This window comes from Candidatus Skiveiella danica (genome assembly GCF_022705245.1).
Lineage (GTDB): Bacteria > Pseudomonadota > Gammaproteobacteria > Burkholderiales > Burkholderiaceae_C > Skiveiella > Skiveiella danica.
In genome coordinates, this window is the sequence record NZ_JAKJEW010000006.1 from 57,413 (window position 1) to 114,271 (window position 56,859).

Annotated in this window: 51 protein-coding genes (2 of these 51 only partly in view); 21 read left to right on the forward strand and 30 right to left on the reverse strand. The window is 64.8% G+C overall.

Annotated features, from left to right (window positions below; translation table 11 throughout):
* Together ppk2 and ACMUOY_RS05080 are read right to left on the reverse strand one after the other, a co-directional pair.
* Positions 1-704, reverse strand: partial view of a polyphosphate kinase 2 gene (gene ppk2, locus ACMUOY_RS05075; protein WP_413891610.1) — the 5' portion only. Its footprint begins 472 nt before the window's first position; 704 of the gene's 1,176 nt are visible here — the first part of the coding sequence; the start codon lies at positions 702-704; the stop codon falls past the left edge of the window.
* A 138-nt stretch (positions 705-842) separates the two neighbouring features.
* Positions 843-1,427 (reverse strand): 5-formyltetrahydrofolate cyclo-ligase, encoded by a 585-nt coding sequence (locus tag ACMUOY_RS05080; protein ID WP_413891611.1) that lies wholly within the window; start codon positions 1,425-1,427, stop codon positions 843-845.
* A 9-nt stretch (positions 1,428-1,436) separates the two neighbouring features.
* Here ACMUOY_RS05080 and ACMUOY_RS05085 point away from each other — a divergent pair, with 9 nt between their 5' ends.
* The gene (locus tag ACMUOY_RS05085; protein WP_413891612.1) at positions 1,437-3,509 is read left to right on the forward strand and encodes a transglycosylase SLT domain-containing protein; all 2,073 of its coding nucleotides are present in this window, start codon (positions 1,437-1,439) and stop codon (positions 3,507-3,509) included.
* Between the two features lie 75 nt (positions 3,510-3,584).
* Here ACMUOY_RS05085 and ACMUOY_RS05090 read toward each other — a convergent pair whose 3' ends face one another.
* Entirely contained in the window at positions 3,585-5,195 is a 1,611-nt protein-coding gene (locus tag ACMUOY_RS05090; RefSeq protein WP_413891613.1) for a wax ester/triacylglycerol synthase family O-acyltransferase, read from the reverse strand.
* A gap of 124 nt (positions 5,196-5,319) precedes the next feature.
* On the opposite strand from ACMUOY_RS05090, the gene ACMUOY_RS05095 reads away from it, so the two are divergent.
* Positions 5,320-5,574 (forward strand): acyl-CoA-binding protein, encoded by a 255-nt coding sequence (locus ACMUOY_RS05095; protein ID WP_413891614.1) that lies wholly within the window; start codon positions 5,320-5,322, stop codon positions 5,572-5,574.
* A gap of 36 nt (positions 5,575-5,610) precedes the next feature.
* Here the strand turns inward: ACMUOY_RS05095 and ACMUOY_RS05100 are convergent, their stop codons facing one another.
* Genes ACMUOY_RS05100 through ACMUOY_RS05130 form a run of 7 tightly spaced genes read right to left on the reverse strand, consistent with a single transcriptional unit; the run spans position 5,611 to position 11,625 of the window.
* The gene (locus ACMUOY_RS05100; RefSeq protein ID WP_413891615.1) at positions 5,611-6,594 is read right to left on the reverse strand and encodes a Bug family tripartite tricarboxylate transporter substrate binding protein; all 984 of its coding nucleotides are present in this window, start codon (positions 6,592-6,594) and stop codon (positions 5,611-5,613) included.
* Between the two features lie 43 nt (positions 6,595-6,637).
* Complete coding sequence (locus tag ACMUOY_RS05105; RefSeq protein ID WP_413891616.1) at positions 6,638-7,030, reverse strand: VOC family protein; 393 nt, start codon at positions 7,028-7,030, stop codon at positions 6,638-6,640.
* On the reverse strand, positions 7,027-7,965 hold the full coding sequence (locus tag ACMUOY_RS05110; RefSeq protein ID WP_413891617.1) for a hydroxymethylglutaryl-CoA lyase: 939 nt from the start codon (positions 7,963-7,965) through the stop codon (positions 7,027-7,029). The genes ACMUOY_RS05105 and ACMUOY_RS05110 overlap by 4 nt, the downstream gene beginning before the upstream one ends.
* Before the next feature lie 33 nt (positions 7,966-7,998).
* A complete protein-coding gene (locus ACMUOY_RS05115; protein WP_413891618.1) occupies positions 7,999-9,228 on the reverse strand; it encodes a CaiB/BaiF CoA transferase family protein in 1,230 nt (409 codons plus the stop codon).
* Positions 9,229-9,265: 37 nt separating this feature from the next.
* Positions 9,266-10,195 carry a LysR substrate-binding domain-containing protein gene (locus ACMUOY_RS05120; protein WP_413891619.1) on the reverse strand — a complete coding sequence of 310 codons (930 nt, stop codon included), beginning with the start codon at positions 10,193-10,195 and terminating at the stop codon, positions 9,266-9,268.
* 40 nt (positions 10,196-10,235) lie between these two features.
* Positions 10,236-10,553 carry a polyhydroxyalkanoic acid system family protein gene (locus tag ACMUOY_RS05125; RefSeq protein WP_413891620.1) on the reverse strand — a complete coding sequence of 106 codons (318 nt, stop codon included), beginning with the start codon at positions 10,551-10,553 and terminating at the stop codon, positions 10,236-10,238.
* 4 nt (positions 10,554-10,557) lie between these two features.
* Entirely contained in the window at positions 10,558-11,625 is a 1,068-nt protein-coding gene (locus ACMUOY_RS05130) for an aminopeptidase (protein ID WP_413891621.1), read from the reverse strand.
* Between the two features lie 112 nt (positions 11,626-11,737).
* Between ACMUOY_RS05130 and ACMUOY_RS05135 the strand changes: the two genes are divergently transcribed.
* Positions 11,738-12,331: a hypothetical protein gene (locus ACMUOY_RS05135; RefSeq protein ID WP_413891622.1), complete on the forward strand. Its 594-nt coding sequence runs from the start codon at positions 11,738-11,740 to the stop codon at positions 12,329-12,331.
* Here ACMUOY_RS05135 and ACMUOY_RS05140 read toward each other — a convergent pair whose 3' ends face one another.
* Complete coding sequence (locus tag ACMUOY_RS05140; RefSeq protein ID WP_413891623.1) at positions 12,332-14,389, reverse strand: molybdopterin-containing oxidoreductase family protein; 2,058 nt, start codon at positions 14,387-14,389, stop codon at positions 12,332-12,334.
* A gap of 80 nt (positions 14,390-14,469) precedes the next feature.
* Between ACMUOY_RS05140 and ACMUOY_RS05145 the strand changes: the two genes are divergently transcribed.
* Positions 14,470-15,603 (forward strand): ABC transporter substrate-binding protein, encoded by a 1,134-nt coding sequence (locus tag ACMUOY_RS05145; protein WP_413891624.1) that lies wholly within the window; start codon positions 14,470-14,472, stop codon positions 15,601-15,603.
* Positions 15,604-15,649: 46 nt separating this feature from the next.
* Here the strand turns inward: ACMUOY_RS05145 and argE are convergent, their stop codons facing one another.
* Positions 15,650-16,807 (reverse strand): acetylornithine deacetylase, encoded by a 1,158-nt coding sequence (argE, locus tag ACMUOY_RS05150; protein ID WP_413891625.1) that lies wholly within the window; start codon positions 16,805-16,807, stop codon positions 15,650-15,652.
* A 75-nt stretch (positions 16,808-16,882) separates the two neighbouring features.
* On the opposite strand from argE, the gene ACMUOY_RS05155 reads away from it, so the two are divergent.
* Positions 16,883-18,109 (forward strand): M20 aminoacylase family protein, encoded by a 1,227-nt coding sequence (locus ACMUOY_RS05155; protein ID WP_413891626.1) that lies wholly within the window; start codon positions 16,883-16,885, stop codon positions 18,107-18,109.
* Positions 18,106-19,191, forward strand: a complete 1,086-nt coding sequence (locus ACMUOY_RS05160; protein ID WP_413891627.1) for a M14 family metallopeptidase — start codon at positions 18,106-18,108, stop codon at positions 19,189-19,191. Before ACMUOY_RS05155 ends, ACMUOY_RS05160 begins: the two co-directional genes overlap by 4 nt.
* Positions 19,192-19,230: 39 nt before the next feature.
* Here the strand turns inward: ACMUOY_RS05160 and ACMUOY_RS05165 are convergent, their stop codons facing one another.
* The gene (locus ACMUOY_RS05165; protein WP_413891628.1) at positions 19,231-21,078 is read right to left on the reverse strand and encodes an ABCB family ABC transporter ATP-binding protein/permease; all 1,848 of its coding nucleotides are present in this window, start codon (positions 21,076-21,078) and stop codon (positions 19,231-19,233) included.
* Positions 21,079-21,170: 92 nt separating this feature from the next.
* On the opposite strand from ACMUOY_RS05165, the gene ACMUOY_RS05170 reads away from it, so the two are divergent.
* Positions 21,171-21,632 (forward strand): acyl-CoA thioesterase, encoded by a 462-nt coding sequence (locus ACMUOY_RS05170; RefSeq protein WP_413891629.1) that lies wholly within the window; start codon positions 21,171-21,173, stop codon positions 21,630-21,632.
* 123 nt (positions 21,633-21,755) lie between these two features.
* Here the strand turns inward: ACMUOY_RS05170 and ACMUOY_RS05175 are convergent, their stop codons facing one another.
* Positions 21,756-22,556 carry a crotonase/enoyl-CoA hydratase family protein gene (locus ACMUOY_RS05175; RefSeq protein ID WP_413891630.1) on the reverse strand — a complete coding sequence of 267 codons (801 nt, stop codon included), beginning with the start codon at positions 22,554-22,556 and terminating at the stop codon, positions 21,756-21,758.
* Positions 22,557-22,658: 102 nt separating this feature from the next.
* Between ACMUOY_RS05175 and ACMUOY_RS05180 the strand changes: the two genes are divergently transcribed.
* The 7 genes from ACMUOY_RS05180 (at position 22,659) to ACMUOY_RS05210 (ending at position 30,573) form a co-directional block, all read left to right on the forward strand.
* On the forward strand, positions 22,659-23,534 hold the full coding sequence (locus ACMUOY_RS05180) for a branched-chain amino acid ABC transporter permease (RefSeq protein ID WP_413891631.1): 876 nt from the start codon (positions 22,659-22,661) through the stop codon (positions 23,532-23,534).
* Positions 23,534-24,610 carry a branched-chain amino acid ABC transporter permease gene (locus tag ACMUOY_RS05185; RefSeq protein WP_413891632.1) on the forward strand — a complete coding sequence of 359 codons (1,077 nt, stop codon included), beginning with the start codon at positions 23,534-23,536 and terminating at the stop codon, positions 24,608-24,610. The genes ACMUOY_RS05180 and ACMUOY_RS05185 overlap by 1 nt, the downstream gene beginning before the upstream one ends.
* Positions 24,611-24,621: 11 nt before the next feature.
* A complete protein-coding gene (locus ACMUOY_RS05190; protein WP_413891633.1) occupies positions 24,622-25,431 on the forward strand; it encodes an ABC transporter ATP-binding protein in 810 nt (269 codons plus the stop codon).
* Positions 25,428-26,231, forward strand: a complete 804-nt coding sequence (locus ACMUOY_RS05195; protein ID WP_413891634.1) for an ABC transporter ATP-binding protein — start codon at positions 25,428-25,430, stop codon at positions 26,229-26,231. Before ACMUOY_RS05190 ends, ACMUOY_RS05195 begins: the two co-directional genes overlap by 4 nt.
* 6 nt (positions 26,232-26,237) lie before the next feature.
* The gene (locus ACMUOY_RS05200) at positions 26,238-28,094 is read left to right on the forward strand and encodes an AMP-dependent synthetase/ligase (protein ID WP_413891635.1); all 1,857 of its coding nucleotides are present in this window, start codon (positions 26,238-26,240) and stop codon (positions 28,092-28,094) included.
* A gap of 19 nt (positions 28,095-28,113) precedes the next feature.
* Complete coding sequence (locus ACMUOY_RS05205; protein WP_413891636.1) at positions 28,114-29,298, forward strand: ABC transporter substrate-binding protein; 1,185 nt, start codon at positions 28,114-28,116, stop codon at positions 29,296-29,298.
* 102 nt (positions 29,299-29,400) lie between these two features.
* A complete protein-coding gene (locus ACMUOY_RS05210; protein WP_413891637.1) occupies positions 29,401-30,573 on the forward strand; it encodes an ABC transporter substrate-binding protein in 1,173 nt (390 codons plus the stop codon).
* A gap of 116 nt (positions 30,574-30,689) precedes the next feature.
* On the opposite strand, the gene ACMUOY_RS05215 is transcribed toward ACMUOY_RS05210, so the two are convergent.
* The 13 genes from ACMUOY_RS05215 to ACMUOY_RS05275 all read right to left on the reverse strand — a co-directional run bounded on the left by ACMUOY_RS05215 (position 30,690) and on the right by ACMUOY_RS05275 (position 43,403).
* Entirely contained in the window at positions 30,690-31,172 is a 483-nt protein-coding gene (locus tag ACMUOY_RS05215; protein ID WP_413891638.1) for a thioesterase family protein, read from the reverse strand.
* A 24-nt stretch (positions 31,173-31,196) separates the two neighbouring features.
* The gene (locus ACMUOY_RS05220) at positions 31,197-32,378 is read right to left on the reverse strand and encodes an acyl-CoA dehydrogenase family protein (RefSeq protein WP_413891639.1); all 1,182 of its coding nucleotides are present in this window, start codon (positions 32,376-32,378) and stop codon (positions 31,197-31,199) included.
* A gap of 40 nt (positions 32,379-32,418) precedes the next feature.
* Positions 32,419-33,099: a TetR/AcrR family transcriptional regulator gene (locus ACMUOY_RS05225; protein WP_413891640.1), complete on the reverse strand. Its 681-nt coding sequence runs from the start codon at positions 33,097-33,099 to the stop codon at positions 32,419-32,421.
* Between the two features lie 100 nt (positions 33,100-33,199).
* The gene (locus ACMUOY_RS05230) at positions 33,200-33,976 is read right to left on the reverse strand and encodes an enoyl-CoA hydratase (protein ID WP_413891641.1); all 777 of its coding nucleotides are present in this window, start codon (positions 33,974-33,976) and stop codon (positions 33,200-33,202) included.
* Positions 33,973-34,560, reverse strand: coding sequence for a 2-hydroxychromene-2-carboxylate isomerase (locus ACMUOY_RS05235; protein WP_413891642.1), 588 nt, complete (start codon positions 34,558-34,560; stop codon positions 33,973-33,975). Before ACMUOY_RS05235 ends, ACMUOY_RS05230 begins: the two co-directional genes overlap by 4 nt.
* Positions 34,561-34,603: 43 nt before the next feature.
* A complete protein-coding gene (locus tag ACMUOY_RS05240; RefSeq protein WP_413891643.1) occupies positions 34,604-35,338 on the reverse strand; it encodes an SDR family oxidoreductase in 735 nt (244 codons plus the stop codon).
* Positions 35,339-35,340: 2 nt separating this feature from the next.
* Positions 35,341-36,150: an acyl-CoA thioesterase gene (locus tag ACMUOY_RS05245; protein ID WP_413891684.1), complete on the reverse strand. Its 810-nt coding sequence runs from the start codon at positions 36,148-36,150 to the stop codon at positions 35,341-35,343.
* 103 nt (positions 36,151-36,253) lie between these two features.
* Complete coding sequence (locus tag ACMUOY_RS05250; RefSeq protein ID WP_413891644.1) at positions 36,254-37,462, reverse strand: acetyl-CoA C-acyltransferase; 1,209 nt, start codon at positions 37,460-37,462, stop codon at positions 36,254-36,256.
* Between the two features lie 25 nt (positions 37,463-37,487).
* A complete protein-coding gene (locus ACMUOY_RS05255) occupies positions 37,488-37,991 on the reverse strand; it encodes a DUF4442 domain-containing protein (protein WP_413891645.1) in 504 nt (167 codons plus the stop codon).
* A 7-nt stretch (positions 37,992-37,998) separates the two neighbouring features.
* Positions 37,999-40,398: a 3-hydroxyacyl-CoA dehydrogenase NAD-binding domain-containing protein gene (locus ACMUOY_RS05260; RefSeq protein ID WP_413891646.1), complete on the reverse strand. Its 2,400-nt coding sequence runs from the start codon at positions 40,396-40,398 to the stop codon at positions 37,999-38,001.
* Between the two features lie 47 nt (positions 40,399-40,445).
* A complete protein-coding gene (locus tag ACMUOY_RS05265; protein WP_413891647.1) occupies positions 40,446-40,883 on the reverse strand; it encodes a DUF2147 domain-containing protein in 438 nt (145 codons plus the stop codon).
* 42 nt (positions 40,884-40,925) lie between these two features.
* Positions 40,926-42,722, reverse strand: a complete 1,797-nt coding sequence (locus ACMUOY_RS05270; protein ID WP_413891648.1) for an acyl-CoA dehydrogenase C-terminal domain-containing protein — start codon at positions 42,720-42,722, stop codon at positions 40,926-40,928.
* A 27-nt stretch (positions 42,723-42,749) separates the two neighbouring features.
* Positions 42,750-43,403, reverse strand: coding sequence for a TetR/AcrR family transcriptional regulator (locus ACMUOY_RS05275; RefSeq protein ID WP_413891649.1), 654 nt, complete (start codon positions 43,401-43,403; stop codon positions 42,750-42,752).
* A 178-nt stretch (positions 43,404-43,581) separates the two neighbouring features.
* Between ACMUOY_RS05275 and ACMUOY_RS05280 the strand changes: the two genes are divergently transcribed.
* Positions 43,582-45,264 carry a glycosyltransferase family 4 protein gene (locus tag ACMUOY_RS05280; protein WP_413891650.1) on the forward strand — a complete coding sequence of 561 codons (1,683 nt, stop codon included), beginning with the start codon at positions 43,582-43,584 and terminating at the stop codon, positions 45,262-45,264.
* A gap of 147 nt (positions 45,265-45,411) precedes the next feature.
* A complete protein-coding gene (locus ACMUOY_RS05285) occupies positions 45,412-47,619 on the forward strand; it encodes a DUF4347 domain-containing protein (protein WP_413891651.1) in 2,208 nt (735 codons plus the stop codon).
* A gap of 55 nt (positions 47,620-47,674) precedes the next feature.
* On the opposite strand, the gene slmA is transcribed toward ACMUOY_RS05285, so the two are convergent.
* The 3 genes from slmA to ACMUOY_RS05300 all read right to left on the reverse strand — a co-directional run bounded on the left by slmA (position 47,675) and on the right by ACMUOY_RS05300 (position 50,652).
* Positions 47,675-48,319: a nucleoid occlusion protein SlmA gene (gene slmA, locus ACMUOY_RS05290; protein WP_413891652.1), complete on the reverse strand. Its 645-nt coding sequence runs from the start codon at positions 48,317-48,319 to the stop codon at positions 47,675-47,677.
* Between the two features lie 129 nt (positions 48,320-48,448).
* Positions 48,449-49,342 carry an acetylglutamate kinase gene (argB, locus tag ACMUOY_RS05295; protein ID WP_413891653.1) on the reverse strand — a complete coding sequence of 298 codons (894 nt, stop codon included), beginning with the start codon at positions 49,340-49,342 and terminating at the stop codon, positions 48,449-48,451.
* Complete coding sequence (locus tag ACMUOY_RS05300) at positions 49,339-50,652, reverse strand: glycosyltransferase family 4 protein (protein WP_413891654.1); 1,314 nt, start codon at positions 50,650-50,652, stop codon at positions 49,339-49,341. Before ACMUOY_RS05300 ends, argB begins: the two co-directional genes overlap by 4 nt.
* Positions 50,653-50,807: 155 nt before the next feature.
* Here ACMUOY_RS05300 and ACMUOY_RS05305 point away from each other — a divergent pair, with 155 nt between their 5' ends.
* The 5 genes from ACMUOY_RS05305 to ACMUOY_RS05325 form a co-directional block, all read left to right on the forward strand.
* Entirely contained in the window at positions 50,808-51,413 is a 606-nt protein-coding gene (locus tag ACMUOY_RS05305; protein WP_413891655.1) for a hypothetical protein, read from the forward strand.
* A complete protein-coding gene (locus ACMUOY_RS05310; protein ID WP_413891656.1) occupies positions 51,410-53,122 on the forward strand; it encodes a type I secretion system permease/ATPase in 1,713 nt (570 codons plus the stop codon). The genes ACMUOY_RS05305 and ACMUOY_RS05310 overlap by 4 nt, the downstream gene beginning before the upstream one ends.
* 27 nt (positions 53,123-53,149) lie before the next feature.
* Positions 53,150-54,886, forward strand: a complete 1,737-nt coding sequence (locus ACMUOY_RS05315; RefSeq protein ID WP_413891657.1) for a type I secretion system permease/ATPase — start codon at positions 53,150-53,152, stop codon at positions 54,884-54,886.
* A gap of 63 nt (positions 54,887-54,949) precedes the next feature.
* Complete coding sequence (locus ACMUOY_RS05320) at positions 54,950-56,338, forward strand: HlyD family type I secretion periplasmic adaptor subunit (protein ID WP_413891658.1); 1,389 nt, start codon at positions 54,950-54,952, stop codon at positions 56,336-56,338.
* Between the two features lie 5 nt (positions 56,339-56,343).
* Positions 56,344-56,859 carry the 5' end (the start) of a TolC family outer membrane protein gene (locus ACMUOY_RS05325; protein ID WP_413891659.1) on the forward strand. It continues 864 nt past the right edge of the window, so 516 of the gene's 1,380 nt are visible here — the first part of the coding sequence; the start codon lies at positions 56,344-56,346; its stop codon lies off the right edge, out of view.

Below are 56,859 nucleotides of genomic sequence, written 5' to 3' on the forward strand. Positions count from 1 at the left end.
TTGTACCAGCTGCGGTCGAACATCACGATCTCGCCATGGCTGGGCAGATGCTGCACATAGCGCTGGAAATACCACTGACCCTGCTCGGACGGGGACGGCTTTTCCAGGGCGACCACGCGCGCACCGCGCGGGTTCAGGTGCTCCATGAAGCGCTTGATGGTGCCGCCCTTGCCGGCGGCGTCGCGCCCCTCGAACAGGATCACGATGCGCTGGCCGGTTTCCTTGGCCCAGGCCTGCAACTTGAGCAGTTCAACCTGCAGGCGGAATTTTTCCTTCTCGTAGGTGGAGCGACGCAGAAGGTTCTTGTAGGGATAGCCCCCCTCGCGCCAGTCACCGGCCAACTCTTCGTCCGGGTTGCTCTCTTCTTCGAACTTCTGGCCGCGCCCGAGCAAGGCCTTGCGCAGCACTTTCTGGTCGTCGGACGACGCGCCCTCCAGCAGCGCGCGCAGCAACTGGGCGCGCTCGCCAGGGGTACCCGCTGCATCGGGCTTGACGAGCTCCAACGCCGCGGCGACCGCTTTGTCTTGCGCGGCAAGCGTGGCCCGGTTGACCACAAACTCCTCCAGTGCGCGCGGCCGGGTCGACGGCGCCGTGTCGCCCTGCACCGCCAGGCGGACCGGCTCGCGGTCAACGGGCTGCACCCGCTTGGCGCGTTTGGACGCGGCAGTTCGGGCGGCGGGCTTTCGGGGCTTTGCTTGAGTCATGTGGCGGTTCTTCCCTGGAGGATGAATGAACGAATCCATCGCGCTTGCGGTATCCGGCACGCGAGGACCAAAACTGCGACTGTGCTCCTGTCGCTACGCGGCGGGTTTGATGTTCGTCAAACCCCTGTCACACCGCTGTCATATCGGCCAGACCACGCCGTTGTCATTGAGGATCGCGTCCAGCGGCTGGTCGTGCGCTTCGGGCTCGAAATCGTCCAGGTATCCCTGCGTGTAGCCCAGTCCCACCGTGAACGGCCGGGGTTGCAATGAAGCCAGCGTGCGGTCGTAGAAGCCGCCGCCGTAGCCCAACCGGTAGCCGCCAGGGCCATAGCCCACGCAGGGAACGAACAGCAAGGTCGGCACAATGACTTCGGTGTCCTTGGGCTTGGGAATGCCGTAGGCGTCTTCTTCCATCGGGCAGCCGGGATACCAGGCGTGGAAAGTGAGCGTCTTGTGCTGCTTGTTCACCACCGGCAGGCCAATGCGGCGCAAAGCGGGCTCATCAAGCAACTCGCCGTCCTCCTTCCAGCGGTGCAGGGCCGGCAGCGGGTCGAATTCGCCCTTGATCGGCCAATAGGCGCCGATCACGGTGTCGGGGCGGCCCACCAGCCAGATGCGCATGACGCGCTGAAGCGTTTCTGCCCGGTCCAGGCGGTCCGGCAGGTTCAGGCGCTGCTCGATCAGGGCCTGGCGAAGGGTCTTCTTGGCGTCGGACTTGTCCATAATCTCCACATGCTGTTTTCAATGATTCTGACACCGAAGCCGAATTCGGCGCTGAAAACGCTGCTGTGCGGCGCGCTGGCGCTGTTCTTCGCGATGCCGGCGCCCGCCCAAGGCAAGAGCGACGACGTGCTGCTGGAGATGCAGCAAGCCTTCAAGAAGGGCGACAAAAAGCGCCTCGCTGCCCTGCTGCCGCAAGCCCGTGGCCACGTGCTGGAGCCCTGGGCGGCCTATTGGGAACTGCGTGCCCGCCTGGGCGAAACCTCGGCCCAGGAGGTGCAGGACTTCATGACGCGCTACGCCGGCACCTACCAGGAAGACCGGCTGCGCAACGACTGGCTGCAGCTGCTCGGGCAGCGGCGAGACTGGACCAACTTTGCCGCCGAACACCCCAACTACCGCATGAGCGATGACCGCGAGGTGCGCTGTTACGCGCTGCTCGTCGAACACCTGAAGAATCCGGGCCTGGACGCCCGGCTGGCCGATGAGGTGCGCAAGAACTGGTACGCCCAGAAGGAGGCCGACGACGGCTGCACGGCCGCGGCGGAACGTCTGGTCGGCAGCAAGAACCTCACGCCGCTGGACGTCTGGAAAAAGGCGCGCATGGCCACCGAGGCGAACCGGCCACGCGCGGCGCGCGAAGCGGTGCAGATCGTGGCGCCGGAAGCGACGGGACTGGTGACTGACCTGAACGCGAACCCGGCCAAGTTTCTGTCCACCAAGTACCTCGCCCTGCGCAATGTGCGCAAGGAAATCATCACCCTGGCGCTGATCAAGCTGGCCACCAGCGACACCGACGCGGCCATCGAGCAGCTCAAGGGCAAGTGGGCACCCCAGCTCACGGCCGAGGAACGCAACTGGATCTGGGGCGTGATCGGAAAACAGGCCGCTGGCCGCCTGTCGGATGCCGCGCCCAGTTACTTCGCCAACGTCACCCGGGACGCCGACCTCAACGACGACCTGCTGGGCTGGAAAGTACGCGCCGCGCTGCGCCAAGGCCAATGGCCCGCCGTGCTGGAAGCCACCCGCGGCATGAGCGAAGAAGGCCGCGCCGACCCGACCTGGGCCTACTGGCGCGCGCGCGCCCTGCTGGCCGGCATCCCGGCCGCGGAACGTGCCCTGCTCGACGCCGGCACGCCAGCTGACGCAGGCGCCGCGCCTCCGCGGCACAAGGCTGAATACCAGGAGGCGCGCCAGCTGCTGGAGTCCATCGCCTCGGTGCATGGCTTCTATGAAAAGCTGGCGCTGGAAGAGCTCGGCCAGCGCACCACGGTGCCGCCCAAGCCGCCAGCGCTCACCGCCGCCGAGAAGGAAGCGGCCCGCCAGAACGCCGGCCTGGCCCGCGCGCTGGTTGCGATCCGCATCGGCCTGCGCCCGGAAGGCGTGCGCGAGTGGAACTACAGCACCAACCTGCACACCAAGGGCGGCATGAGCGACCGCGACCTGCTGGCCGCCGCCGACCTGGCCTGCCAGAACGAAATCTGGGACCGCTGCATCAACACCAGCGAGCGCACGAAGTCCGTCATCGACCTGGAGCAACGCTTTCCCATGCCCTACCGCGACGCCGTGGTCAAGCGCAGCCGCGAAATCAACCTCGACCCGGCCTATGTCTACGGACTGATCCGCCAGGAGAGCCGCTTCATCATGGACGCCCGTTCCGGCGTGGGCGCCTCGGGCCTGATGCAGGTGATGCCGGCGACCGCCAAGTGGACGGCCAAGAAGATCGGCTTGGTGAGCTTCACACCCGACCAGATCACCGACCGCGACACCAACATCGCCATCGGCACTGGCTATCTCAAGCTTGTGCTCGACGACTTCGGCGGCTCCATGCCCCTGGCCGCCGCCGCCTACAACGCCGGACCGGGCCGCCCGCGCAACTGGCGCAACGGCCCCACGATGGAAGCGGCGATCTGGGCCGAAAACGTGCCCTTTGCCGAGACCCGGGATTACGTCAAGAAAGTGCTGTCGAACACCACCAGCTACGCCGCCCTGCTGAGCGGCCAGCCGCAGTCGCTGAAGGCCCGGCTGGGGACGGTCGGACCAAAGACCGGGAATGGCACGGGGGACAACACGGATTTGCCCTGAGGGCTGTTCCTGGACTGTCTTTCAAGTCTTTTGCCTGGATTCCCAGCGTGGGATCAGGCAATAGATCCAGGAAAATCACTCCCCCCACGGCAACATCATCGTCACCATCGACAACTTGGCAAATTCCGGCTCGAACTGCTCGATGATCGCCTGCGGGTCGGGGCACAGCAGGCTGTCGGTGATCACGCCGAACTGCACGCCACCGCCGTAGCTCAGGATGGACACGCCGAGGCCGACATCGCCCGAGGCGGGGACCCAGGCCAGGCTTTGCTCCAGCGTGGCACCACAGAAGGTGAGCTTATCGCGCGGGCCGGGCACGTTGGTCATGACCGCGGTGGTTTTCTTGCTGAACAGGTTGAGCATGGCGTCCTGCGCGGGCTTGGCCAGCATGCCGGCCACGGCGAGCAGGCCGTAGGCCATCAGCGGCTGGGTGCCGCCCTTGAGCGCCAGCATGCGGTGGCGCACCTCGTACAGGCGTTCGACCGGGTTGTCGAGGCCGATCGGCAGCACCAGCGGCGCCAGGCCGAAATGGTTGCCGAGCTTCCAGGCGTCCTGGATCGGGCGCAGGTTGACCGGAATCATGGCGCGGATGTCCTTGCCCGCGACCTTGTCGCCTTTGTCGCGCAGGTAGGCGCCGATGGCGCCGGCCACGCAGCTCAGCAGCACGTCATTGACCGAGCAGTTCAGCGCCTTGCCCACGGCCTTGACCTCGTCCAGCGGGATCGGCTGGCACCAGGCCACGCGCTTGGCCGTGCCGGCCTTGCCCTTGAGCCGCGTCCTGGAATCGTCCGTCATCAGCGCCAGCGCCGCGGCGTCGCTGAGCACGTGGTAGGCCACCTTGGCCAGGTCGCTGGAACCACTGAGACCCTTGCCAGGCTCGCGCAGCAGGTGCAGCGAGGCGGCCGCGCCGTCACCGGCCGCGTCCAGCGCCTTGACGGCGGCGTGAGCCAGCGGCTCGACCACGTGGTGGGCGATCCAGTCCTCGGCGCTCTCGGGTGCTGAAGGGGGGCGCACGGGCGGCTCGGTGCCGCCATCGACCATGGACATCGTGACCGCGATCAGCGCAATGCCGTCGGCAATGCAGTGATGGATGCGAACGATCAGCACGCTGGCGGGCTTGCCCTCTTCGTCACGGTAGTTTTCGACCAGGTGCATCTTCCACAGCGGCCGCTTCGGATCGAGCGGCAGAACGGCCAGACGGCCCACCAGGTCCTGCAGGGCTGCTTTCTCCCGGCCTTTGGCGACCCGTGGCAGCCTTTCGCGCACCACATGATCATGAATGTCCAGGTCGGGGTCTTCCACCCAGGTGGCGCCAGCCGGATCTTCGACGACGCGCTGGCGAAAACGCGGGTACTTCAGCATGCGCTGCTCGACCCGCAGGCAGACGGCCTCGTAGTCGACGCGCGGCTTGAGAATCCAGAAACCGAGGATCATCATCAGGTTGGTCGGCGAATCCATGCGCCACCAGGCCCGGTCGACCTTGCTCATGCGCTCGCCTTCATGGGCGCCGATCACTCCAGCGGCGGTCTTCGACATGTTCTCCTGCAGCAGCCGGGCCGCATTCAGTGCGACCTCCGAGGCTGCCGCACCCACCTGGCGGGCGATCAGCAGCAGCGAGTCGTCGGCAGAATTGGGCGGATGCAAGGGTTTTTTCCCTTGCGGCGTTTTGACGATGCGAGTCACCATGATTTCTCTACCCCGAGTTTGGGAAATAACGCTATTCTCCCCCTGCGCCTGCCGTCGAAGGGGATGAAAATCGTACCCCGTCGCCTTGGCGTCCCAATCAATCCACTCATCCACGGAGAACCCCATGGCCACCCTGAAAGCCAAATTCGAAACCGCTGTCGCCAATTCCAAGAACCTGAGCGAGCGCCCCGACAACGCCACGCTGCTGAAGATTTATGCCCTGTACAAGCAGGCCACGGCCGGCGACAACGAAGAAAAGAAACCCGGTTTCACCGACATGGTCGGCCGCGCCAAGTGGGATGCGTGGAACAAGCTCAAGGGCACGTCCGACAAGGACGCGATGCAGCAGTACATCGACCTGATCGAATCGCTGAGCTGAAACGGCCGGGCACCCTCGTGGTGCCCTCAGGGAAGTTCACTCCAGGGTGATCTTCGCACCTTGGATGACTTTGCCCCAGTAGACCAGTTCCTTCTTCGTGAAGTCGCCGAGTTGCTGCGGCGTCATCTGCTCCACGTCGGTGCCCGATTCGCCGGCCTTGCGGCGAATCTCCGGCGAAGCCAGGATCCTGTTGATCTCGGTGTTCAAAACCTGCACCACGTCCGCAGGCGTGCCAGCAGGGGCAAACAGCGCAAACCACGAGTCCAATTCGTAGCCTTTGAGACCCTGCTCGGCCGCCGTGCCCACGCCGGGTAGGGACGCCAGCCGCTGCGCACTGGTCACAGCAATGCCCTTGAGCTTGCCGCCCTGGATCTGACTGACGACACCGGCCGGCGTGGTGATGAAGATGTCCACCTGCCCGGCCATCAGGTCCTGCACCGCCGGGCCGGACCCACGATAGGGAATATGGGTGATGAAAGTGCCCGTGAGCTGCTTGAACAGTTCGCCCGCGATGTGCTGGATCGATCCATTGCCGCTGGAGGCGTAGTTCAGCTTGCCGGGGTTCGCCTTGGCGAAGGCGATCAGCTCCTTGAGGTTGTTGACCGGCAGTTTCGGGCTCACCGCGATGACCTGCGGCGCACGGGTCATCATGGCCACCGGTGCGAAATCCTTGACCGGGTCCCAGCCGGACTGCTTGAACAGATGCGGGTTGCCGACATGGTAGCCACTGTAGGAGACCAGCAGCGTGTAGCCATCGGGCTTGGCGCGGGCCACGTACGCATTGCCGATGTTGCCCGACGCACCCGGCTTGTTCTCCACCACCACCGGCTGGCCCAGCGCGCGCGATAACGGCTCGACAACCAGGCGCGCGGTGAAGTCGGTGGAGCCACCGGGCGCAGTGGGCACGACCAGCGTGATCGGCCGTTGCGGGTATTTGCCCTGGGCGAAGGCCGACGGGCTGGCAAGCAAGGACGCGCCGCTGAGGGCAGCAAGCTGGGCAAGAAGGTGACGGCGTTGCATGGAAGTCTCCTGGTTTTCTTGTGGATGTTGTGCTGAGCCGGCGTCAGGCCAGCTCGGAAATCTCGATCAGGTTCAGGTCCGGGTCGCGCACGTAGACCGAACGGATCTTCTGTGTGGCACCGGTGCGCAACACCGGGCCTTCGACGATGGGCCAGGCGGCTGTGTTCAGGCGCTCGATCACCTGCGCCAGCGGCACGCTGGCGATGAAGCACAGGTCCAGCGCGCCGGGCACCGGCAGGTGGGCCTTGGGCTCGAACTCCCGGCCGCGCACGTGCAGGTTGATCTTCTGGTGGCCGAACTTGAAGGCCTTGCGCTCCACCGGCGGCGTGCCACCGATGAAGCTTTCCAGGGTCATGCCCAGCACCCGCGTGTAGAAGTCCACGCAGGCGGCCTCGTCAAAGGTCGTCAATACCAGGTGGTCCAGATGGTCAATCATTTGAAGGTCTCCTTGAGTTCAGCCACACTGGCGGGGGCCGGATGCAAGTCCGTGATGCGCCCGGCCTTGGCCACCTGCCCCGGCACTTCGTGGCCGACGATCTGCGGCATCTGGCGCGCCACGGCCAGCAGCCGGTGCAGGTCGATGCCGGTGTCAAATCCCATGGCGTCGAGCATGTGGATCGCGTCTTCGCTGCTGATGTTGCCGCTGGCGCCCGGTGCGTACGGGCAGCCGCCCAGACCGCCCAGTGAGCCGTCAAAGCGGGTGATGCCGCCCTGCACGGCGGCCAGCACGTTGGCCAGTCCCATGCCGCGCGTGTTGTGGAAATGCAGGGTGAGCTGCAGCGCGGCAAATTCCTTCTGCAACGCCTCGACCCGGCGCGCCACCTGCGCCGGATGCGCCATGCCGGTGGTGTCGCAGATCGTCAGCCCCCTGACCCCGAGATCGGCAAAACGCCGGGCAAAGCCCAGCACCACGTCTGGCGGCACCTCGCCCTCCATCGGACAGCCGAAGCAGGTGGACAGCGACACATTGATCGGGGTGCGGCCATCCACCGCGCGGATCACCCCGGCCAGCGCCGCAAAGCTGTGCTCGCGCGGCATGCGCAGGTTGGCCAGGTTGTGGGTCTCGGAGGTGGACATCACCAGGTTCAGCTCGTCCGCCCTCGACTCCAACGCGCGTTCAGCCCCGCGCAAGTTGGGCACCAGCACGGTGTATTCGACGCCCGGCACGCGCCGGATGCGGCCCATGACCTCCTCGGCGTCACGCAGCATCGGGATGGCTTTCGGCGATGTGAACGAGGTCACCTCGATCTTGGCGTAGCCGCACCCGCTGAGTTCGTCGACCAGCGCGACCTTGACGTCGGTCGGGATGAACGCGGGCTCGATCTGAAACCCGTCGCGCGTGGCGACTTCATTGAAGTAGATGCGGGTCATGAGGATGTGTCTCTGGAAGCGATGCAGGCCGGTTCAGGCGCCGGCCACGATGCCCTGGTCCTTCAGCGCCTGGATCTGCGCGGGCGTGAGCCCGATCTCGCGCAGCACGGCATCGGTGTCCTGCCCGATGGTCGGTGCGTTGCGACGGTGGCCCCCAGGCGTGCGCGAGAGCTTGGGCGTGATACCGGGCACGGCCAGCTCGGTGCCGTCGTCCATGTGCACGTGGTCGATCATGCCGCGCGCCTGGTAATGCGGGTCCTTGGCGATATCAGCCACGGTGTAGATGCGCCCGGCCGGCACGGCGGCGGCATCCAGGGACGCCAGAACTTCGTCCACCGTGCGTTGCGCGGCCCAGGCACCGATCGCGGCATCGATCTCCGCCACGCGCGCCACGCGCCCGGCGTTGTCGGCCAGCGCCGGATCACGGCCCAGGTCGTCCCGGCCGATCGTGGCCATCAACCGCTTGAAGATGCTGTCGCCGTTGCCGGCGATCAGTGCATAACCGCCGTCGCTGCAACGGTAGGCGTTGCTCGGCGCGATGCCGGGCAGTGCGCTGCCGGCGGGCTCGCGCACCGCTCCGAACGCACTGTACTCGGGCAGCAGGCTTTCCATGCAATTGAAGACCGATTCGTACAGCGCGACATCGATCACCTGGCCCTGTCCGCTGGTGTGACGCTCCTGCAGCGCCAGCAGGATGCCGATCACGCCGTGCAGCGCGGCCAGCGTGTCGCCGATGCTCACGCCCACGCGCACCGGCACGCGACCGGGCTCGGCGGTCAGGTGGCGCAGGCCGCTCATGGCCTCGGCCACCACGCCGAATCCGGGCTTGTCACGGTAGGGGCCGGTCTGGCCGTAGCCGCTGATGCGCAAGATGATCAGGCGCGGGTTGAGCGTCAGCAGCGGCTCGGGGCCCAGGCCCCAGCCCTCCATGGCGCCGGGGCGGAAGTTCTCGATCAGCACATCCGCGTCTGTGGCGAGGCGACGCACGATGTCCTGCGCGGCCGGGTCTTTCAGGTCCAGCGCCACCGAGCGCTTGTTGCGCGATTGCACCTGCCACCAGACCGAGGTGCCGTCTTTGAGCAGCCGCCATTTGCGCAGCGGGTCGCCCGCGCCGGGGGTTTCGATCTTGACCACATCGGCGCCGAAATCGGCCAGCGTCTTGGCCGCGAACGGCCCGGCGATCAGTTGCCCGAGTTCGAGGACTTTGAGGCCGGCAAGCGGGCCGGCGGCCGGGGCGGACGGTTCAACATTTGGGGCTTGCATGGCGGCGCAGTGTGCCGCGGCCCCTTTGGCGCGTCCATTACCGTTTGCGGGGGCTAGGTTTCGCCGTTGGCGAAGGCTCGACCATGAAGTTCACCAGCGACGCCACACCGGCGTCGTCCCGCCCCGTCACCGTGGCGACCAGCAGCCGTCGCCGCGCCCACTCATCGGCCAACGGTCTCGAGGTGAGTTTGACGGCGCGCACGATCGGCAGCGCCGCGGCCGCCGGCAGCACGGCAATGCCCAGACCCGACGCCACCAGATGGCAGACCGCGTCAAAGCTGCGCACCTGCATGCGCAGTCGAAGCGGCTTGCCCGCCGCCAGCGCGGCTTGCTGTTGCTTCTGCAGCATGGCAGCACCCGGGTTGAGGCCGATCCAGTCCTCGTCCAGCGCCTCGGAAAACGGCAGCGGCGTGCGGGCGCCGGCCAGGCGATGGCCGCGTGGCAGCACCAGTACCAATTGATCGTTGCGAAACACCCGAGCCGACAGCCCGGCGATATCGGGCCCCTCGACAAACACGCCGATGTCGGCCCGTCCCTCGCGCAACGAGGTCACCACGGCCTCAGACACCTGTTCCTCCAGATCCACGCGCAGCCGCGGATGCAACTCGGCATAGCGCGCCAGCAGCGGCGGCAGGAACTGGTTGATCGCCGCGGTACTGGCGCACAGCCGGATGTGGCGGGCGATGCCCTGCTGGAGATCGGCCAGTTCGGCGCCGACCTGATCCAGCGTCTGCAACAACGTCAGCCCGTGCTTGACGAACACCCGCCCCGCCGCGGTGGGCAACAGGCCGCGCGCGTGACGTTCAAACAGGATGCATCCCATGGCCTCTTCCAGTTCGCGGATGCGCCGGCTGGCGGCGGCCAGTGCCAGATGCGACGCCCGCGCCGCGCCGGTCAGACTGCCGGTCTGCGCGCAGGCCACCGCCAGACGGACCGACACGAAGTCAAAGCGGGCAAGGTTCACCATGGGGTGCGCCAGCGTCACGACGCCGCGGGGCCAGGGGACCTCAGGCCTTTGGCTTTCGCCCGGCCGGCTTCTTGGCCAGCAGGGTGTCGAGGTTCTTGACAATCTCGCGCTCGATCTTGTCGCGGAAAGCGCCCAGCAGGAAGCCAAGTTTGGCGTCGAGCTCGAACGCGTGGGGCATCACCTTGAGCGTGCCAGAGACGCCCGAGCGCTTGAAGGTGACTTCGTCCACGCTGGCGCCTTCCTCATAGGTGCATTCCATGCCGAATTCGTCTTCGACCTGCTCGGCCCAGGCGTATGCCACCTTGCGCGCGGCGGCATGGCCGAGATGGTGCTCGCGGTGGATGTGGATGTGGGACATGGGTTCACTCCTTCAGCGCGCGCCGGCGCTCTTCACGGGACAGGCCCGCCAATTGGTTGACCGCATCATAAAACCGACGCCACCCTTGCGGGGTGTCGCCGCCTTCGCGCTCGAAAAGCCGCATGAATCCGGGAACCAGCTCATCGTACGTGGCCTGCGAGACAAAGCTCGCATTGTTGGCGCCAGAAACCCAGGCGTCCAGCCGCCGGTAGGCCGACGGATCGCCACCCCAGCCCGCGCGCAGCGCCGCGTAACGCGCACGGAAACCGTCCATGACTTCCTTTTTCATAGCAAGATATGACCGATCCATGCTGGGATCTGTCGACTTTTTCTCAAAAATGGCGGCCAGCTCGCCGCGTGTCTGGCGAACCAGCCCACGAAAGGCCTGTCGCCGGGCCTCCAGGGCCGCGTCCGCCTCGCGCGCGGCCGCACTGCCGTGAAGGGCCAGCCAGCGCCGGCCGCCCAGGCGCTCCACGGCGGTGGCGAACGCTTCGTTGAACGAGGAGTCGTCCCTTACGTAGATCAGCTGATGCGACAGCTCATGGAACACCAGCCGCGCCAGTTCGCCATCCGGGTAGTTGATAAAGGTGTTCAGCAACGGGTCGCCGCCGGCCCAGTTCAGCCAGCCCAGCGTCGAATACGCCGGAACGCCCTGCACGATCACCTCCAGCCCCTCGGCCTGCAAAGCCTGCGCCTCGGCGCGCGCCTCGGCCTCGCTGAAATAGCCGCGGTAGCTGGCACAGCCGATCACCGGATAGCACCAGGTCTTCGCCACCAGCGCGTCGGGAGGTGCCGCCACCACGCTCCAGACCGCGGCCGGCCGGTGCAGATCGGCATAGCGGTGGTAGCTGGCGTTGTCGGGCAAGAGAAGTTCGTTGACCGCGAAGCGGCGAATGTCCTGGCTCTGCGCCAGCCGCTGTCGCAAGGCGTCGGAGGTCTGCGGGTCCGCGATCACCTCCGACACTGGGCGAGCGGCGGCCATCAGCGACAGGTGGCCGTTGACCGCTTGTGCGTAATAGCCTGCCGAGGTGCAACCCGTCAGCAGGGCGCTGAGCAATGCCAGCCCGGCCACGCGATGGGCGCGCTCCCGCCACCCCCCCTTTTCAGGGGATGGCCGAACGCGCGGGGCGATCCTAGACTGGGGCGGTTTCAAACTGTCACACCAAATCAACAAGGAATTCCTCATGAAAAAATCGACCCGCCATCTGGCCACCTGGGCCGCCGTGGCTGGCTTCGGCCTGCTGTTGAGCGCTTGCGGCGATGGTGCCGACCCGGCGACCACCGATAGCACAACCACCCCGACCGCACCCGCCACTCCCACGAGTCCGACGGCCCCCACGGCGACCGGCGCCAGCGGGACACTGACGATTTCCTCGGCGTCGCCCGCGACACAGAACGGCACCATCGATTTTGGCGCCTCCAATGTGCTGGCAGCCAATACCGCGCTCACTACCGTCTCGCCGGCCGGCATCGACTACTGCGACATCACCTACGCGGCCACTTCGTCATCCGGATCTCGTTATGAAATCAAAGTGTATTTCCGCCGCAGCGACCAGAAGGTATTGAACGCCAGTTTCTTCAAGACCGACTTCAGCTGGGGCATCGGTGAGAGCAATCTGGCCGCCGGCATCACGGCTGGTGTGTCGGTCAACCTGGCCGCGCGCAGCATCACGTTTGCCAACAAGGTCCTGAATGGCTTCTCGGGTACCGATGTGGGCACCGTGAACGGCACGGTGACCTTCCCGGCCCATACGACAGTGCCGGCCTGCGGCACCTGATCAGAGCCCGGCCACCTCCACCAGGCAGTCGTAGAACACCGGCGCGCGCCCAAGGTCGGTGAGCTTCTGGCTCGTGACTTCGTTGACATTGGTGCCATTCAGGCCCAACTTGCGCCACCAGATGCCCAGGCCATTGACAACGCCGGAGCGGGCGCGGGGCGAGACAGTCGCCTTGCAGTGGTAGCTGCCCCGGTCGTTGAACACCCGCACCACATCGCCGGTGGCAATGCCGCGCGCGACGGCGTCGGCCTCGCTGATCTCCAGCACGGGCTCGCCCTCGATGTCGCGCAGGCTTTGCACGTTCACGAAGGTGGAATTCAGGAAGTTACGCGCCGGCGGCGAGATCATGGCCAGCGGATAGCGGTGGTCGCTGCCGGCCGGCTCGTGGTTGGGCAGGTGGTCCGGCAGCCCGTCCAGCCCCTGCGCGGCCAGTCGCGCGCTGAAGAACTCGCAGCGACCGGATGGCGTGGGAAAGCCTCCCCGAGCAAACGGCGCGTCAGGGATCGGCAGCGTGGCAAATCCCTTTTCCAGCAAGTCGTCGAACGGCACCGCGTCGCCGAACGCGGTGCGGCACAGGGTTTCGTCGTCTTCGGAAAAGCACGGATCGGCGAAACCCATCCGAGCGGCCAGTGCGCGGAAGATGTCGGCGTTGGTGCGCGCCTGTCCCACTGGCGCAATGGCGGGCCGGTTCAGCAGCACGTCGGTGTGGCCGTAGCTGAGGTGGATATCCCAGTGCTCCAGCTGGGTGGTGGCCGGCAGGATGTAGTCGGCATAGTCGGCGGTATCGGTCTGGAAATGCTCCAGCACCACGGTGAAGAGGTCTTCGCGCGCAAAACCCTGCACCACCTTGGCGGATTCGGGCGCCACCGCCACCGGGTTGCTGTTGTAGACGATCAGCGCCTGGATCTTCGGTCCGAAGTCGCTTGACGCCTCGCGCAGAAGGTCGTCGCCAATGGTCACCATGTTGATCGTGCGCGGCCGGCGCGCGCCCAGCAGGTCCGGCCGGTGCAGGGCTGCGCGGTCGATCGGGAAATGGCCGGAACTGCTCAGCAACGCGCCGCCGGCGCGATGCCGCCACGCGCCGATGAGCGCAGGCAGGCCGGCGACGAGGCGTGCCGCGTTGCCCCCCCCACGCACCCTCTGCATGCCGTAGTTCAGACGGATGGCGGCAGGGCCCAAAGTGCCATAGTCGCGCGCCAGCGCAATGATCTGCTGCACCGGTATGCCGCAGACCTGCGCCGCGCGCTCAGGCGACCATTGCAGCGCGCGCTCGCGAAGCGCCTCCCAGCCCAGCGTGTGGGCGGCGAGGTAATCGGTGTCGAGCCAGTCGTTGCGCACCAGCTCATGCATCAGTGCCAGCGCCAGCGCACCGTCGGTGCCTGGGCGCAGGGCGATGTGTTCGTGGCACTTGTCGGCCGTTTCGGTGCGGCGCGGGTCGATGCAGACGATGCGCGCGCCGTCTCGCTTGGCCTGCTGCACATGGCGCCAGAAATGCAGGTTGCTGGCAATCGAGTTGCTGCCCCAGATCAGGATCAGCTTCGACTCGGCAAAGAACTCCACTTTCATGCCGACCTTGCCGCCAAGCGTCTGCAACAACGCCTCGCCGCCGGCAGCGGCGCAAATGGTGCGATCCAGCTGCGCCGCACCCAACCGGTGGAAGAAGCGCGCTGCCATGCCCTCGCTCTGCACCAGTCCCATGGTGCCGGCATAGCTGTAGGGCAGTATCGCTTCGGGCTCGCGTGCGGCAATGGCGTTGAGGCGCGCGGCAATGTCGTCCAGCGCTTCGCTCCAGCTGACCGGATCGAACTGCCCGCTCCCCTTGGGACCCACCCGCCTGAGCGGTTGAAGAATGCGCTCGGGGTGGTAGGTTCGCTCCGTGTAACGTGCCACCTTGGTGCACAGCACACCGCCCGTGTGGGCGTGGTCCGGATTGCCTTGCACACGGATGGCGCGGCCCTCCTGCACCGTGGTCAGCAGTGCGCAGGTGTCGGGGCAATCGTGGGGGCAGGCGCCGCGCACGACGTGCGATTCAGCCGGTGGCAGGATGGCGTGGGTCATGAATGGCCTAAAGTACGGGGGTGAATTCTTTCACAGTGGCACGTTTTCGTGCGACCACCACCTTGAACCCATCCCGCGCCATGACCCCAACTCCCCTCAACCGTCGCCAGTTCTCCATCGCCACCGGTGCTGCCTTGGTGGCCGGCTTCCACACCGCGCAGGCGCAGGAAGAACGCATCGTGCTCGGCCAGTCTGCGGCTTTCACCGGGCCCGCCGCACAGCTCGGCATCCAGTTTCACGCGGGCGCCAAGCTCTACTTCGACCTGCTCAATGCCCAAGGGGGCGTGGGCCGGCGCGCCATCGAAATCCGCCAGCTCGACGACGGCTACGAGCCCGACCGCTGCGTGGCCAATACGAAAAAGCTGATCGACGACGACGTGTTTGCCCTGTTCGGTTACATCGGCACACCGACCAGCGTGGCCGCGCTGCCGCTGGCCACCAAGGCGCGCATGCCCTTCTTCGCGCCGTTCACCGGCGCCATGGCCCTGCGCGACCCGTTCAGCAAGACGACCTTTCACCTGCGAGCGTCCTACAACGACGAAACCGCGCTGATCGTCAAGCAGCTCACCAACCTGGGCCTGAAGAAGATCGCCGTCTTCTACCAGAATGACGCCTACGGCAAGGCCGGCCTGGACGGCGTGACCCTGGCACTGGCCGCACAGAACCTCAAGCCGGTGGCGCTGGCCACGGTGGAACGCAACTCGGTCGACGTGGCCGCCGCCGTCGCGACGATCAACGCGGCTGCGCCCGACGCGGTGGTGCAGATCAGCGCCTACAAGTCCTGCGCCGCCTACATTCGCGCGGCGCGCAAGGCCGGCTTTGGCGGCACGTTCTACAACGTGTCCTTCGTCGGCACGCAAGCCCTGGCCGACGAGCTGGGCAAGGACGGCGCCGGCGTGGTGGTGTCGCAAGTGGTGCCCTCACCCTACAACGCGGCGCGACCGATCGCGCGCGAGTTCGTCGACGCGGCCAAGAAGGCCGGCAACGTGCAGCCCAACTTCTCCAGCATGGAGGGTTACCTGGCCGCCAAGGTGTTTGCCGAAGGGCTTCGCCGCGGCGGCAAGCCCAATCGCGAGTCGCTCATCGGCGGGCTGGAGTCCATCAACGACCAGTCGTTCGGCGGCTTTGCCGTGACCTTCTCGCCGACCAACCACGTGGCCTCGAAGTTCGTCGAACTCTCCATGCTGACCGGCGACGGTCGCGTGCGCACCTGACGAGCCGCAGGGACGAAGGAACCCGGCCCGCCCAGAGCCATCAGGCTCACGCGATGGCGCGGCTGGCCGCCAGACCTCGCATGAAGGCCTCGCAGCGCGCCAGCTGGTCCAGGCTCGCGTACTCATCCGGCTGGTGCGCCTGCGCGATGTGACCGGGCCCACACACCACGGTGGGAATCCCTGCGTTTTTGAACAAACCGGCTTCGGTGCCGAATGCCACCAGCGTCGTGCCCTTTTCACCGCTGAGGCGCTGCGCGAGGCGCGTCACCGGGTCGTCCACCGAGCCCAGAAAGCTGGGGATCTCACAGATCGTCTCGAAACGGAAGCCCGCATCGGGCGCCACGCGCTGCATCCCCGGCTCCAGCGCGCGCGCCTGGTCCAGCACGGCCTGCTGCATGGTCCGCACATCGGCGGTGGGCAGGTCGCGGAACTCGTAGCGGAACTCGGCATCGCGCGGCACCACGTTGTCGGCGATGCCGCCATGGAACTGGCCCACGCTGGCGGTGGAAAACGGCACGTCGAAACCCTCGTAGCGTGGCTCGTTGTCCTCAAAGCCCTCGGCCATGTCGCGGATCTTTCCGATCAACCGGGCAGCCATCTCGATCGCGTTGACCGACTGCGGCGTAAGTGAAGAATGCGCCTCCTTGCCGCGCACGCAGCAGCGGTAACGGTACACGCCCTTGTGGGCGATGGCCGGCACCATGCCGGTGGGCTCGCCGATGATGCAGGCCAGCGGCCGTATCCCCGCGTCGCGAAGGTCGGCGATCAGCTCGCGCACACCGAAGCAGCCGACCTCTTCGTCATAACTGAACGCGAAGTGGATGGCGAACGGCGCCGCGCTGTCCAGAAACGCCTGCGCGTTGGCCAGGGCCAGGGCGATGAAACTCTTCATGTCGGCCGACCCGCGGCCATACAGGCGCCCGTCCTGCACCGCAGCGGACAGGGGATCGACCGTCCAGTCCTGGCCGTCCCACGGCACAGTGTCGGTGTGGCCCGAAAGGATCACCCCTGCCGGCTTGCCTTCGCCGAGCGTGGCGAAAAGGTTGGCCTTGGTCTTGTCGGCATTGAAGGTCAACCGGCTGGTGACGCCGAGTGTGCGCAACGCGTCGCGCACAAAATGGATGAGCTCCAGGTTGGAGTTGGCGCTGACCGTGTTCATGCGAACCAGTTCCTGGGCGAGAGCGAGTGCTTGCGGGGAGATCATTCACGGATTTTCAGGGAAATCCCTGTGACGCGCAGGCGGCATGCACAAGGACCGCAGTCTGGCTAGACTGTGGTCATGAAAATCATCGACTCCCTCGTGACCGAAGCGGCCGGCATTGCCGCCATCCGCCGTGACATCCACGCGCACCCCGAACTCTGCTTCGAGGAACGGCGAACCGCCGATATCGTCGCAAGGAAACTGACCGAATGGGGCATCCCGATCCACCAGGGCCTGGGCAAGACGGGCGTCGTGGGCATCGTGCAAGGTCGCGATGGCGGCGCCTGCGGGCGTGCCGTGGGACTGCGGGCCGACATGGACGCCCTGCCGATGCAGGAGTTCAACACCTTCGACCACGCCAGCCGGCATGCGGGAAAGATGCACGCCTGCGGCCATGACGGCCACACCGCCATGCTGCTGGCTGCAGCGCAGCATTTCTCGAAGAATCGCCAATTCGACGGCACGGTGTACCTCATCTTCCAGCCGGCCGAGGAGGGCGGCGGCGGCGCCCGCGAGATGATCCGTGACGGTCTGTTCAAGCAGTTTCCGGTGGAAGCCGTCTTCGGCATGCACAACTGGCCCGGCGAAAAAGTGGGCAATTTCGCGATCGCGCCCGGTCCGGTGATGGCGTCGAGCAACGAGTTCAAGATCACCATCCGCGGCAAGGGCAGCCACGCAGCCCTCCCGCACAACGGCATCGACCCGGTGCCGATCGCCTGCCAGATGGTGCTGGGTTTCCAGACCATCATCAGCCGCAACAAGAAGCCGATCGACGCGGGCGTGGTCAGTGTGACCATGATCCACGCCGGCGAAGCCACCAACGTGGTGCCCGATTTCTGCGAGCTGCAAGGCACGGTGCGCACCTTCAGCATCGAGGTGCTCGACCTGATCGAAGCCCGCATGAAACAGATCGCCGAGCACACCTGCGCGGCCTATGACGCCACCTGCGAGTTCGAATTCGTGCGCAATTACCCGCCCACCATCAATTCCGCGCCCGAGGCAGAGTTTGCCCGCCAGGTGATGAACGACATCGTGGGGGCGGATCATGTGATGGTGCAGGAGCCGACCATGGGCGCCGAGGACTTCGCCTACATGCTGCAGGCCAAGCCCGGCGCTTACTGCTTCATCGCCAATGGCGACGGCAGTCACCGCGAGATGGGCCATGGCGCGGGACCTTGCATGCTGCACAACCCGAGCTACGACTTCAATGACGACCTGATCCCGCTGGGGGCCACCTACTGGGTGCGCCTGGCCGAGCAGTGGCTGGCTTCGCCGCGCCCCCACCGCAGCGGAGGTGCCGCATGATCCCCATCCCCGCCGCCTTCTCGGGCAGCTACGCCGAGGCGCGCACCAAGTTCCTGGAGGGCGCCGCTTCGCTGGGACTTCGCATCCACTCCCATCTGCATCCGCTGAAAGGGCGCGACGGCGAGACCCTGGCCATGGACGTGGTGCGTGACGGCCCCGCCGACGCCGACCGCCTGCTCATTGTCAGCAGCGCCTGCCATGGCGTGGAAGGCTATTGCGGCAGCGGCGTCCAGGTGGCCGCATTGGCTGACGCCGATTGGCGCGAAAAAGCCCGCGCCCAGGGCGTGGCCGTGCTCTACATTCACGCGTTGAACCCGTACGGTTTCTCGCACATCCGGCGCGTGACCCAGGAAAACGTGGATCTGAACCGCAACTTTCACGACTTTTCGCAGGTCCTGCCGGTCAATTCCGCGTACCGGGACGTGCAGCCGCTGCTGCTGCCCGAACACTGGCCGCCCGGACCGGAAAACCTGGCGGCAACTGCGGCTTTCATCGCCGAGCGCGGCATGCCGGCATTCCAGGCCGCCGTGTCCGGAGGCCAGCATGAATTTCCCGACGGCCTGTTTTTTGGCGGCACCGCGCCCACCTGGAGCAACCAGACTGTGCGCACCGTGCTGCGACAGCACGCGGCGGGCGTGAAGCGTCTGGGCTGGATCGATCTGCATACCGGGCTGGGTCCGAGCGGCCACGGCGAGCGCATCTTCGCGGCGCGTGACGATGCCGCCACGCTGGCGCGGGCGCGGGCCTGGTGGGGCGATGCGGTCACCTCGATGTACGACGGCTCGTCCACCTCGGCGCGCCTGACGGGCCTGATGTGCTTTGCTGCGTACGACGAATTCCCGCAGGCCGAATACACCGCGATCGCGATGGAATACGGCACCCAACCGCTTCCCGAGGTGATGGATGCGCTGCGCGGCGACCACTGGCTGCACCTGCACCCCGAGGCTTCGCCCGAGTTGGCCAGGCAGATCAAGCAGAGGATGATGGATGCCTTCTACACGGACACCGATGCCTGGAAGGGGCAGATCGTCAGCCAGGCGCGGCAGGCGATGTTCCAGGCGGTGGACGGCTTGAGTTCCTGATCTTCCTGGACGTTTCCCAGCGCCAGGAACGCACCCCCTTCAGTCCGCGCTCTGCTGCAGCGCCCACATGGAGGCGTAGCGACCCTGCCTCGCCAGCAGTTCGGCGTGCGTGCCGCGCTCGATGATGCGCCCGGCCTCCATCACCAGGATTTCGTGGGCATCCACCACCGTGGACAGCCGGTGCGCGATCACCAGGGTGGTCTTGTTCTGGGCCACGCTCTGCAGTTCGGTCTGGATGGCGCGTTCGTTGGCCGAGTCGAGCGCCGAGGTGGCCTCGTCGAAGATCAGGATCGGCGGGTTCTTCAGCAGGGTGCGGGCGATGGCCACGCGCTGCTTCTCGCCGCCGGAGAGCTTCAGGCCGCGCTCACCCACGATGGCATCGTAGCCCTTGGGCGTGGAGACGATGAAGTCGTGGATGTGCGCGGCGCGGGCGGCGGCCTCGACCTCGGCGCGGCTGGCGCCAGGGCGGCCGTAGGCGATGTTGTATTCCACCGTGTCGTTGAACAGCACCGTGTCCTGCGGCACGATGCCGATCGCCTGGCGCACGCTGGACTGTGTCACCACCCGGATGTCCTGCCCCGCGATCGAGATCTGACCCGTCTGTGCGTCATAGAAGCGGAACAGCAGCCGCGCCAGCGTCGACTTGCCCGAGCCCGACGGTCCGACCACCGCCACGGTCTGCCCGGCCGGAATCTCGAAGCTGATGTCGTGCAGGATGGGCCGCGCCGCGTCGTAGGCAAAGCTGACGTGGTCGAAGCGCACGCTGGCATCGACCGCGCCGGCCTGCGGTCCGCCCGCGCCGGACAAGGGCCGGATCACCAGGGGCAGTGCGCCGGGGGCATCCGCCACCTCGCGCTCCTTTTCCATCAGCGTGAACATCTTGTCCAGGTCGGTCAGGCTCTGCTTGATCTCGCGGTAGATCACGCCCAGGAAGTTCAGCGGGATGTAGAGCTGGATCATGAAGGCGTTGACCATGACCAGGTCGCCCAGCGTCATGCGCCCGTCCACCACGCCCTGCGTGGCGCGCCAGAGCATGGCCACCAGGCCCACGGCGATGATGAGCTGCTGGCCCAGGTTGAGCATGGACAGCGTGCTCTGTGCCTTCAACCGTGCGCGGCGCAGGCGCTCCAGGCTTTCGTCGTAGCGGCGCGCCTCGAAGCCTTCGTTGTTGAAGTACTTGACCGTCTCGTAGTTCAGCAGCGAGTCCACCGCCTTGGTGTGCGCCGCCGAATCGAACTCGTTGGCCTGGCGGCGAAATTTCGTGCGCCACTCGGTGACCCAGACCGTGAAGGCGATGTAGAGCGCCAGCGCGGCCAGCGTGATCCATGCAAACCAGGCATCGAACTTCACGCCCAGGATGGTCAGCACCATCACCACCTCGATCAGCGTGGGCACGATGCTGAACAGCGAGTACGAGATCAGCGACTCGATGCCGCGCACGCCGCGCTCGATGTCGCGCGTCATGCCGCCGGTCTGGCGCTCCAGGTGAAAGCGAAGGCTCAGAGCGTGAAGGTGCTGGAAGGTCTCCAGCGCGATGCTGCGGGCCGCGCCCTGCGTGGCCTTGGCAAACACCAGTTCGCGCAGCTCGGTGAACAGCGTGGTGCACAGGCGCAGCCCACCATAGGCCAGCAGCAGGCCCACCGGCACCACCAGAAGGGCGGCCGTTGCCGGATTCATGCCCGGTGTCATGGCATCGACCAGTTGCTTGAGCAGCAACGGAACACCCACGTTGGCGAGCTTGGCGCCCACCATGAAGGCGAGCGCGACCATCACCCGCCACTTGTAGCGCCAGAGGTAAGGGAAGAGGCGGCGCAGCGTGCCCCAGTCGGAGCGCGGGGCGCCGGTCGGCGCAAGGGGGGAAGGCGGCTGATCGCCGAATCGACGCATGGGGGACAATCTCACAATGTTGGAGACCGCACTGGCCCACTTTGGCGGGCGGCGGTCTTTGCGTCCATTATCAAACGATCCTGCCTGTGACCATGTCTTCCGCCTCCAGCCCCGCCGCATCGTCCGCCATTCCGTCCAACCCGGCGCGCGTGATCGCCCCCCGGGTGCCGCTTCCTACTGACAAGGAACTGGTGCTCAAGGTCGTGCCGATGCCGGCCGACTGCAACGCCAACGGCGACATCTTCGGCGGCTGGGTCATGGCGCAGGTGGACATTGCCGGTTCGATCGTCCCGGCGCGTTACGTGCGCGGGCGCATGGCCACAGTGGCGGTCAACGAGTTCATCTTCAAGCAGCCGGTGCGCGTGGGGGACATCCTGTCGTTCTTCGGCGGCGTGACCCGCATCGGCCGCACCTCGATCACGGTGCAGGTGGAGGTCTATGCCGAGCGCTACGACACGCAGGGCCACTACATCAAGGTGACCGAAGCGTCGCTGACCTACGTGGCCATCGATGACCAGGGCCGGCCCCGGCCGATCGAGCGGCCTGAGCCCTGATCCTGTTGCTCGCCCGCTGGCAGGGCGCACCACCTGCCGCACCATCCGGCGAATCGGCGCGCGAAAAATCACTTTTCAATAGCAGGTTATGACCATTCCGCGCTGGGATCGTGCCTGTCTGGATCAAAATTTTCCATGCCGACCCTCGCCAGCGGCAAAACGGGCCGCGCCGGCCAGCGCATCGTCCAGGCAGGCCCGCCCGGCGGCCCACTCCTGTTGCAGCGCCGCTGCCAATGGCAGGCCCGCCTGACGGTAGGCGCTCAGGCGGTCGGCATTCATCGTCGCCTGCGGAAAGCCCGCCAGCTGCCGCGCCAAGGTCAGCGCCGTCTCCAGTGCCCCGCCGAGTGGCGTCACGCGGTTGCACAGGCCGATGCGAAGCGCCTCCTCGGCCTCGATCTTGCGCCCGGTCAGGATCAGGTCCATCGCATGGCCCATGCCGATCAGGCGCGGCAGACGCACGGTGCCGCCATCGATCAGCGGCACACCGAAGCGCCGGCAGTAGACCCCGAAATAGGCATCGGCCTCCATCACGCGCAGGTCGCACCACAAGGCCAGCTCCATGCCGCCGGCCACCGCCGCGCCACTGACGGCGGCAATCACCGGCTTGGACAGCAACAGGCGTGATGGACCCATCGGACCCAGCGGGCGTTCGGCATCCGGCGCCCAGTCCAGGTGGGTCAGGGCCTTTCCGTCAACCCCCGCGGCATGCAGCCGGGCACCGGCCTGAAGGTCCCAGCCGGCGCAGAAGTGGCCGTGCGCGCCATGGAAAACAGCCACACAACTCGCAGGGTCATCGTCAAAAGCGAGGAAGGCCGCATGCAGGTCACGGGCCGTGTCGGCATCCACGGCGTTGCGGACTTCGGGCCGGTTCAAGGTGACGACGGTGATGCCGTCGATGCATTCGGAGGTGACGCTCGGGTTCATGCGGCGATCACACATGAGCCGGTCGCGACAGGCTATGGGGAACAACCCTAAGCGCCGTTGCGCGATCCACCGGTATAACCGCGCAACGCTTCAGGAGGCACTGTGCAGTTTCTTCAATTGGTCATCAGCGGCATCGCGATCGGATGCATCTACGGCCTGATTGCGCTCGGTTTCGTGCTGATCTACAAGGCCACTGAGACCGTGAGCTTCGCCCAGGGCGATCTGATGATGCTGGGTGCTTTCGGCGGCCTGGCCGGCATGACGATGCTGGGCTTTCCGTTCTGGGCGGCGGTGATCGCCGCCATCATTGCCATGGGCCTTTTCGGTGTGCTGCTGGAGCGCATCGTGATCCGGCCGATCCTGGGTCAGCCGGCTTTCTCCATAGTCATGCTGACCATCGGCATCGCCTACGTGGCGCGCGGCCTCATCACCATGATCCCCAACATCGGCACCGAGACCCACACCCTGCCCGTGCCCTACAAGGACCAGATCTGGAAGCTCGGCGCGCTGGTGCTCAACGTGGAGCAGATGGTGGTGATTGCCGCGACGGCCGTGCTGTGCGCCGGGCTGTTTGCGATGTTCCGCTACAGCAAGCTCGGCATGGCGATGCAGGCCTCGTCGCAGAACCAGCTCGCCGCCTATTACATGGGCATTCCGGTCAAGACGCTCAATGGCCTGGTATGGGGTCTGGCCGCCGCCGTGGCCGCTATCGCCGGCCTGCTGCTGGCGCCCATCACCTTCGTGCACGCCAACATGGGTTTCATCGGCCTGAAGGCCTTCCCCGCGGCGGTGGTCGGCGGCTTCACCAGCTTGCCGGGCGCCATTGTCGGCGGCCTGATCATCGGCATCGTGGAATCCCTCTCCGGCTTCTACCTCCCCGCCGGGTTCAAGGACACTGCGCCCTATGTGGTGGTGCTGATCATGCTGATGGTCAAGCCCAACGGCCTGTTCGGCGAAAAACTCAGGAAGAAAGTCTGATGCGTTTCATTTTCAAGACCAGCTACGCCCAGGACATCAACCTGGCCAAGCATGGCGGACACGTCTTCTGGTACGGACTGCTCGCCCTGCTGCTGCTGGGGGCGCCGTGGCTGTTTGCCGAGTACTGGCTCGCCCAGATGACGTTCATCCTGATTTATGCCATCGTGGGCCTCGGGCTGATGCTGCTGGCCGGCTTCACCGGACAGTTTTCCCTGGGTCACGCGGCCTTTCTCGGCGTCGGTGCCTACACGCAGGCGGTGCTGACCAACGCCGGCGTGCCGTTCCCGCTGGCCCTGCTCTGCGCCGCCGGCCTGTCGGCGACGGTGGGCGTCGTGGTGGGCCTGCCGGCGCTGCGAGTCAAGGGCATTTATCTGGGCATGGCCACCTTGTCCTTCGGCTTCATCGTCGAGGAAGTGCTGGCACGCTGGGAAAAGGTCACCGGCGGCAATGCCGGCATCCACATCAAGGCGCCCGACCTGTTCGGCTGGAAGGTGGATAGCGGCGAAGGCTTCTACTACCTGTGCCTGTTCATCACCGTGGCGGCCACCCTGGGCATCCTGAACCTGCTGCGCTCGTCCACCGGGCGCGCCTTCGTGGCCATCCGCGACTCGGAAATCTCTGCCCAGAGCATGGGCATCCACCTGGCGCGCTACAAGACGCTGTCGTTCGCGCTGTCGGCGGCGCTGGCCGGCGTGGGCGGCGCGCTGTATGCGCACAAACTACAGTTCATCTCGCCCGACCAGTTCAACATCATCCAGTCGATCGACCTGCTGCTGATGGTGGTGATCGGCGGGCTGGGCTCGGTGCACGGTGCCTTCCTGGGCGCCATCTTCCTGATCACCATGCCGCAGGTGATCTCCCTGACCAAGGACTACCTCCCTGCCGCGGTCGGACAGGCGCCCGGCCTGCAGGCCGTGGTCTACGGCGTGGTGCTGGTGGCGTTCGTGCTGTTCGAGCCGCTGGGCCTGTACGGCCGCTGGCTCAAGGTGCGCGCCTGGTTCCAGCTGTTCCCGTTCTACCGCCAGGGCATGTTCAAGCGGCAGAAGTCCTTCCAGAAATCCGATAGGCTGAAATGAGCGCGGCACCGATGAACGACACCCTGCTGTCGGCACAAAATCTGAGCGTGCGCTTTGGCGGCGTGCTGGCAGTCAACAATGTGAGCTTCGATGTGAGGCCTGGCGAGGTGTTCACGCTGATCGGGCCCAACGGCGCCGGCAAGACCACCGTGTTCAACCTCATCAGCCGCATCTACACCCCGACCGCCGGCGAGATCACCTATCTCGGACCGCAGGGGCCTCTCAAGCTCACCGAACAGCCCCCGCACGCGATTGCCTCGCTGGGCATTGCGCGCACCTTCCAGAACATCGAGCTGTTCGAGCACGCCACGGTGCTGCACAACCTGCTGATCGGGCGTCACACCCACCGCAAGACCGGTTTCTGGAGCGAACTGTTCTTCACGCCCGCCACGCGGGCGGCCGAGCTTGAGGCGCGCGAAAAGGCGGAGCAGGTCATCGACTTCCTCGACCTTCAGCACTACCGGGACACGCTCGTTGCCGGCCTGCCCTATGGCGTGCGCAAGGTGGTGGAAATGGCCCGAGCGCTGTGTACCGAACCCAAGCTGCTGCTGCTGGACGAACCCTCCTCCGGCCTGAACGTGGAAGAGACCGACGACATGGCCTTCTGGATTGCCGACATCAAGAACGACCTGGGCATCACCGTGCTGATGGTCGAACACGACATGACGCTGGTCTCCAAGGTGTCCGACCGGGTGCTGGCCATGAACCAGGGCGAGGTGCTCGCCATGGGCACGCCGCGCGAAGTGCAGAACGACCCGGGCGTGATCGAGGCCTATCTGGGATCGATCGACGATGTGTCCTCGCTGCGGAGGCCCGCATGAGTGCAGCGCCCCCATCCACCGCCGCCGGCGACGCGCCGGTGCTGAAACTGCTCAACGTCGAAAGCGCCTACGGCCCGATCAAGGCGATTCGTGGGGTCAGCCTGAAGGTGCGCCGTGGCGAGATCGCCACCGTGCTCGGCTCCAACGGCGCGGGCAAGACCACGATCCTGAAAACCATCTCCGGCATCATCGACCCCCGCAAGGGTTCGATCGAGTTCAAGGGCCAGGACATTACCGCCCGCGACCCGGCCTTCATCGTGCAGCAGGGCCTGAGCCACGTGCCCGAAGGCCGCGAGGTGTTTCCCCTGCTGAGCGTGCACGACAACCTGCTCATGGGCGCCTACACCCGCAAGGACCGCGATGGCGTGGCGCGCGACATGGAGGCGGTCTACGGCTATTTCCCGATCCTGAAGGAGCGCACCGCGCAGGACGCCGGCCTGCTTTCCGGCGGCCAGCAGCAGATGCTTTCGATCTCGCGGGCGATCATGGCCGCGCCCGACCTGATCCTGCTCGACGAGCCCAGCCTGGGCCTGTCCCCGAAGCTCACCAAGGAGATCTTCGAGATCGTGGTGCGCATCAACCGCGAACGCGGCACCACCATCCTGCTGGTCGAGCAGAACGCGAACATGGCGCTCAACGCCGCGGACTACGGCTACGTGCTGGAGAACGGCCGCATCGTGATGGAAGACACCTGCGCCCACCTTCGCGAGAAGGAGGACATCAAGGAGTTCTACCTGGGCATGAAGGAAACCGGCATGCGCGGTGAGCGGCGCTGGAAAAAGAAAAAGAACTGGAGATAGGCCGGCATGAGCAATCTTTGGGACCTGTCACAGATTCAGCCCCGCACCGACCTCGTGGTGCCGGGCGACACCATCTCGGCGATGTTCTGGAACGCCGTCGAGCAGCGCGGACCCAACGTGTGGATGCGCCAGAAAGAGCTCGGCATCTGGCGCAACTGGACCTGGCAGCAGACCGCCGAGGCCGTGCGCGAGATCGCCGGCGGCCTCATGAGCCTGGGCTTCAAGCCGCAGGAGACGGCCTCGATCCTGTCCAACACCGTGATCGAGTGGGTGCTGGCCGACCTGGCGGTGCTCAGCTGCGGCGGTGTCTCCAATGGCATCTACCCCACCGATGCGGCCAGCCAGGTGCACTACCTGTGCGAGGACTCGCGCACCACGGTGTTGTTCGTCGAAGACGACGAGCAGCTCGACAAGGCGCTCGAGGTGCGCGAGCAGCTGCCGATGCTGCGCAAGATCGTCGTGTTCGACATGGAAGGCCTGCACAAGCTGGACGACCCCGGTGTTCTCAGCCTGGCGAAGCTGCGCGAACTGGGCCGCGAATTCAACGCGCTGCACGCCGATGCACTGATGCAGCGCGTCAAGGCCTGCAAGCCCGAAGACCTGGCGATCCTGGTCTACACCTCGGGCACCACTGGCAAGCCCAAGGGCGCGATGCACACCCATGGTGGCCTGGTCTATACGGTGCGCGGCTACAACACGCTGATCGCGCGCACCGAGGCCGACGAGTGCATGTGCTTCCTGCCCTTGTGCCACATCGCCGAGCGCATGGGCGGCGAGTACTTCTCGCTCTACACCGGCGCCAGGCTCAACTTTGTGGAGAACCCCGAGACCGTGCCCGAGAACGTGCGCGAGATCGCGCCCACCGTGTTCACGGCGGTTCCGCGGGTCTGGGAGAAGTTCTATTCCGGGGTGATGATCACGCTCAAGGAAGCCAGTCCCCTGCAGCGCGCCACCTATGCCTGGGCCATCGGTGTGGGCAAGCAGATCGCGGACCTGGTGCTGGCCGGCCAGACCGTCAGCGGTGGCTTGAAGGCGCAGTTCACGCTGGCGCGCTGGCTGGCGCTGAACAACGTGCGCAAACTCATCGGCATTCACCGCGCGCGCTTCCTGGTCACGGGAGCGGCGCCGATTTCGCCGGAACTGGTCAAGTGGTACCTGGCGCTGGGCGTACCCATGCTGGAAGTGTGGGGCATGACCGAGACCTGCGGCGCCTCCACCGGCGTGCCGGCTGCGCGCATCAAGCCCGGCTCGATCGGCCCGGCCGCGGAGTTCAACGAAGTGAAGATCGATCCGGCCACGGGCGAGATCCTGGTGCGCGGCCCCAACGTGTTTGCCGGCTACCTGAACCTGCCGGAGAAAACCGCCGAAACCATCGACGCCGACGGCTGGCTGCACACCGGCGATGTCGGGCTGATGGACGAGGACGGCTACTTCAGGATCACCGACCGGATGAAGGACATCATCATCACGGCCGGCGGCAAGAACATCACGCCCAGCGAGTTGGAAAACGAGCTCAAGTTCTCGCCTTATGTGACGGATGCGGTCGTCATCGGCGACAAGCGGCCCTACCTGACCGTGATCATCATGATCGACCAGGAGAACGTCGAAAAATACGCGCAGGACCACGACGTGCCGTTCTCCAACTACAGCAGCCTGACGCGCTCGCTCGAAGTCCAGGCGCTGATCCAGGGCGTGATCGACGACGTGAACAAGAAGTTCGCCCGCGTCGAGCAGATCAAGAAGTTCTTCCTGCTCGAAACCCAGCTGAGCGCCGAAGACGAGGAACTCACCCCGACCATGAAACTCAAACGCAAGCTGGTCGAGAAGAAATACGCCGAGCAGATTGAGGCCATGTACCGCTAAACCCAACAGGAGACACACGATGAAAAAAACGTTTTCCAAATTCCAGGCGCTGATTCCTGCCGCGCTCGCCGCCGCGGCGCTGTGGACGCTGGCCAGCCCGGCCGCAGCCCAGCAGGGCGTCAGCAAGGACGAAATCCTTGTCGGCACAATCCAGGACCTGTCCGGCCCGCTGGCCGGCTACGGGAAGCAGGCGCGCAACGGCCTGCAACTGCGGGTGGACGAGATCAACGAGCAGGGCGGCATCCACGGCCGCAAGATCAAGCTGCTGGTCGAAGACTCGGGCTATGACCCGAAGAAGGCCGTGCTGGCCGCCCAGAAGCTGGTGAACCAGGACAAGATCTTCATCATGGCCGGCCACATCGGCACGGCGCAGAACAATGCGGCCATGCCGGTGCAGTTCGAGAAGAAGATCGTCAACTTCATGCCCCTCACCGCCGCACGCGAGATGTACGAGCCGCTGAACCCGCTCAAGTTCGCCATGCTCAGCGCGTACTACGACCAGATGCGCATCGCCGTGCCTCGCATGGTCAAGGAAAAGAACGCCAAGAAGGTCTGTGCGATCTACCAGGACGACGAGTTCGGACTGGAAGTGCTGCGCGGCGCCGAAGCCGGCATGAAGACGATCAACATGGAACTGGTCGAAAAGACCTCGTTCAAGCGCGGCGCCACCGACTTCTCCTCGCAGGTGGCCCGCATGAAGGGCGCGGGCTGCGACATGGTGGTGCTGGGCACCATCATCCGCGAGACCATCGGCACCATCGCCGAATCGCGCAAGACCAGCTTCAACCCGGTGTTCCTGGGCTCCGTGGCCGCCTACACCGACCTGATCCACAAGCTCGGCGGCAAGGCCATGGACGGCATGTACGCCACCATGACCGTCCAGAATCCCTACCTCGACGAGGCCTCGCAGCCGCTGCGCTTCTGGGCCAACAAGTACAAGACCAAGTTCAACGAAGACCCGACCGTGTTCTCGGCCTACGGCTACGTCATCATGGACCTGTTCATCCGCGCTGCGCAGAAGGCCGGCCCCGGGCTGAGCACCGACAGCTTCGTCAAGTCCATGGACACCATGACCGTGCCGCCGGACATCTTCGGCACGCCGGAACAGAAGTTCACGCCGACCAAACACCTGGGCAGCGACGCTTCGCGCCTGTCGCAGTTGCAGGATGGCAAGTGGAAGGTCGTGTCCGACTACTTCAAGTAAGCACCGGCCCGGAACGCCGGAGCGCACTAGGGAAAGTGCGGGTCCGCCGCGACGGGGAGCGGTCTATAACCACAGACTTCCCACTACAGGAGACAAGGCACCATGAAATTCCGAATCCTTCCGGCGGCTGCGGCGCTGGCGCTGGCCAGCACCGGCGCGCTGGCCCAGAACTCGAACCAGGGCGTGTCCAAGACGGAGATCACGCTCGGCTCCATCCAGGATCTTTCGGGTCCGATTGCCGGCTTCGGCAAGCAGGTGCGACTGGGCATGATGCTGCGCGTGGACGAGGTCAACGAGCAGGGCGGCATCCATGGCCGCAAGATCGTGCTCAAGGTCGAGGATTCCGCCTATGACCCGAAGAAGGCCGTACTGGCTGCGCAGAAGCTGGTGAACCAGGACAAGATCTTCGCGATGGTCGGCCACATCGGCACGGCGCAGAACCTGGCCACCTTCCCGGTGCTGTTCGAGAAGAACATCATCAACTTCTTCCCGGTCACGGCCGCGCGCGAAATGTACGAGCCGTTCAACCGGCTCAAGTACTCCTTCGCCGCCACCTACTTCGACCAGATGCGGCTGGCCACGCCCAAACTGGTCAAGGAAAAGAGCGCGAAGAAGGTCTGCGCCATGTACCAGGACGACGAGTTCGGGCTGGAAGTGCTGCGCGGCGCCGAGGAGGGCCTGAAGGACATCGGCATGACCATGGCCGAGAAGACCAGCTACAAGCGCGGCGCCACCGATTTCTCGTCGCAGGTGGCCAAGATGAAAGCCTCCGGCTGCGACATGGTCGTGCTGGGCACCATCATCCGCGAGACCATTGGTGCCATCGGCGAATCGCGCAAGACCGGATTCAACCCCGTCTTCCTGGGCTCCAGCGCCGCCTACACCGACCTGATCCACAAGCTGGGCGGCAAGGCGATGGATGGGTTGTATGCCACCATGACCGTGCAGAACCCCTACACCGACGAGACCTCGCAACCGATCCGGTTCTGGGCCAACAAGTACAAGACCAAGTTCAACGAAGACCCCACCGTGTTCTCGGTCTATGGCTACGACCTGATCGACGCCTTCCTTCAGGCGGCCCAGAAGGCCGGGCCGAACCTGAGCACCGACAGCTTCATCAAGACCATGGACACGATGAAGATCCCGCCGGACATCTTCGGCAGCGCCGAGCTGACCTTTTCGCCCACCAAGCGACTGGGCAGCAACGCAACCCGCCTGTCCCAGCTGCAGGATGCCCGCTGGAAGGTCGTGTCGGAGTACATGTCGATCAAGTGATCCGCCGCTGACCTGCCAGAAGGCCGCCCTCGGGCGGCTTTTTTGCATCTATGACCACAAAAATGACCACTTCCCAGCGTCAAATGGTCATTTCAAGCTATGCTAACGATAGCGGATCAGGACACGATGTAAGCACCCGCTCCGGTTGAAAGCAGCTTTCCGTCAGCCGCGCGGAACTCCATACGGGTCGAGGCCACGCGCGAGCCCAGGCGCAGCACCTCGGCGCGCAGCTCGAAATACTCGCTGATGCCGGGGCGCAGGTAGTCGATGCGCAGGTCGATGGTGCCGAGCTTGGAGAAGCGGTGCAGGCGCTGCAGCGGCGACTCGTCCATGTGGCGCGCGCCGATGGCGGCCATCGCGGCCAGGCCGCCCATCGCATCCAGGCCGGCACTGATCACGCCCCCATGGATCCGGTTGAAGCTGAAATGGCCGACAAGCTCAGGACGCATGTCGATACGCCCGGTCACCAGCGCAGGCGCCAGGCTGGTGATCTTCAGGCCCAGCACCTGATTGAAGACGATCTTTTCCTCGAAGATGGCCTTCAGGCCGGTGATGAACTCCGGTTCGAATTCGCTGACTGAGATGAGTGATTTGGGCATGGGCTCGATTGTGCTTCAGCACACTCAGGCCGCCGCCGGCCGCTTGGCCACGCCCATGATGCGCGCCAGAATCCCCAGCATCACCTCGTCAGCGCCGCCGCCGATCGAGCCCAGGCGGCCGTCGCGGTACATCCGCGAGACCTTGTTTTCCCAGGTAAAGCCCATGCCGCCCCAGAACTGCAGGCAGGTGTCCGGCACGATGCGGTTCAGCCGCCCGGCCTTGAGCTTGGCCATGCTGGCCAGTTCCAGCACGTCCTGGCCCTGCACATACAGCTCTCCCGCCCGGTAGGTGAGTGCGCGCAGGCTTTCCACCTCGGTCTTGAGTTCGGCCAGCTTGAACTGGACCCACTGCTGGTCCGCCAGGGTGGCGCCGAACAGCTTGCGCTCCTGGGCCCACTCGATGGTCCACTGGATGCAGTTGGTGAGCGATTGCAGGCAGCTGGCCGCCGCCCACAGGCGCTCTTCCTGGAACTGCTGCATCTGGTAGATGAAGCCCTGCCCTTCGGCGCCGATGCGGTAACGCTGCGGCACCCGGACCTCGTCGAAATAGATCAGGCCGGTGTCGCTGCTGTTCATGCCGATCTTGCGGATCTTCTGGGCCACCTCGATGCCCTTGGTCAACTTGCCGTTCGGGCCGTCACGCATCGGCACCATGACCAGGCTCTTGTTCTTGTGAATGGGCCCGTCGCCCGTGTTCACCAGCATGCACATCCAGTCGGCCTGCAGGCTGTTGGTGATCCACATCTTCTGGCCGGTGATCACATAGTCGTCACCGTCCTTGCGGGCCACACTCTTGATGCCTGCCACGTCGCTGCCCGCCGCGGGCTCGCTCACGCCGATGCAGCCCACCATGTCGCCAGCAATGGCCGGCACCAGAAACTCCCGGCGCAACTCGTCGCTGCCAAAGCGCGCCAGCGCCGGGGTGCACATGTCGGTCTGCACCCCGATGGCCATCGGCACGCCGCCACATTCGATGTGGCCCAGCGCCTCGGCCATCGCCATGGCGTAGGAATAGTCGAGGCCTGCGCCGCCGAAGGCCTCCGGCTTGGTGAGGCCCAGCAAACCCAGGTTGCCAAGCTTTTTGAACACCTCATGGGCGGGAAAGATTTCGGCGGCCTCCCATTCATCGACGTGGGGGTTGATCTCGGCGTCGATGAAGCGCTTGAGGGTCTTCTGGATCTCGAGGTGTTCGTGGGTGAATTGCATGGATGTCTCCGGTCGGTGAAGGTTGCGCGCAAGCGGCGCTTCAGTCCTCGTGAATGAAAAGGGTCAAGGCGGCGGCGGTCAGGTCGTTGAGCGACGCGCTCTTGCGCGGGTCATACCATTGCACCGCCCAGTTGAGGGCGCCAAAGATCAGCAGCCGCGCCAGCTTGACCTCGGTGCGCAAGCGGCCGCTGGCGTGCAGCGCCTCAAGCACCGGCGTCCAGGCCGACTCGTAGTCGCTCTGCAGTTGCAGCAGGCTGGCGCGCTGACGAGCGTTCAGAGCGCGCGACTCGTACAGCATCACTGGAATGAAGTCACTGCCCGGCCCCAGCAGCACGTCGAACTGGTTCCGGATCAGGGCAGCCAGGATCGCGCGTGGATGCGAACTTGTCTGTTTTGCAATGTCCAGGGCCCGCCTCTGCCGGTCGATCGCCGAGCGCATGCCCTCATCCATGACCGCGTACAGCAGTTCACCCTTGCTGCGGAAGTGATAAAAAGGCGAGCCGCTGCGCATGCCCACCGCCGTGGCGATGTCGCGGGTGCTGGTGGCATGAAAGCCCTTGCGATGAAACAGCCGGGCCGCGGCGCGGATCAGCTCCTGGCGGCGGTTGCCGTCGTCGCGCTCATCGACTGTCTTGGGTGGACGACCGCGCGGACGCTTGGTCTGGGCGGCTCGATCGGGAGGTGGGACAAGCGCGTCGTCAGGCGCCGGGTACAGTTGCATGGGGTGGAACCATAGCAGTCCCGCCTATTTTTGGCAAGCAAGTGCTTGGTAAAAATGAAGCGGCGCCGCCAACAAGTGCCGACGCCCCGCAGACCGCCGATCAGAACCGGCTGAAGTCGGGTTTGCGCTTTTCCATGAATGCACCAAAGGCTTCGCGGGCGGCCGGCTCACGCAGCATGCGCCCGAAACTGGCGCCCTCTTCGGTCATCCGCGCCACCACCTGGGGCGCCTGGCCTTGCTTCATGAGGCGCTTGGTCTCGATCAGCGAAGACAGCGGCTTGAGGGCCAGCTTGCGCGCGGCGCCCTGCGCGACGGCATTCACTTCGGTCGGTGGCACGATGCGGTTGACCAGGCCGACCTCGAGCGCCGCCTCGGCGAAGAAGGGCTCGCCCAGCAGCAAGGCCTCGGCGGCCCGGTGGTAGCCGAACATCTGCGGCACCAGCAGACTCGATGCGGCCTCCGGGCACAGGCCCAGGTTGACGAAGGGCATCGAGAAGGCCGCGTTGTCGCCGGCATAGACCAGGTCGCAATGGAACAGCATGGTGGTGCCCACGCCCACAGCCGGCCCACAGACGGCGGCGATCAGCGGCTTGGAAAAGCCGGCGATACCGTGCAGAAAACGGTACACCGGCGATTCGGCCGTGGCCGGAGGCTGGTTCAGGAAATCGCCGATGTCGTTGCCGGCGCTGAAGACCGTCTCATGCCCCTGAAGCACCACCGCCCGGATCGCCGGGTCGGCCTCCGCCTGCACCAGCGCGTCGGCCATCGCGCCATACATCGCCGCCGTGATGGAATTCTTCTTGTCCACGCGATTCAGCGTGATGGTCATCACACCAGATTCGCAGTGGGTGAGGATGTCGCTCGGGTTCTGGCTCATTGCAGGGCTTCCTTGAGAAATTCGATCCGGTCCTGGCCCCAGAACATCTGGTCGCCAGCAAAAAATGTGGGGGCGCCGAAGACACCGCGTGCCACCGCCTCATCGGTGGCCGCCTTCAATGCCGCCTTGACGTCGGGCTCCTGCGACAACGCCAGCAGGGCCTGTGCATCAAATCCAGCCTGGTGCAGCGCACGGCCCACGACCGCCGGATCGTTCATGTCGAGCGCGTCCACCCAGATGGCCCGGAACATCGCCGCGCAATAGTCCGGGAAACGGCCCGGATCACGCAGCTGCATGCCGACCGCGCCGCGCATCAGCAACAGCGTGTTGATCGGGAAATGCGGGTTGTACCGCAAGGACACGCCGTAGCGCCGCGCGAAACGATCGAAGTCGACGAAGGTATAGCGGCCTTTGGGCGGGATGGTGGCGGGCGAATGGTTGCCGGTGGCCTGAAACACGCCGCCCAGCAGCATCGGCCGCCACACGGCGCGCGCCCCCGTGGCAGACTCGATGCCGGCGATCTGCGTCGACGCCAGGTAGGCGGCAGGGCTGCCAAAGTCGAACCAGAACTCGAACGTTTTCATGGGTGTCTCCTGGGAAATTCTCGACGGCGTGGCGCGGGTGCGCTCAGAACTTTTCCATGTAGGGACGCAGATCCAGCTCATGGGTCCAGGCGTCGCGGGGCTGCTGGTGCAGCATCCAGTAGGCGTCGGCAATGTGGTCAGGGTTGAGGATGCCGTCCTGGTCCTTCAGCGCATAGCGCTCAGGAAAATTGTCCCGGATGAAGGCCGTGTCGATGGCGCCATCGATGATGCTGTGTGCCACGTGGATGCCGCGCGGCCCGAGCTCGCGGGCCATGCTTTGTGCCAGCGCGCGCAGCGCATGTTTGGCACCGGCAAAGGCCGCAAATCCCGAGGCCCCACGCACCGACGCCGTCGCGCCCGTGAAGATGATGGTCTGGCGCCGCTGCGAATCCGCGCGGGTCACCATGCGCCGGGCGACTTCCCGGCCATTGAGAAACCCCCCGAAGCAGGCCATTTCCCAGATCTTGAAATACTTGCGCGCCGTCTCGTCCAGCACGCTGCAGGGCACGTTGGCGCCGATGTTGAACACCAGAACCTCGATCGGGCCGATCGTGGATTCAATGTGTTCGACGAGCGCCACGACTTCGTCTTCCTTGCGCGCATCGCTGCCAAACGGGACCGCATGTCCCCCATCAGCCTCGATCTGCGCCACCAGGGGCGCGAGCTTCTCCGCTTCGCGGCGCGTCACACAGGCGGTATAGCCCTCACGGGCGAAGCGCCGGGCGATGGCGCCGCCGGTTGCGTCTCCTGCCCCGACGATCAATACGACTGGGGGCATGTTCACTCCTTGAAATAGACGATCTGGTGCGTGGTAGCCAGCAGGTCCCCGGCCTCGTTCCACAGTTCGGCGCTCTGGTCGAAGAAGCCGTTGAAGAAGGATTGGGCGCGCGCCTGGCCCAGCAGGTAGCCCTCGCCGGTGGCGGCCAGCTCGGCGGCGCCGGCATGGAAGTACACCGTCATCGACACAGTTCCCACCGGCGTCATCAGCGCACGGCGGCGCCAGACGCGCGGATAGAACACATCGGCCAGCGCCGTCAGGCTGCAGAAATCCAGCGGCCGCGGCGGTTCGTCGCGCATCCACAGCCGGCTCACACTGTCGGCCTCGGCGCCGTTCCAGTCGGCAGGGATATCCCCGGAGCAAGGCCTCATGTCATACCGCTGGAACCAGGCCACCCGGGCCGGCCGGCTCGAAGCAGCAATGCTGCCTGGCGCAGGCACCGACGGCATGACTGCGTCGGCCGCGCTCCAGGTGGTGCGACGCGCCGCCGTCACCGCCGTGGCCGTCAGCACCACCGACTCCACGCCGGCCGGATCGGTTTGCGAGAGGCTGACCACCCAGTGCTGGGTGGAGCGGTTGGTCCGCACCGGCCGGGTTTCGATGCGGAATTCCCCGTCCGACAGCGCAGCCGCAAAATTCACGGTGAACGAGATGGGCTCGCCCAGACGCTCGGGATGCTGCATCACCGCCTGCAGGGCTTGCGCCGCCGTGATGCCGCCGAACGGCCCCACCATGTTGGCATAGGCCGGGTGGGTGCGGCCCTGCCAGTGGCGGGTGGACTCGCGGCCATGCTCGTGCACCGTGGCGGCCATGGGAACGAGGGCGATTGCCTCGTCAAAGGGATGGGCGGCAGATACCGCGGTCTTGCTCACAGTTGGACTCCTTCAGACGGCACGGTCCGCGCCGGGTGGTGCGTCAGACGCGCTCGAAGATGCCGGCGGCGCCCTGCCCCATGCCCACACACATCGTGACCATGCCGTAGCGTTTATTGTGCCGCTGCAAGGCGTGCACCACAGTCGCGGAGCGGATAGCGCCGGTGGCCCCGAGCGGGTGCCCCAGTGCAATCGCGCCGCCCATGGGGTTGACCTTGGCGGGGTCCAGACCCAGGGTGTTCATCACGGCGAGCGACTGGGCGGCGAACGCTTCGTTGAGTTCGAACCAGTCGATGTCGTCCTGCTTCAGTCCGGCATAGCCCAGAGCTGCGGGAATCGCCGCGATCGGGCCGATGCCCATGATGTGCGGCGGCACGCCGCGCGATGCATAACTGACAAACCGCGCCAGCGGCTTCAGGCCGAAGCGTTTGACGGCGGCCTCGCTGGCCAGGATCAGCGCGCCAGCGCCGTCCGACGTCTGGGAACTGTTGCCGGCCGTCACCGAGCCGCGCGCGGCAAACACGGCGCGCAGCTTGGCCAGGCCTTCGAGGGTGGTGTCGGGGCGAGCGCCCTCGTCCAGATTGACGGTGCGGGTGGCCGTGCTGACCTCGGCGCTCTCCAGGTTGACCGAGCGCTCGGTCACCTCGATCGGCGTGATCTCGGCGGTGAACTCCCCGGCCTTCATCCCGGCCACGGCGCGGCGGTGTGACTCCACTGCAAATGCGTCCTGCGCGTCTCTGGAGACTTTCCATTGCTGCGCCACCTTTTCAGCGGTCAGGCCCATGCCGTAGGCGATGCCGTAGTTCTCCACATCGTCGGTGTTGGCGAAGATGGCCGGCGACAGGCTGGGCGAATTGCCCATCATGGGCACCATGCTCATGCTCTCCACGCCGGCCGCGATCATCACCTCGGCCTCGCCCACGCGGATGCGGTCCGCCGCCATCTGCACCGCCGACAGGCCGGAGGCGCAGAAACGGTTCACCGTGATCCCGCCCACCGTGTTCGGCAGACCGGCCAGGATGGCGCCGATACGCGCCACATTCAGGCCCTGCTGCGCCTCGGGGATCGCGCAGCCGCAGATCACGTCTTCAATGGCTTTCGGGTCGAGCCCTGGCGCCTGGGCCAGCGCCGAGCGCAAGACGGCAGCGAGCAGGTCGTCGGGGCGGGTGTTGCGGAAATAGCCCTTGTGCGAGCGCCCGATCGGCGTGCGCGTGGCGGCAACGATGTAGGCTTCCTGGATCTGTTTGCTCATGGTTTCTTCCTCTTGCGCCAATGGATCAGCGCGTGCGCGGGCCGGACGGAATCCAGGCCCAGATAAATTCACATTCCACCGGGTTCACACCGGCCTCGTCGGTCACGACCACCGACACATTCAGCTCGCCCTTGTCGCTGGCCTGCAGGGTCGCGCGCTGCTCGGGCGTCAGCACCGCCACCGCCCGCAACGCGCCGGTCGCGCGTTTGCGAAAGGCCATCTTCAGTTCCTTCGCCAGCGGCACGCAGTCGTCGCGCACGTTCATGCCCACGACCATGCCGGTGGCGGTCTCCGCCAGCAGGTTCATGGCCGAGGCGTGCACACCCTGCAGGTGGTTCTGCACCGGGCGCTCGTTGGCGATCGCCACCTCGACCCGTTGCGGCGACATCTCGACGAAGTCCAGCCCGGCCGTCCCGGTGAACGGAACGGCGCGGCGCAACACCAGGTTGCGGACCCAGGGCCGCAGAAAACCCGGCACCTCGGACAGCCGTTCGAGCTGGCGTTGCATGCGATTGGGCTGAGCGTCCATCACCGGATCAGTTACGAACCGGCTTGCCGGTGGACAACATGCCCATGATGCGCTCCTGGGTCTTGGGGTGCTCCAGCAGCGCGCAGAACGCGCGGCGCTCCAGCGTCATCAGGTACTCCTCGCTCACCGGCGTGCCCGCATCGACGTCACCGCCGGTGACCACGTTCGCAATCAGGCTGGCGATGTGGAAATCGTGCTGGCTGATGAAGCCGCCGTCGCGCATGTTGACCAGCGAACCCAGGATGGTCGCCTTGCCACTGCGTCCGGCCACCGGGAACAGGCGTTTGTGCGGGGCGCGGTAGCCGCCCTGGTACATCGCCTTGGCCTCGTTGATCGCCACGAACAGCAGTTCGTCCTTGTGCGGCACGATGACGTCGCTGTCCAGCAGGTAGCCGAGCTTGCGCGACTCCAGCGCGCTGGTGCCGACCTTGGCCATCGCGGCGGCTGTGAAGCCTTCGGTCAGGAAGGGCAGCAGGTCCTTGCCAGTGCTCGTGGCCGCGTTCTCGGCGGCGCGCCGCGCGATGTAGGTCAGACCGCCGGCGCCCGGCACCAGGCCCACGCCCACTTCGACCAGGCCGACGTAACTTTCCATGTGCACCACGCGGCGCGCGGAGTGCACCGCCATCTCGCAGCCGCCACCCAGGGCCAGCCCGCGCACGGCCGACACCACTGGCACACTGGCGTAGCGAAGCAGGCGCATGACGCGCTGCAGCTCGGCCACGGCCTCGTCGATGGCAGCGGCACCACCCATCATGAAGCCAGGCAACATGGCCTGCAGGTCGGCGCCGGCGCTGAAAGGCTCGTCGCCCGACCAGATCACCACGCCCTGGTAGCTCTTCTCGGCCAGCTCGACCGCCCGCTCCAAGCCCGCCGTCACCTCCATGCTGATCGCGTGCATCTTGGTCTTGATGCTGGCGATGACCACTGCGTCGTCCATCGTCCACAGGCGGATCGCGTCGTCCTCGAACAGCGTCGTGCCGGCGGTGCGGAAATCGGGCAGGGTCTCGCCGCGCAGCGCCTCGGGGAAGGGCTGGCGCGCGTAGACGGGCAGTGCGCGGCGCGCGACGAATTCGCCTTTGGACGCGCTCCACGAGCCTTGGGCCGTGTGCACGCCACCCGCCTCGGCCACCGGACCCTTGAACACCCACTCGGGCAGCGGCGTGTTGCACAGCGCCTTGCCCGCGTCGATGTCTTCCTGCACCATCTTCGCCACGTCCAACCAGCCGGCCTCCTGCCACAGCTCAAACGGGCCCTGCTGCATGCCGAAGCCCCAGCGCATGGCCTGGTCCACATCACGCGCGTTGTCGGCAATGGTGCCCAGGTGCACCGCTGCGTAGTGGAAGCCGTTGCGCAGAATCGCCCACAGAAACTGGCCCTGCGGGCCTTCGCTGTTGCGCAACAGGCGCAGGCGCTCTGCGGCCGGCTTCTTGAGCATGCGGCCATAGACCTCGTCGGCCTTGGCGCCGCCCGGCACGTACTCCCCGCTGTCGAGCTCGAAGCGCAGCACATCGCGGCCGACCTTCTTGTAGAAGCCGGCCTTGGTCTTCTGGCCCAGGTTGCCCAACTCCAGCAGCTTCTTCAGCACGGCGGGCGTGCCGAAGCTGGCGTAGAACGGATCGGTCTCCAGCGTCAGGTTGTCCTGCAAGGTCTTGATCACATGCGTCAGCGTATCCAGGCCCACCACGTCGGCGGTCCGGAAGGTGCCCGAGCTGGCGCGACCCAGCTTCTTGCCGGTCAGGTCGTCGACCACATCCCAGGTCAGGCCAAAATTCTCGACCTCCTTCATCGTCGCCAGCATACCGGCGATGCCGACGCGGTTGGCCACGAAGTTGGGGGTGTCGTGGGCGCGCACCACGCCCTTGCCCAGGCCGCTGGTCACAAAGGTTTCCAGATCGTCCAGGATCTGCGGGTCGGTGGTGGGCGTGTTGATCAGCTCCACCAGCGTCATGTAGCGCGGCGGATTGAAAAAGTGGATGCCGCAAAAGCGCGGCTTGAGCGCCTCGGGCAGCGCCTCGCTCAGCGTCGTGATCGACAGGCCCGAGGTGTTCGACGCCACGATGGCGTGCGGCGCGACGAAGGGCGCGATCTTCTGATACAGGTCGCGCTTCCAGTCCATGCGCTCGGCAATGGCCTCGATGATGAGGTCACAGTCGCGCAACTGCTCTATGTGCTCCTCATAGTTGGCCTGGCCGATCAGCACCGCGTCGTCGGCCACGCCCAACGGCGACGGCTTGAGCTTCTTCAGTCCCTCGACGGCACGCATGACGATGCCGTTCTTCGGCCCCTCCTTGGCAGGCAGATCGAACAACACGACCTGCACCTTGACGTTGACCAGGTGTGCAGCAATCTGCGCACCCATCACGCCCGCGCCGAGCACGGCGACTTTGCGAACTTGGAATCTCGACATTCACTTTTCTCCGTTTCCCCCGCCCGGCGGACGGGGGTCCTACACACTTACTCCACGCGCAGCCAGACCTGGGTGCGGTAGAACGGCCCGATGTAGCCGCGCATCTCCAGTTTCTTGCCGCCGTCCACCGGCTTGAGCCGCGCCTTGTAGACCTTGCCGTTGTTCGGGTCGAGGATGTCGCCCCCGTCCCAGATGCCCTTGTCGTCGGCGCTGGCCTTGATGTTGCGGATGATGGTCATGCCCAGCACCGGCTTGCCCTTGCGGTCGTCGGTGCACTTGTCGCAGACCTCGTCGACCTTGGTCGCCGGATCGAGGAACTTCTCGATCGTGCCGGTGAACACGCCGTTGGTCTCCTTGATGCGGACCAGGGATTTCTCCTTCTTGGTCTCGTCATCGATCGTCTTCCACACGCCCACCGGCGACACCTGCGCCAGGGCGGACGCGGAAAACGCTACAAACAAAATAGCTGCCAATGACCGTTTCATGCTGGAATCTCCTCGTTTTTTCAAAATGACGGATGGACGCGCTCAAGCGAGCGCCAGCTCAGTATCCATCAAGACCTTGGCGCCGGCGCGCGCGGTGCGCATCAGCGTGGCGGTCTCGGGGAACAGCTTGGCAAAGTAGAAACGCGCCGTCTGCAGCTTGGCGGCGTAGAACGGGTCGGTGTTGCCGGCCGCGATTTCCCGCAACGCCACCTGCGCCATGCGGGCAAAGAAGTAGCCGAACACCAGATGGCCCGCCACGCGCAGGTAGTCCACCGCGGCAGCGCCCACCTCGTCCGGGTTCTGGAAGCCCTTGAAGCCGATCTCGGTGGTGAACTTCGTGATCTGCTCGCCCAGCACCGCGATCGGGGTGACGAACTCCGCCATCTTTTCGTTCACGCCTTCTTCTTCCACCAGCCTGCCGACCAGCTTGCCGAACTTTTTCAGCGTGGCCCCGTTGTTGGACAGAATCTTGCGGCCCAGCAGATCCAGGCTCTGAACCGTGTTGGTGCCTTCGTAGATCATGTTGATGCGGGCGTCGCGCACGAACTGCTCCATGCCCCACTCCTTGATGAAGCCGTGGCCGCCATAGACCTGCTGGCACATCATGGTGGCCTGCCAACCGTTGTCGGTCAGGAAGGCCTTCACGATCGGCGTGAGCAGCGACAGCATCTCCTCGCTGTCCTTGCGCACCTTCTCGTCGGGATGGAAATGCGATTTTTCCAGCAGCACCGAGCAGAAGATCGCCAGCGCGCGTCCACCCTCGGCATAGGCCTTGGCCGTCAGCAGCATCTTGCGCACGTCCGGGTGCACGATGATCGGGTCGGCCGGCTTGTCCTTGGCCTTGGGACCGGACAGGCTGCGCATCTGGATGCGCTCTTTCGCGTAGGCCAACGCGTTCTGGTAAGCCACCTCGGTCAGGCCCAGCGACTGGTTGCCCACGCCCAGGCGTGCCGCGTTCATCATCACGAACATGCCCTGCATGCCCTTGTTGGGCTGGCCCACCATGGTGCCCACGGCGCCGTCCAGCACGATCTGCGCGGTGGCGTTGGCCTTGATGCCCATCTTGTGCTCCAGGCCCCCGCAGTACACGGTGTTGCGCGCGCCCAGGCTGCCGTCCTTGTTGACCAGGAACTTGGGCACGATGAACAGGCTCACGCCCTTGATGCCGGGGGGCGCATCGGGCAGTCGGGCCAGCACCAGGTGAATGATGTTGTCGGCCATGTCGTGTTCGCCGGCGCTGATGAAGATCTTCTCGCCGGTGATGCGGTAGGTGCCGTCGGCCTGCGGCTCGGCCTTGCTGCGCATCAGGCCCAGGTCGGTGCCGCAGTGCGGCTCGGTCAGGCACATGGTGCCGGTCCACTCGCCGCTCACCATCTTGGCCAGATAGGTCTGCTTCTGCTCGTCGGTGCCGTGCGTGTGCAACGCCGCATAGGCGCCGTGCGTCAGCCCCGGGTACATGGTCCAGGCCTGGTTGGCCGAGTTCATCATTTCGTAGAAGCACTGGTTGACCACCAGCGGCAGGCCCTGGCCGCCGAACTCGGGGTCGGAGCTCAGCGCCGGCCAGCCGCCCGCCACGTACTGTGCGTAGGCCTCCTTGAAGCCCTTGGGCGTGGTCACCGCATGCGTCACCGGGTCGAGCGTGCAGCCTTCGGAGTCGCCGCTGATGTTGAGCGGAAAGATCACGTCGGTGGCGAACTTGCCGGCTTCTTCGAGCACCGCGTTGATCGTGTCCACATCGATGTCGGCATGATGGGGCATGGCCTTGAAGTCGTCGGTGACCTTGAACACTTCGTGCATCACGAACTGCATGTCGCGCAGGGGAGGGGTGTAGCTGGGCATGTGAAAGCTCCTTGAAGAAACAGGTGATCAGAGGGGCGCGCCGTAGCGCGAAAGAATGTTGTCGAACCCGGTCGTGGCACGGCCCATCGAGCCGGGGTACTTGAGAAAACGTGCCTCGTAGTGCAGCGCCAGGATCAGCGCATGGATCTCGAACGCGACCTGGTTCTCGTCGGCATCGGCGCGCAGGTGCCCGGCTTCGCGGGCCTGCACCACCGCGCGGGTCATGGCCGCGAGCCAGATGTGCACCGACTCGGCCAGCGCGTCGCGCACCGGCCCGGGCCGGTCGTCGAACTCCACCGCGCCGCTGATGTAGATGCAGCCCGAATCGATTTCGGTCGAGGTGCGCTTCATCCAGTTGCCGAACATCGCGCGCAGGCGCGGCAGTCCGCGCGGTGCCGACAGGGCCGGATAGAACACCTCCTGCTCGAAGCGCGTGTGGTACTCGCGGATCACCGAGATCTGCAACTCCTCGCGCGAGCCGAAATGCGCAAACACGCCCGACTTGCTCATGCCCGTGACCTCGGCCAGCGCGCCGATGCTCAAGCCCTCCAGCCCGATCTGCGCCGCCAGCGCGAGCGCCGCGTCGACGATCGTGGCCTTGGTCTGCTGCCCTTTCTGCAAGGCGCGGCCCTCCCGGCCGTTGGGCGCGGCGGCTCGGCTGACGGTGTCGGTGGTGGCCATCGGCTCCTGGAAATAAAACGAACGATCGTGCTATTTTGCAGGAAATCCGGAGACCCGCCAAGCGTCCGGTGGGTTCTAGAGGGTGATATCTAGTGCACCTCAGGGAAAACACCGACTCCTATCTGACTGCCCGCAAGACCGCCTGGATGTCTGTCTGCAAACTACAATGGTTTCCGCCATGCGCGCCGCCATTCACTACATACCCGAGGCGTATTCCACCAACGGCCCCAGGTTGATGGGTCGTAACGCCGCCGGCGAATCTTTCCTGCGCGGCTACCTCAAACACAGCCGTGCCGATGCGTTCTGGGTTCAATCCGATCAAGCCGAGCACGCCCGACAGTTTTCCGAAACCGTCAAGGCCGCCGGCCGCAAAGAGCCGGTCAAAATGGTGAGCCGTAACAATCTGGCGGACCTGGCGCAAGCCGGCATGGTGTATTTCCCAGCGCCCCACATTGGTGATCTGGCCTGGAATCGCGCCCTTTTTGGCGACCGCGCCTGGAGCCTGTGCGGCATCACGCACACCCTGTCGTCGGCCGGCGCGATGGATGGCATCGTTTCCCTGCTTACCTCACCGGTTCAACCGTGGGATGCTGTGATCTGCACGTCAAGTGCCGTCCGGCAGTCGATTCAACGCATTCTTGATGCCCAGGCGGAATACCTGCGGGCGCGCCTGGGCGTCCAGCGACTGGTGCTTCCCCAACTGCCGGTGATCCCGCTGGGCCTTCATGCCGATGATTTCGTCCATACGGAGGTCCAGCGTGCACAAGCCCGTCTGGCCCTCGGCGCAGACGAGCGAACGATCGTGGTGCTTTACGCCGGGCGATTGTCGTTTCATGCCAAAGCACACCCGCTGGCGATGTACCAAGCCCTGGAAGCATCGGCGCTGAGGCTCCCCCCAGGCGAATCCGTGCTTCTGGTCGAATGCGGATGGCATGCCAACGAAGCGATCGCAAATTCATACGCGGCTGCGGCTGCGATGGTCTGCCCGCACGTGAGGGTGCTGACCCTGGATGGACGCCAGGCAGAGGCACGCCAGCGCGCTTGGGCAGGCGCGGACGTCTTCTGTTCGCTGTCCGACAACCTGCAGGAAACCTTCGGCCTGACCCCGATCGAGGCGATGGCCGCGGGCCTGCCGGTGGTGGTGTCCGACTGGGACGGCTACAGAGACACCGTGCGCGACGGCATTGACGGTTTTCGGATCCCGACCCTGATGCCCGCAGCCGGCCAGGGTATTGACTTGGCACGGCGCCATGCCCTGGAAATCGACAGCTATGACCGGCACTGTGGCTATACCTGCTCAATGGTAGCCGTTGATATGCGGGCTGGCGCGCGAGCCTTTGAACGCCTGTTTGCCTCGACCGAACTCCGCAGACGGATGGGCGAATCAGGCCGCCGACGGGCCCGTGAAGTCTTCGATTGGGTTGCCATCATCCCGAAGTACGAGGCTTTGTGGGATGAACTGGGAACGATTCGAAGCTCTTTGGCATCCATCCAGAAGCCGCTGACCCAACCCTGGCCGGCCCGCATGGACCCGTTTCACACATTTTCCAGCTACGCCACCGTCACGCTCACGGCGGAAACGATGCTGGCTCTCGAAGCCTCCGACTGGCAGGCCATCGAGCATCGAATATCCACTTACCGAACCCTCGCGATGGTCAGCTTCGCCGAGCCGGTCCTCCCGTCCCCGTCAGAGGTGCAAACCTTGCTGAGTGCCGCTTCGCGCGGCCCGCAACGTGTGTCCGAACTGGCAGGCTCCCTCTCCATTGACAGGCGCCCCACCGCCTTGAACAGCCTGGCCTGGCTGGTCAAATTAGGTGCAATGAAGGTTCTTCCGCCAGGCACGCCCGCGACGCTGTCATGAAACCGACAATCACCTCCGCTTTGGAATCGACTCGCTGGCGACCGCGGCCTACGGATGTCAGAAACCGGAGCGGATCTGGGAAGCATGGGTATTCAGTTCCAACTGATTCGCACAACCGAGCAGAACTCCACGTTGAAGGATGTTGACATGAGCACCCGCCACCTGTTCGTCATCGATTCGGGGATCGCCAACCCTCTGGAGGTAATTCGGGAACTGCCAATTGACAGCGAGTGGGTGATGCTGGATGCGCAACACGACGGTATTCTGCAACTACTGGATATTCTGGCCAACCACGCTCAACTGGACTCCCTCCATATTCTGTCGCACGGAGCACAAAGCTCGTTTCGGTTGGGAAACACTGCACTGAGCGGCCAGAACATCGAGCGCTACGCCGACGCGCTGATGCGCATTGGGTCCTGTCTGAACGACGGCGGGGACATCCTGCTGTATGGATGCGACGTGGGTCTGGGTAAGGAAGGCGCGTCGTTTGTGCAACGGTTGGCCGAACTGACCGGCGCCGATGTCGCCGCATCAAGCAATGCCACAGGTTCGCCAGATCTGGGCGGCGACTGGATACTGGAGATTCATGCGGGCGCCGTGGAAGCGACTGCCCTGAATGGCGCTTCTTCAGCCGCGTTCTTGACCGCCAACACCGCGCCCACACTTTCTATCGACACGGCGCCGCCAACCACATACGAAATCGAATACAACGACATAAATGGATTCGCCACACCCTTCACATCCGCGGCGATTGGCGGTCTTTTCGGATCGAACGACGTCGACTGGTTCAGCGTCCGGCTTGAAGAACTCGGGTTGCAGGCATTTTCCTTCGACACGTCCACCATGAACTTCGGGTTGTGGACGGTATCCTGGTATGACTCGAGGATGCAGGTCATCTCGACAAGGAGTTCGGGACCATCGAATGGCACTGCATCGGCGACGTACGAGTTTCCGGTGTCCAGCGCTGGAACGTATTACGTACAGGTGCGCGCCACCGATCCCGGCTTGTACAACGGCGGCTTGTACACCTTCTCACTTTCGTCTCTCGATCCACGAACCTACAAGGATACCGGCGTGGACGATGCGTTCGCTCCCAAGTTGGGCAGATTGATCGGCAGGGATATCGATCCCGGGACGACTTTGATCTACGGAGTCGAGACCGGCACAGACCACGGTTCAACGGTGCAGGCAAAAGGCGCTTTTGGCTCGCTCTCCGTCAGCAAGACAAACGGACTGTTCACGTACACCCCCGACGACGGCGCCATCGAAGGCCTGAAGAACGATGCCATTGAAGCATTCACGATGACGGTGTCGGATGGCACGGCGTTCGCTTCCGCGACCTACGCCTTGAAAATCATCGGCGCCGATGACCCGACAATCTTTGGCGGTACGACAACCGGCGCGGTCAGCGGAAATGGTCCGACAACGGCGGGTGGAACGCTGACGGCAACAGATCGCGACATCGGGGACGCAGCCATCAATGGCCAAGAAAACTCGGTCGGTACATACGGGAGATTTTCCATTGGCTCCAGCGGAAACTGGTCGTACGAACTGTCGGTCTCCGCGCCGAACGTCCAGGCCCTTGCGCTGGGCCAGACCTCAACCGACACGTTCAGTGTTTCGACGGCCGGAGGGATGACCCAGCATATTGTCGTCACCGTACACGGTACCAATGCCTTCATCGCCGGTAGCGACGGTGACGATCTGCTCATCGGCACCTCTCTCGACGACCAGATGCTGGGTTTTGCTGGAAATGACACCCTCAGTGGCGAGAACGGCAACGACCGACTCGATGGTGGCACGGGGATCGATACAGCACGGTTCGGTGGCCTCCGCGAGCATTTCCAGTTGACGACCGTCTCAGGTCATTGGAGCGTTCAGGACTTGCACGGCGTTGAAGGCATTGATCAACTGACAGACATTGAACGGCTGAAGTTCTCCGACAGAAGGATCGCACTGGACCTCGGGCCCGAAGAACACGCCGGTCAAGCCGTGGCGATTGCAGGTGTCTTGGCGCCATCACTGATACAAGTCCCCTCCGCCATAGGAGCAATCCTTGCCTTGATCGATCAGGGATCAGGCGTGCCGGAAGTCTTTCAATTGGCGCTAGACGTCGGTCTGGTCAGCGAAATCGCGGGCGCAGACACCGACACGGCCTTGGCACAGATGGCCTTTCGCAACGTGACCGGAGGCGATGCCGATGCTGAAATCACGGACTGGCTGGTAAGCTTCATGGACGGACGAAACTCAAATCTCAGTCAGGCACAGTTTCTAGCGACGATTTCCGGATTGGAGATCAATCGGTCTCATGTTGATCTGGTCGGTCTGCAACAAACCGGGTTGGAATACCTTTGACAGGCCGCCGTTCCAAATAGGCGACAACCGCGCGGCCTACCGACTCCAAGGTGTTTCACAGCACTCTGGCCAGACAGGCATCCAAATGCTCTGAAGGAAGCCGTTTGAATCCTGAGCGCGCAAAACGCTGCAGTCGACCCACCGCGAAAGCAGTCAACAGGGACGCCTGAACCTGCGCATCCACAGTGGGGGTTTGCGAGACATCGGGCGTCTCTACCTGATACAGCACCCTGCGCAAAGTGGCCTCGATCTTGTCGAAGAACAGGTTCATGCGCTGCAACAGGCGCTCGTTCTCGTACACCAGCGCGTCGCCCACCATCACCCGCACCATGCCGGGGTTCTTCTCGCCGAACTGGAGCAGCATGGCCATGATCCGGGCCACCTGTTGCGCACCGTCGCCCGTGCCGGCCGCCGTGATCTGGTTGATCAGCGTAAACACCGACTGCTCGATGAACTCGATCAGCCCCTCGAACATCTGCGCCTTGCTCGCGAAGTGCCGGTACAGCGCCGCCTCGCTCACCTGCAGGCGCGCCGCCAACGCAGCGGTGGTGATGCGCTCGCCATCGGGCTGCTCCAGCATCGCCGCCAAGGCCTGCAGGATCTGGATCCGCCGCTCGCCCGGCTTGGGGCGTTTGCGACCGGCCGCCTCGGTGACCGGTTCGGAGTTTTCGGCGACGGAATGGGCATCGAAGTCGGACATGGCGGGTCGGGCGCGGCGGTTCAACTCATTCTCGCACAGCGCCTGTCAGGGTAATTGCGGAGGCTACCGCCGGCCATCAAACGGATGTGAATGAACGCGCCGGGTTCGCAACGACCGTCGCCCGCGCCCTCAGTGGCTGCGGATCATCGTGCCGTAGGCCTGGTCGGTCAGGATCTCCAGCAGCATCGCATGCGGCACGCGCCCGTCGATGATGTGCACCGCGTGCACCCCGCTGCGCGCCGCGTCGAGCGCGCCGGCGATCTTGGGAATCATGCCGCCACTGATGGTGCCGTCGGCCACCAGCTCGTCGATGCGCCGCATCGTCAGTTCCGGCAGCAGCTGGCCCTGCTGGTCGAGCACGCCCGGAATGTTGGTCAGCATCAGCAGCTTCTCGGCCTGCAGCACCGTGGCCAGCTTGGCGGCCACCACGTCGGCGTTGATGTTGTAGCTCTCGTTGGCCGCGCCGAAACCGATCGGGCTCACCACCGGAATGAACTGGTCGTCCTGCAAGGCCCGCACCACCGACGGGTCGATCGACTCGATGTCGCCCACCTGGCCCACGTCGTGCTCCTTGGTCGGGTCTTTCTGGTCGACCATGCGCAACTTCCTGGCGCGGATCAGGCCGCCGTCACGCCCGGTCAGGCCCACGGCCTTGCCGCCGGCCTGGTTGATCAGGCCCACGATGTCCTGCTGCACCTCGCCGCCCAGCACCCACTCCACCACCTCCATGGTCTCGGCATCGGTGACACGCATGCCCTGGATGAAGGTGCCCTTCTTGCCCAGGCGGTTCAGCGCGTTCTCGATCTGCGGCCCGCCGCCGTGCACCACCACCGGGTTCATGCCCACCAGCTTGAGCAGCACCACGTCCTGCGCGAACGCGGCCTGCAGCGCGGGGTCGGTCATGGCGTTGCCGCCGTACTTGATGACCAGCGTCTTGCCGTGGAAGCGGCGGATGTAGGGCAGCGCCTGGGCCAGGATTTCGGCCTTGTCGCGGGGGGTGACAGTAACAACTGCATTGCTCATTGGAATGCCTCGGTTGGTGATTCAGGCGGCTCGGACGATTGTGCCGCAACTGGCGATGCCGCCCCGACCCGGCACTGCGCCAATGACTCGACCCAACGCATCTGCCGAGGCAAGCAGGCCGTCACCAAGTCATACTCGGCAATCGCCTTGGCACGGGCGTTGGCACCCAGCCGCACGCGCTCGCTCGGCCTTTCCAACAAGTCGCACACCTGTTCGACGAGTGCCGCCTGATCGAAAAACGGCACCAGGCGGCCCGTCACATCCTGCTCGACAACTTCCTGCACAGGCGGTGTCGCGCTTGCCACGATCGCGCAGCCCGCGCTCATCGCTTCGATCAGGCTCCAGCCCAGGACAAAAGGATAAGTCAGGTAGATGTGAACACTGGAAAGTTGCAAGATTCCCACGAAATGGGCATGCGGCACGTTACCCAGGAAGTGCACGCGACCCCATTCGTCGCCGCTCATCTGAACACGTGCCTCTTCGGCGAACTTGTTCTTCCAGGTCGATCCATCCTTAGGCGCAGGGCCGTAACTTGAACCGTCGCCTCCGACAATCAGCACATGCGCATTCCGCCGGCGACGCAGCAAGGCGGGCAACGCACGCATCAGCACGTGGTAACCGCGACCCGGCTCGAGATTACGGTTGACAAATGTAATGACTTCGTCCTGTCTGGACAGCACCAGCCCCCCCAAACCTGGAAATTTCACGCGAATGCCGGGCCTGGGCGCCACAACCCGGGTATCGATACCATCGTGAACAACCTGTATCCGATCACGAAACGGCTCGGGGTACCCATCAGCCTGCCAACGCGTTGGCGACAGGGCACCGTCAGCCGCATCGAATTGCAGCATCAGGTGGGCGTTCTTGACCAGAATCCTGCAGCTCATCGCTGGATCAGGCACCGAGAACTCCGGGTCGAATCCCACATCGGCCCCATGCGCGCGATAGAAGAACTCGCAATACAGCCCAAGCCGCACAGAGGGCCAGACATCTTTGACAAAAAGGCTTTCACCCCAGCCGGGATGGGCAACGATCACATCCGGGCTGTAGCCTGCGGCTTTCAGTTCCAGAGCGGCGCGGAAAACAGCCTCCGCCCGAATCACCTTGCTTTCAAAATCCCCGACCCATGGATGAATGCCTGGCGTGTTGCCGCGTGGCAGTGTGTACTTCACGGTGTGCACGCCCTGCCACACATCCGGCGCTCCCTGCCGCATGGTCAACGCCGTCACCCGGTGGCCCTTCGCGGCAAGCGCCGGGGCCAAATGGGTGAACTGCGCCGGAAAATTCTGATGGATGAACAACAACTCCAAGCCACACCTCCTGACAACCCAAGACCCGACGATTCCGCCAATGGTAGCGTGACAGGTGCACGCTTTCATGACCAACCATCCCGAACAGCTGCCACAAGCGCACATGAAAAAGTCATATAGGACTTCTGATAGAATTCCTTTCCTATATGAACAAAATGCTGAGAATCCCTCTGCACGCTTCGCCAGAGCAAAGCGCCCGTTTGCAGGCCTTGCAGGCGACGTTTGCCGAGGCCTGCAACGCCCTTTCCCCTTTGGTGCAGAAGTCCCGGGTCTGGAACCGCGTCGCCTTGCATCACCTGGCCTACAAGGAATTGCGCCAGAAGTACCCGGACATGGGCTCCCAGATGATTTGCAACGTGATCTATTCAGTATCGCGCACCAGCCGGCTGGTATTTCAGCATCCCGCGAGCCCATTCAACGTCGCGCGACTCGGTGAGCGCGCGCTTCCACTGCTACGGTTCACCGCCAATTCCCCGGTCTACTTCGACCGTCACACCCTGAGCATCAGGGAAGGGCAATTGTCGCTCTACTCGCTGGGCGGTCGAATGCACTTCAACATCTGCGTGCACCCCCGCGACCGGGACCGGTTTGAAAACCAGAAGTTGCGCGAAATCGTGTTGTCGCGGCGCCGGGACGGCCTGTACCAGCTGGCTTTCTGGTTCTCGGATGACAACGAAGAATCGGCAACAGCCGTGCCCGATTCAGCACGCCCGGCGGGCCTCCCGCTGCCGAAATATGTCCAGATCGAGGAAGCCGCATGAAACCCCCATCGACCCACGCATCGGAATTGCGCGAGGCCCTTGAGAGGCTTCGCCCCCTGTTCGTGCGCGCCGCCCTCTTCAGCCTGATCACTTCGCTGCTGATCCTGATGCCCAGTGTTTACATGCTTGAGGTATACGACCGCGTCGTCAACAGCCAGAGTCACACCACACTGGCCATGCTCACCGCATTGGTCATTGGCGCCTTCATCGTCATGGAAATTCTGGACTGGGCACGCACCACCGTCATGCACCAGGCCGGACAGATGCTGGACGAATCACTGCGCGAGCGCATCTTCAACCTGAGTTTTCAGGCAGGCCTGCGAAAAATTCCCGGTGGCACACCGCAGACCATGAATGATCTTCGGACGCTACGGGAGTTTCTCTCATCCCCGCCACTGCTGGCGATGATGGAGGTCCCGGTGGCGCTGTTGTTCATCGTCTTGGTGTTCGCGATGAACGCGTGGCTCGGCTGGGCCGCGGTTGTTGGCGCCCTGGTGCAGGCAGCCATTGCCTGGCTCAATGAGAAAAAGACCCGCCCACCACTGACCACCGCCAACATGGCCGCCGTCTCGGCCCAACAATATGCGGATGGCGCGCTTCGAAACGCCCAGGTGATCGAGTCCATGGGCATGCTCAAGAACATCCATGGCCACTGGATGCAACGTCAGCGCGCCGTCATGTCACTCCAGGCCCGGGCATCCGATCTTGCAGGGGGATTCAGCGCTGCCTCGAAATTCTGGCAGCTCGTCGTGAGCTCCGCGCTCCTTGGACTCGGTTGCCTTGTGCTGCTGCATGGCGAATTGTCCGGTGGCTCGGGCATGATGATCGTTGCGTCGATCCTCGGCGGACGCGTGCTGGCACCGTTGGTGCAGATCGTGGGCCAATGGCAACTGGTGGTGAATGCCCAGACCGCCTGGAAGCGGCTGGATGAGCTGCTGAACAAGATTCCGGCCACTGCTCCGGGCATGCCCTTGCCCCCGCCGAAGGGCCTGCTGAGCGTGGAAAACCTGGTTGCGGGCCCGCCCAACAGCAACATTCAAATCCTGCGGGGGGTCTCCTTCCGGATCAACCCCGGCGAAGTGCTGGCCGTGGTAGGCCCTTCGGCTTGCGGAAAAACAACCTTGGCGCGTCTGCTGACTGGCCTCTGGCCGGCTTTTGTCGGGAAGGTGCGGCTCGACGGTGTGGACATTTTCAACTGGAACAAGGCCGAGCTTGGGCCCCATATCGGCTACCTGCCGCAAGGCGTCCAGCTTTTCGAGGGCACGATCGCCGAGAACATCGCCCGATTTGGCGACATCGACATGCGGCTCGTCGAGCGCGCCGCGCGCGCGGTTGGGCTGCACGAATTGATCACCGAACTCCCCGATGGCTACCACAGTGCCGTCGGACGTGAGGGTGCCATTTTGTCAGGTGGGCAGCGCCAGCGCATCGGACTGGCTCGAGCCATCTACGGAGACCCGGTGTACGTGGTGCTGGACGAGCCGAATGCCAGCCTCGACGACCAAGGTGATGCCGCCCTTGCCGACACGATCCGCCAGATGAAAGCCAATGGCACGACCTTCGTGGTCATGACCCACCGGACCAGCATCCTCGCGGTCGCGGACAAGATGCTGGTACTGCGAGACGGACAAATGCAGGCGTTTGGCCCGCGCGACGAAGTATTGGCCGGCCTTTCGCAGGCGCAGCAGCGAGCGCCCGCCACGACCTGAAGCCAATTTTTCTTCCAACGCCACGCCATGCACACACCTTCATTTTTCGAGCGCAGCGACCTGACGCGCGCCCTCTGGGCATTCCGGCGCGAGTTCTTCGTCGTCGGATTGTTCAGCATGGTCGCCAACCTGCTGATGTTGACGCCCACGCTCTACATGCTACAGGTTTATGACCGGGTCATGCTCAGCGGAAGCGACCTCACCTTGCTCGCCGTTTCCTTGATCTGCCTGTTCCTGCTTGGCGTCATGGGAACGGCCGAATGGTTCCGGTCCAGACTGCTGGTCCGCGTCGGCGTCGCCATCGACCAGGCGCTCAGCACACGTGTTTTCAACGCCAGCTTCGAGGCTTACCTGAACCAGACCAGCACCCATCCATCCCGCGCGTTCTCCGACCTGATTCAGGTTCGGCAGTTCCTGACCGGGCAAGGTGTCTTCGCGTTCTTTGATGCGCCATGGACCCCCATCTATATCGGCGTGCTGTTTCTCCTGAGTCCCTGGCTTGGCGCTCTTGCCATCCTGTTCGCGCTGGTCCAAGGGTTCATCGGGTGGTTTGGCCACCGGCACACCCTGGAACCCTCGGAAGCCGCGGGCAAAGCATACGGCGATGCGCAGACCTATTTTCAAGGCAAGCTCCAGAACATGGAAGTCGTGGAGTCCATGGGCATGACCCACAACCTGCGCCGGCAATGGGAGAAAAAGCACGCGACATACCTGGAACAGAATGACCACGCGCAAGCCTTGAGTCACCGGATCGCCGCTTGGAGCAAGTTCATCCGGTACAGCCAACAGTCGCTGGTGCTGGGCGCCGGCGCGTTGCTGGTCATCGACGGCCAGATGACCGTCGGCGCCATGATTGCCAGCAACGTGCTGATGGGACGCGCGCTGGGCCCGATTGACCAGATCGTCTCCACCTGGCGCACCGTTGCCAGCGTCAAGGCGGCTTTCCTGCGGCTGGAAAGGCTGATCGAGGAGTACCCCGAGCGCGACCCTGCGCTGCGCCGCGTCGCGCCAGCCGGCAGCGTCACCCTCCGCGAGGTGGTCGCAACGGCGGAGGGTCGCATCGCGCCGATCCTCAAAGGCATCAGCGCCCGCTTCGAACCGGGCACCGTCACAGCGATTCTCGGTCCATCGGGGTCCGGAAAATCCACGCTGGCCCGTGTGCTGGTCGGCATCTGGCCTTCCGTTCAAGGCGAAGTCCTGCTTGACGCCTTGCCGATGAACAGTTGGGACCGAACCGAACTCGGCCCGTACCTGGGGTACCTTCCACAGGACATCGAACTGTTCGACGGTACGCTGGCCGAGAACATCGCCCGGTTTGGCGATGTTGACGCCGAACGCGTGATTGCGGCCGCCCAGTGCACCGGCTTGCACGAGATGATTCTTCGATTTCCCAAGGGTTATGACACCCCCATCGGCGAAGCCGGCCAATTGCTGTCGGGCGGCCAACGGCAGCGGATTGCGCTGGCGCGCGCGGTCTACGGCGAGCCGTGCCTGATTGTTCTGGACGAACCCAATGCGAACCTGGACGACGCTGGCGAGCAGGCCCTGATGCAGGCCATTCGCGAACTCAAGGCCAAGGGCAAGACGATCGTTCTGATCACCCACCGTCCGAACGCATTGGGCGTCGCAGACCGGATCGTGTTGCTGGCCGATGGCCGCATACAGGCCCAGGGCCCCCGCGACGAGGTGCTTGCCAGCATTCTCAAGACCCCTTCCACCGGGCGCCCCGCACCGATTCCTTCGGCATTGCCGGCGACGCGCTGAGAGTCAGCGCCGAATCACACCTCTTACAGACGCCCACCCCGATTCCTATCCAGATACGACACCATGCCTGACAAGTTGACCACACTCATCACCTCCAAGCTCGCGGCTGGCGCCCCCCCCCAGAGCCCCGCGCTACCCGATGAATCTGCGCAGAAAGACTCCACGCGCGCCGCCATCAGCCGCACCATGCGGGTGGGACTCTGGACCCTGGGCATCGGTTTTGGCGGTTTCCTGTTGTGGGCCGCTTTTGCGCCGCTTGACGAAGGTGTGCCCGCCAACGCCATGGTGTCGATCGACACCAAGCGAAAGCCGGTCCAGCACCAGACCGGGGGGATTGTCAAGGAGGTGCTGGTCAAGGAGGGCAGCATCGTGGCGGCGGGTCAAACGCTGCTGCGGCTGGACGACGCCGCGACGCAGGCCAATCTCGGCGCCGTGCGCGAACAGTTCTTTGGTCTGCGGGCCGTCCAGGGCAGACTCCTGGCCGAGCAGGCTGGTCGCAGCGCCATCGAATTCGACCCTGAATTGCTCGCGGCCGCGAATTCCGACCCGCTGATCGCCCGCCATGTGCAGAATCAGCAGCAATTGTTCGTCACCCGGCGCGCCGCGCTTGCCGCCGACCTGCAAGCGGTCGAAGAAGGCATTCAGGGCAATGAAGGCATGCTCGCAGCCTACAAAGGCATGCTTGAGAGCCGCCGCAGCCACCTGGCACTGCTGGCCGAAGAACTTGCCCAGACGCGTGAACTTGTCAAGGAGGGTTACGTTCCCCGCAACCGGCAAAGAGAACTGGAGCGATCCCTCGCCGACTCCACAGGGGGCGTGGCTGAGCTTCAGGGCAATGTGGTGCGCACCCAGCGAGCCATCATGGAATTGCGCCAGAAGGCCATCGGGCGCCGGGCCGATTTTCGCAAGGAAGTTGAAACCTCGCTGGCCGATGTCACGCGCCAGGTGCAGGCCGACTCCGGCAAATTCGTCGCCCTGTCGAACGAACTGGCCCGCACTGAAATCAAGGCGCCGGCCGCCGGACAGGTCGTTGGACTGGCCTTCCAGACTGCCGGCAGCGTGATCGCGCCCGGCATGAAAATTCTGGATATCGTCCCCGAGAACGAGCAACTGCTGCTCGATGCGCGCGTGCCCCCGCAGATGATCGACCGGGTGGTTGCCGGCCAGCCGGTGGACATCCGTTTTTCCGCCTTTGCCCACAGCCCTGCGCTCGTGGTGAAAGGGGTGGTGCATTCGGTGTCCAAAGACCTGGTGACCGACGAGCAAACCCGCACCACGTACTACCTGGCCCGTGTTGGCCTGACACCCGAGGGATTCAAGGAGCTCGGCAAGCGGCAAATGCAGCCGGGCATGGGCGCCGAGGTGATCTTCAAGACCGGGGAGCGCTCCATGTTGACCTACCTGACCCATCCGCTGACGAAGCGCATTGCCGCGGCCATGAAAGAAGAGTGACCACCATGCGCGATCTTCGTCCGGCGACGCACACGCCACCCCACCCCGTCTCCTCGATCTGGCTTGGCGCCTTCCTCGCGCTGGCCTGCGCCTGCGTGCCGTTTGAGGCGGCGCAGGCGCTGGACCTTCGCCAGGCCTTCGACGCCGCCATCACGGCCGACGCCCGGTTGAACGCGGCGCGAGCCACCGCCGACGCCGCGGCGGAACGGCTGCCTCAAGCCAGGTCCCAGCTGCTCCCGAACATCGCATTGTCGGCCAGCCGGGCGGAGAACCTGCTCGACACCACCCGGCCGAACCCCTTGACCGGCGACAAATTCACCACCACCGAACGGTATCCCAGCACCAACGCCGTGCTGAACCTGCGTCAAACCCTGTTTCGGCGTCAGCAGACCCTGGCCGTCGATCAGGCTGAATACCTCGTCGATGACGCGCGCCAGACACTGAACCTCGAAATACAGAACACTGGGGTGCGCCTGAGCGGCGCCTATTTTGACGCCCTGCTGGCCACTGACCAGCTCGAA

Coding starts and splice junctions, on each gene's coding strand:
- ACMUOY_RS05080 (WP_413891611.1), bottom strand. CDS start 1,427: ATGGACAAGTCCGACGCCAAGAAGACCCTTCGCCAGGCCCTGATCGAG.
- ACMUOY_RS05085 (WP_413891612.1), top strand. CDS start 1,437: ATGCTGTTTTCAATGATTCTGACACCGAAGCCGAATTCGGCGCTGAAA.
- ACMUOY_RS05090 (WP_413891613.1), bottom strand. CDS start 5,195: ATGGTGACTCGCATCGTCAAAACGCCGCAAGGGAAAAAACCCTTGCAT.
- ACMUOY_RS05095 (WP_413891614.1), top strand. CDS start 5,320: ATGGCCACCCTGAAAGCCAAATTCGAAACCGCTGTCGCCAATTCCAAG.
- ACMUOY_RS05100 (WP_413891615.1), bottom strand. CDS start 6,594: ATGCAACGCCGTCACCTTCTTGCCCAGCTTGCTGCCCTCAGCGGCGCG.
- ACMUOY_RS05105 (WP_413891616.1), bottom strand. CDS start 7,030: ATGATTGACCATCTGGACCACCTGGTATTGACGACCTTTGACGAGGCC.
- ACMUOY_RS05110 (WP_413891617.1), bottom strand. CDS start 7,965: ATGACCCGCATCTACTTCAATGAAGTCGCCACGCGCGACGGGTTTCAG.
- ACMUOY_RS05115 (WP_413891618.1), bottom strand. CDS start 9,228: ATGCAAGCCCCAAATGTTGAACCGTCCGCCCCGGCCGCCGGCCCGCTT.
- ACMUOY_RS05120 (WP_413891619.1), bottom strand. CDS start 10,195: ATGGTGAACCTTGCCCGCTTTGACTTCGTGTCGGTCCGTCTGGCGGTG.
- ACMUOY_RS05125 (WP_413891620.1), bottom strand. CDS start 10,553: ATGTCCCACATCCACATCCACCGCGAGCACCATCTCGGCCATGCCGCC.
- ACMUOY_RS05135 (WP_413891622.1), top strand. CDS start 11,738: ATGAAAAAATCGACCCGCCATCTGGCCACCTGGGCCGCCGTGGCTGGC.
- ACMUOY_RS05140 (WP_413891623.1), bottom strand. CDS start 14,389: ATGACCCACGCCATCCTGCCACCGGCTGAATCGCACGTCGTGCGCGGC.
- ACMUOY_RS05145 (WP_413891624.1), top strand. CDS start 14,470: ATGACCCCAACTCCCCTCAACCGTCGCCAGTTCTCCATCGCCACCGGT.
- argE (WP_413891625.1), bottom strand. CDS start 16,807: ATGATCTCCCCGCAAGCACTCGCTCTCGCCCAGGAACTGGTTCGCATG.
- ACMUOY_RS05155 (WP_413891626.1), top strand. CDS start 16,883: ATGAAAATCATCGACTCCCTCGTGACCGAAGCGGCCGGCATTGCCGCC.
- ACMUOY_RS05160 (WP_413891627.1), top strand. CDS start 18,106: ATGATCCCCATCCCCGCCGCCTTCTCGGGCAGCTACGCCGAGGCGCGC.
- ACMUOY_RS05165 (WP_413891628.1), bottom strand. CDS start 21,078: ATGCGTCGATTCGGCGATCAGCCGCCTTCCCCCCTTGCGCCGACCGGC.
- ACMUOY_RS05170 (WP_413891629.1), top strand. CDS start 21,171: ATGTCTTCCGCCTCCAGCCCCGCCGCATCGTCCGCCATTCCGTCCAAC.
- ACMUOY_RS05175 (WP_413891630.1), bottom strand. CDS start 22,556: ATGAACCCGAGCGTCACCTCCGAATGCATCGACGGCATCACCGTCGTC.
- ACMUOY_RS05185 (WP_413891632.1), top strand. CDS start 23,534: ATGCGTTTCATTTTCAAGACCAGCTACGCCCAGGACATCAACCTGGCC.
- ACMUOY_RS05190 (WP_413891633.1), top strand. CDS start 24,622: ATGAACGACACCCTGCTGTCGGCACAAAATCTGAGCGTGCGCTTTGGC.
- ACMUOY_RS05195 (WP_413891634.1), top strand. CDS start 25,428: ATGAGTGCAGCGCCCCCATCCACCGCCGCCGGCGACGCGCCGGTGCTG.
- ACMUOY_RS05200 (WP_413891635.1), top strand. CDS start 26,238: ATGAGCAATCTTTGGGACCTGTCACAGATTCAGCCCCGCACCGACCTC.
- ACMUOY_RS05205 (WP_413891636.1), top strand. CDS start 28,114: ATGAAAAAAACGTTTTCCAAATTCCAGGCGCTGATTCCTGCCGCGCTC.
- ACMUOY_RS05210 (WP_413891637.1), top strand. CDS start 29,401: ATGAAATTCCGAATCCTTCCGGCGGCTGCGGCGCTGGCGCTGGCCAGC.
- ACMUOY_RS05215 (WP_413891638.1), bottom strand. CDS start 31,172: ATGCCCAAATCACTCATCTCAGTCAGCGAATTCGAACCGGAGTTCATC.
- ACMUOY_RS05220 (WP_413891639.1), bottom strand. CDS start 32,378: ATGCAATTCACCCACGAACACCTCGAGATCCAGAAGACCCTCAAGCGC.
- ACMUOY_RS05225 (WP_413891640.1), bottom strand. CDS start 33,099: ATGCAACTGTACCCGGCGCCTGACGACGCGCTTGTCCCACCTCCCGAT.
- ACMUOY_RS05230 (WP_413891641.1), bottom strand. CDS start 33,976: ATGAGCCAGAACCCGAGCGACATCCTCACCCACTGCGAATCTGGTGTG.
- ACMUOY_RS05235 (WP_413891642.1), bottom strand. CDS start 34,560: ATGAAAACGTTCGAGTTCTGGTTCGACTTTGGCAGCCCTGCCGCCTAC.
- ACMUOY_RS05240 (WP_413891643.1), bottom strand. CDS start 35,338: ATGCCCCCAGTCGTATTGATCGTCGGGGCAGGAGACGCAACCGGCGGC.
- ACMUOY_RS05245 (WP_413891684.1), bottom strand. CDS start 36,150: ATGGCCGCCACGGTGCACGAGCATGGCCGCGAGTCCACCCGCCACTGG.
- ACMUOY_RS05250 (WP_413891644.1), bottom strand. CDS start 37,462: ATGAGCAAACAGATCCAGGAAGCCTACATCGTTGCCGCCACGCGCACG.
- ACMUOY_RS05255 (WP_413891645.1), bottom strand. CDS start 37,991: ATGGACGCTCAGCCCAATCGCATGCAACGCCAGCTCGAACGGCTGTCC.
- ACMUOY_RS05260 (WP_413891646.1), bottom strand. CDS start 40,398: ATGTCGAGATTCCAAGTTCGCAAAGTCGCCGTGCTCGGCGCGGGCGTG.
- ACMUOY_RS05265 (WP_413891647.1), bottom strand. CDS start 40,883: ATGAAACGGTCATTGGCAGCTATTTTGTTTGTAGCGTTTTCCGCGTCC.
- ACMUOY_RS05270 (WP_413891648.1), bottom strand. CDS start 42,722: ATGCCCAGCTACACCCCTCCCCTGCGCGACATGCAGTTCGTGATGCAC.
- ACMUOY_RS05275 (WP_413891649.1), bottom strand. CDS start 43,403: ATGGCCACCACCGACACCGTCAGCCGAGCCGCCGCGCCCAACGGCCGG.
- ACMUOY_RS05280 (WP_413891650.1), top strand. CDS start 43,582: ATGCGCGCCGCCATTCACTACATACCCGAGGCGTATTCCACCAACGGC.
- ACMUOY_RS05285 (WP_413891651.1), top strand. CDS start 45,412: ATGAGCACCCGCCACCTGTTCGTCATCGATTCGGGGATCGCCAACCCT.
- slmA (WP_413891652.1), bottom strand. CDS start 48,319: ATGTCCGACTTCGATGCCCATTCCGTCGCCGAAAACTCCGAACCGGTC.
- argB (WP_413891653.1), bottom strand. CDS start 49,342: ATGAGCAATGCAGTTGTTACTGTCACCCCCCGCGACAAGGCCGAAATC.
- ACMUOY_RS05305 (WP_413891655.1), top strand. CDS start 50,808: ATGCTGAGAATCCCTCTGCACGCTTCGCCAGAGCAAAGCGCCCGTTTG.
- ACMUOY_RS05310 (WP_413891656.1), top strand. CDS start 51,410: ATGAAACCCCCATCGACCCACGCATCGGAATTGCGCGAGGCCCTTGAG.
- ACMUOY_RS05315 (WP_413891657.1), top strand. CDS start 53,150: ATGCACACACCTTCATTTTTCGAGCGCAGCGACCTGACGCGCGCCCTC.
- ACMUOY_RS05320 (WP_413891658.1), top strand. CDS start 54,950: ATGCCTGACAAGTTGACCACACTCATCACCTCCAAGCTCGCGGCTGGC.